47 protein-coding genes (2 of these 47 cut by a window edge) are annotated in these 57,671 nt (G+C 37.9%); 24 read left to right on the top strand and 23 right to left on the bottom strand.

All coding sequences use genetic code 11. The features are described from left to right. Both BUE24_RS20125 and BUE24_RS20120 read right to left on the bottom strand, forming a co-directional pair. The coding region annotated (locus tag BUE24_RS20125; RefSeq protein ID WP_244548185.1) for a DUF6443 domain-containing protein crosses the window boundary (this coding region is incomplete at its 3' end): on the bottom strand, positions 1–643 show 643 of its 2,858 nt. 2,215 nt of the annotated region lie to the left of the window's left edge. A gap of 19 nt (positions 644–662) precedes the next feature. Further along, entirely contained in the window at positions 663–4,085 is a 3,423-nt protein-coding gene (locus BUE24_RS20120; RefSeq protein WP_073320270.1) for an RHS repeat protein, read from the bottom strand. Positions 4,086–4,417: 332 nt separating this feature from the next. On the opposite strand from BUE24_RS20120, the gene BUE24_RS20115 reads away from it, so the two are divergent. From BUE24_RS20115 to BUE24_RS20095, 5 genes are all read left to right on the top strand, one after another. After that, the gene (locus tag BUE24_RS20115; RefSeq protein WP_073320267.1) at positions 4,418–5,581 is read left to right on the top strand and encodes an aminotransferase class V-fold PLP-dependent enzyme; all 1,164 of its coding nucleotides are present in this window, start codon (positions 4,418–4,420) and stop codon (positions 5,579–5,581) included. 103 nt (positions 5,582–5,684) lie between these two features. After that, the gene (gene mfd, locus BUE24_RS20110) at positions 5,685–9,050 is read left to right on the top strand and encodes a transcription-repair coupling factor (RefSeq protein WP_073320264.1); all 3,366 of its coding nucleotides are present in this window, start codon (positions 5,685–5,687) and stop codon (positions 9,048–9,050) included. 203 nt (positions 9,051–9,253) lie between these two features. Further along, a complete protein-coding gene (locus BUE24_RS20105; protein WP_139242066.1) occupies positions 9,254–9,595 on the top strand; it encodes a hypothetical protein in 342 nt (113 codons plus the stop codon). A gap of 310 nt (positions 9,596–9,905) precedes the next feature. After that, on the top strand, positions 9,906–10,748 hold the full coding sequence (locus tag BUE24_RS20100) for a helix-turn-helix domain-containing protein (protein WP_073320258.1): 843 nt from the start codon (positions 9,906–9,908) through the stop codon (positions 10,746–10,748). A gap of 88 nt (positions 10,749–10,836) precedes the next feature. Further along, the gene (locus BUE24_RS20095) at positions 10,837–12,030 is read left to right on the top strand and encodes a serine hydrolase domain-containing protein (protein ID WP_073320255.1); all 1,194 of its coding nucleotides are present in this window, start codon (positions 10,837–10,839) and stop codon (positions 12,028–12,030) included. Positions 12,031–12,116: 86 nt separating this feature from the next. Here BUE24_RS20095 and BUE24_RS20090 read toward each other — a convergent pair whose 3' ends face one another. The 7 genes from BUE24_RS20090 to BUE24_RS20060 form a co-directional block, all read right to left on the bottom strand. Next, the gene (locus tag BUE24_RS20090; RefSeq protein WP_084549630.1) at positions 12,117–13,553 is read right to left on the bottom strand and encodes an alpha/beta fold hydrolase; all 1,437 of its coding nucleotides are present in this window, start codon (positions 13,551–13,553) and stop codon (positions 12,117–12,119) included. A 101-nt stretch (positions 13,554–13,654) separates the two neighbouring features. After that, the gene (locus BUE24_RS20085) at positions 13,655–14,572 is read right to left on the bottom strand and encodes an NHL repeat-containing protein (protein WP_073320249.1); all 918 of its coding nucleotides are present in this window, start codon (positions 14,570–14,572) and stop codon (positions 13,655–13,657) included. A 136-nt stretch (positions 14,573–14,708) separates the two neighbouring features. Next, positions 14,709–15,554 (bottom strand): CPBP family intramembrane glutamic endopeptidase, encoded by an 846-nt coding sequence (locus tag BUE24_RS20080; RefSeq protein ID WP_073320247.1) that lies wholly within the window; start codon positions 15,552–15,554, stop codon positions 14,709–14,711. 15 nt (positions 15,555–15,569) lie between these two features. Then, positions 15,570–16,712 (bottom strand): helix-turn-helix domain-containing protein, encoded by a 1,143-nt coding sequence (locus tag BUE24_RS20075; RefSeq protein ID WP_073320244.1) that lies wholly within the window; start codon positions 16,710–16,712, stop codon positions 15,570–15,572. 59 nt (positions 16,713–16,771) lie between these two features. After that, positions 16,772–17,668 carry an aldo/keto reductase gene (locus BUE24_RS20070; RefSeq protein WP_073320308.1) on the bottom strand — a complete coding sequence of 299 codons (897 nt, stop codon included), beginning with the start codon at positions 17,666–17,668 and terminating at the stop codon, positions 16,772–16,774. A 26-nt stretch (positions 17,669–17,694) separates the two neighbouring features. Continuing rightward, entirely contained in the window at positions 17,695–18,054 is a 360-nt protein-coding gene (locus BUE24_RS20065; RefSeq protein WP_073320241.1) for a YraN family protein, read from the bottom strand. 2 nt (positions 18,055–18,056) lie between these two features. Continuing rightward, a complete protein-coding gene (locus BUE24_RS20060; protein WP_073320238.1) occupies positions 18,057–18,953 on the bottom strand; it encodes a S66 peptidase family protein in 897 nt (298 codons plus the stop codon). Positions 18,954–19,058: 105 nt separating this feature from the next. Here BUE24_RS20060 and BUE24_RS20055 point away from each other — a divergent pair, with 105 nt between their 5' ends. From BUE24_RS20055 to BUE24_RS20040, 4 genes are all read left to right on the top strand, one after another. Beyond that, positions 19,059–20,585, top strand: a complete 1,527-nt coding sequence (locus BUE24_RS20055) for a DUF1800 domain-containing protein (RefSeq protein WP_073320235.1) — start codon at positions 19,059–19,061, stop codon at positions 20,583–20,585. Positions 20,586–20,591: 6 nt separating this feature from the next. Beyond that, entirely contained in the window at positions 20,592–22,229 is a 1,638-nt protein-coding gene (locus BUE24_RS20050; RefSeq protein WP_073320232.1) for a DUF1501 domain-containing protein, read from the top strand. 97 nt (positions 22,230–22,326) lie between these two features. Continuing rightward, on the top strand, positions 22,327–24,393 hold the full coding sequence (gene metG / locus BUE24_RS20045) for a methionine--tRNA ligase (RefSeq protein WP_073320229.1): 2,067 nt from the start codon (positions 22,327–22,329) through the stop codon (positions 24,391–24,393). A 57-nt stretch (positions 24,394–24,450) separates the two neighbouring features. Continuing rightward, positions 24,451–25,929, top strand: a complete 1,479-nt coding sequence (locus BUE24_RS20040; RefSeq protein ID WP_073320227.1) for a hypothetical protein — start codon at positions 24,451–24,453, stop codon at positions 25,927–25,929. Between the two features lie 58 nt (positions 25,930–25,987). Here BUE24_RS20040 and BUE24_RS20035 read toward each other — a convergent pair whose 3' ends face one another. Beyond that, on the bottom strand, positions 25,988–27,244 hold the full coding sequence (locus BUE24_RS20035; protein WP_073320224.1) for an MFS transporter: 1,257 nt from the start codon (positions 27,242–27,244) through the stop codon (positions 25,988–25,990). Between the two features lie 140 nt (positions 27,245–27,384). Here BUE24_RS20035 and BUE24_RS20030 point away from each other — a divergent pair, with 140 nt between their 5' ends. From BUE24_RS20030 to BUE24_RS20020, 3 genes are all read left to right on the top strand, one after another. Beyond that, the gene (locus BUE24_RS20030) at positions 27,385–28,287 is read left to right on the top strand and encodes a histone deacetylase family protein (protein ID WP_073320306.1); all 903 of its coding nucleotides are present in this window, start codon (positions 27,385–27,387) and stop codon (positions 28,285–28,287) included. A gap of 63 nt (positions 28,288–28,350) precedes the next feature. Then, the gene (locus BUE24_RS20025; protein WP_244548184.1) at positions 28,351–28,860 is read left to right on the top strand and encodes a DUF6265 family protein; all 510 of its coding nucleotides are present in this window, start codon (positions 28,351–28,353) and stop codon (positions 28,858–28,860) included. 3 nt (positions 28,861–28,863) lie between these two features. Beyond that, complete coding sequence (locus BUE24_RS20020) at positions 28,864–29,214, top strand: DUF2116 family Zn-ribbon domain-containing protein (RefSeq protein WP_073320221.1); 351 nt, start codon at positions 28,864–28,866, stop codon at positions 29,212–29,214. Between the two features lie 108 nt (positions 29,215–29,322). On the opposite strand, the gene BUE24_RS20015 is transcribed toward BUE24_RS20020, so the two are convergent. Further along, entirely contained in the window at positions 29,323–29,793 is a 471-nt protein-coding gene (locus BUE24_RS20015) for a CBS domain-containing protein (protein WP_073320219.1), read from the bottom strand. A 222-nt stretch (positions 29,794–30,015) separates the two neighbouring features. Here BUE24_RS20015 and BUE24_RS20010 point away from each other — a divergent pair, with 222 nt between their 5' ends. The 3 genes from BUE24_RS20010 (at position 30,016) to BUE24_RS20000 (ending at position 34,666) form a co-directional block, all read left to right on the top strand. Further along, positions 30,016–32,409, top strand: coding sequence for a M28 family peptidase (locus BUE24_RS20010; RefSeq protein ID WP_073320216.1), 2,394 nt, complete (start codon positions 30,016–30,018; stop codon positions 32,407–32,409). Next, the gene (locus BUE24_RS20005) at positions 32,393–33,211 is read left to right on the top strand and encodes a Rossmann-fold NAD(P)-binding domain-containing protein (protein ID WP_073320213.1); all 819 of its coding nucleotides are present in this window, start codon (positions 32,393–32,395) and stop codon (positions 33,209–33,211) included. The genes BUE24_RS20010 and BUE24_RS20005 overlap by 17 nt, the downstream gene beginning before the upstream one ends. Before the next feature lie 177 nt (positions 33,212–33,388). Beyond that, complete coding sequence (locus BUE24_RS20000) at positions 33,389–34,666, top strand: polysaccharide lyase family 7 protein (RefSeq protein ID WP_073320210.1); 1,278 nt, start codon at positions 33,389–33,391, stop codon at positions 34,664–34,666. A 97-nt stretch (positions 34,667–34,763) separates the two neighbouring features. Here BUE24_RS20000 and BUE24_RS19995 read toward each other — a convergent pair whose 3' ends face one another. Genes BUE24_RS19995 through BUE24_RS19985 form a run of 3 tightly spaced genes read right to left on the bottom strand, consistent with a single transcriptional unit; the run spans position 34,764 to position 38,210 of the window. Beyond that, the gene (locus tag BUE24_RS19995; RefSeq protein WP_073320207.1) at positions 34,764–35,510 is read right to left on the bottom strand and encodes a succinate dehydrogenase/fumarate reductase iron-sulfur subunit; all 747 of its coding nucleotides are present in this window, start codon (positions 35,508–35,510) and stop codon (positions 34,764–34,766) included. A 5-nt stretch (positions 35,511–35,515) separates the two neighbouring features. Further along, positions 35,516–37,531, bottom strand: coding sequence for a fumarate reductase/succinate dehydrogenase flavoprotein subunit (locus tag BUE24_RS19990; protein WP_073320204.1), 2,016 nt, complete (start codon positions 37,529–37,531; stop codon positions 35,516–35,518). 13 nt (positions 37,532–37,544) lie between these two features. Further along, a complete protein-coding gene (locus BUE24_RS19985; protein ID WP_073320201.1) occupies positions 37,545–38,210 on the bottom strand; it encodes a succinate dehydrogenase cytochrome b subunit in 666 nt (221 codons plus the stop codon). 205 nt (positions 38,211–38,415) lie between these two features. On the opposite strand from BUE24_RS19985, the gene BUE24_RS19980 reads away from it, so the two are divergent. After that, positions 38,416–39,561 carry a methionine aminotransferase gene (locus tag BUE24_RS19980; RefSeq protein ID WP_073320198.1) on the top strand — a complete coding sequence of 382 codons (1,146 nt, stop codon included), beginning with the start codon at positions 38,416–38,418 and terminating at the stop codon, positions 39,559–39,561. 1 nt (position 39,562) lies between these two features. On the opposite strand, the gene dinB is transcribed toward BUE24_RS19980, so the two are convergent. Beyond that, positions 39,563–40,669, bottom strand: coding sequence for a DNA polymerase IV (dinB, locus tag BUE24_RS19975; protein ID WP_073320195.1), 1,107 nt, complete (start codon positions 40,667–40,669; stop codon positions 39,563–39,565). Positions 40,670–40,754: 85 nt separating this feature from the next. Between dinB and BUE24_RS19970 the strand changes: the two genes are divergently transcribed. The 8 genes from BUE24_RS19970 (at position 40,755) to BUE24_RS19935 (ending at position 47,556) form a co-directional block, all read left to right on the top strand. After that, on the top strand, positions 40,755–41,420 hold the full coding sequence (locus tag BUE24_RS19970) for an NAD-dependent epimerase/dehydratase family protein (protein ID WP_073320192.1): 666 nt from the start codon (positions 40,755–40,757) through the stop codon (positions 41,418–41,420). A gap of 108 nt (positions 41,421–41,528) precedes the next feature. Further along, complete coding sequence (locus tag BUE24_RS19965) at positions 41,529–42,224, top strand: hypothetical protein (protein ID WP_073320189.1); 696 nt, start codon at positions 41,529–41,531, stop codon at positions 42,222–42,224. A gap of 31 nt (positions 42,225–42,255) precedes the next feature. Further along, complete coding sequence (locus BUE24_RS19960) at positions 42,256–43,356, top strand: AraC family transcriptional regulator (protein ID WP_073320186.1); 1,101 nt, start codon at positions 42,256–42,258, stop codon at positions 43,354–43,356. Between the two features lie 20 nt (positions 43,357–43,376). Then, positions 43,377–44,210, top strand: a complete 834-nt coding sequence (locus BUE24_RS19955) for a DUF2911 domain-containing protein (RefSeq protein ID WP_073320183.1) — start codon at positions 43,377–43,379, stop codon at positions 44,208–44,210. 87 nt (positions 44,211–44,297) lie between these two features. After that, a complete protein-coding gene (locus BUE24_RS19950) occupies positions 44,298–44,765 on the top strand; it encodes a CYTH domain-containing protein (protein WP_073320180.1) in 468 nt (155 codons plus the stop codon). Between the two features lie 126 nt (positions 44,766–44,891). Next, a complete protein-coding gene (locus BUE24_RS19945) occupies positions 44,892–45,797 on the top strand; it encodes a hypothetical protein (RefSeq protein WP_073320177.1) in 906 nt (301 codons plus the stop codon). 244 nt (positions 45,798–46,041) lie between these two features. After that, positions 46,042–46,947: a transporter gene (locus BUE24_RS19940; protein WP_073320174.1), complete on the top strand. Its 906-nt coding sequence runs from the start codon at positions 46,042–46,044 to the stop codon at positions 46,945–46,947. Between the two features lie 84 nt (positions 46,948–47,031). Next, positions 47,032–47,556: a YciI family protein gene (locus BUE24_RS19935; protein ID WP_073320300.1), complete on the top strand. Its 525-nt coding sequence runs from the start codon at positions 47,032–47,034 to the stop codon at positions 47,554–47,556. 12 nt (positions 47,557–47,568) lie between these two features. Here BUE24_RS19935 and BUE24_RS19930 read toward each other — a convergent pair whose 3' ends face one another. The 8 genes in view from BUE24_RS19930 to BUE24_RS19895 are tightly spaced (at most 22 nt apart) and all read right to left on the bottom strand, a layout consistent with a single transcriptional unit that may run on beyond the window. Then, the gene (locus BUE24_RS19930; protein ID WP_073320171.1) at positions 47,569–48,990 is read right to left on the bottom strand and encodes an aldehyde dehydrogenase family protein; all 1,422 of its coding nucleotides are present in this window, start codon (positions 48,988–48,990) and stop codon (positions 47,569–47,571) included. Between the two features lie 19 nt (positions 48,991–49,009). Further along, a complete protein-coding gene (locus BUE24_RS19925) occupies positions 49,010–50,509 on the bottom strand; it encodes an acyl-CoA dehydrogenase family protein (protein ID WP_073320168.1) in 1,500 nt (499 codons plus the stop codon). Between the two features lie 11 nt (positions 50,510–50,520). Next, on the bottom strand, positions 50,521–52,299 hold the full coding sequence (locus BUE24_RS19920) for an acyl-CoA dehydrogenase family protein (RefSeq protein ID WP_073320165.1): 1,779 nt from the start codon (positions 52,297–52,299) through the stop codon (positions 50,521–50,523). Positions 52,300–52,302: 3 nt separating this feature from the next. Next, positions 52,303–53,109 (bottom strand): SDR family oxidoreductase, encoded by an 807-nt coding sequence (locus tag BUE24_RS19915; protein WP_073320162.1) that lies wholly within the window; start codon positions 53,107–53,109, stop codon positions 52,303–52,305. Between the two features lie 2 nt (positions 53,110–53,111). Beyond that, positions 53,112–53,981, bottom strand: coding sequence for a beta-keto acid cleavage family enzyme (locus tag BUE24_RS19910; RefSeq protein ID WP_073320159.1), 870 nt, complete (start codon positions 53,979–53,981; stop codon positions 53,112–53,114). A 22-nt stretch (positions 53,982–54,003) separates the two neighbouring features. Continuing rightward, a complete protein-coding gene (locus BUE24_RS19905; RefSeq protein ID WP_073320156.1) occupies positions 54,004–54,822 on the bottom strand; it encodes an enoyl-CoA hydratase/isomerase family protein in 819 nt (272 codons plus the stop codon). Positions 54,823–54,824: 2 nt separating this feature from the next. After that, positions 54,825–56,804, bottom strand: a complete 1,980-nt coding sequence (locus BUE24_RS19900) for an acetyl-CoA carboxylase biotin carboxylase subunit (protein WP_073320153.1) — start codon at positions 56,802–56,804, stop codon at positions 54,825–54,827. 21 nt (positions 56,805–56,825) lie between these two features. Next, on the bottom strand, positions 56,826–57,671 hold the 3' portion of the coding sequence (locus BUE24_RS19895; protein ID WP_084549628.1) for an acyl-CoA carboxylase subunit beta. Its footprint extends 756 nt past the window's final position; only the last 846 of its 1,602 coding nucleotides appear in the window; its start codon lies off the right edge, out of view; it ends in the stop codon at positions 56,826–56,828.

Here is a 57,671-nt window from a genome sequence, read left to right as displayed (position 1 = left end):
TGATAAACTCATTACCATCATTGATATCATCATTGTTAGCTACATAACCCGACGGTTGTGTACAACTCTGTGTGGTAACAGTCGCATTACCCCGACCATCTCTATCCCAATCGCGATACCAAACCTTGTTGGGATTAATCGATGCATTACCATCATTACAATCATTCCCATTGGTCACATAAGTATACCCATCACTAGGAGGAGCACTGCGATAATACTTGATACTAGGATTTCCAAAACCATCTCGATCTCCATCTCTATAATAGTTTCTGGGAGCAATATGAGTGATATACTGATTGTTATCATCCCTGTCATCTTTATGTAGTACATAATTGGCAGGTTTAGTACACTGGATCTTCATAGGACTAGTACGTCCTCTACCATCGCCATCACCATCATAATACCATCGGGTAGTAGGATTGATCACTGCACTACCATCATTACAATCCGTGTTATTAGGCACATAATTGGTTGTAGGAGTGGTGACATATGCAGAGTTAGGATTACCATATCCATCTCTATCCCCATCATAATAATACTTAGTGGTACCGCCACCACCATCAATAGGCTCATCAGTTAATTGTGCCGTTGCACTGTATCCCATAAGTAATAGGAATACAAGCATCATTATCTTGTTTTGCATGTTTTCTTACTTTTTAGGATTAGTTTTTATAGTGGTATTTGTTCTCTGAAATCAAATTGCCGTCAGCATCTCGTACATATTCCAGGCGATTAAACTCGTCATATTCATAATACACCGTATATCCTCTTGGATCGGTCATACTGGTTACCCCAACCATAGGATCATAGGTATAGGTTGTGACCATGGCATCTGTGGGTAACTCCGTACGTAACTTATTCAGTTCTGTACGTAGAGCACCTTCGGTGCCTTGACCACCCATTTTGTGATCGGTGTCTAAATCAGACTTGGATTGAATTGTATTCACGTAAGCCGATACCCCACTATAGGTCATATTCTCGATCTTGGCCACAGGATATTGATGATTGTATCCCCAGATATAAGCCATAGGCGTACCATCAGACTTCGCTACCTCTGTGGGATTACCAAAACCATCATACTCGGTATATTTTACTCTAGGTTCTAGTACTTGACTTCCCTTTGCGGCTAATACCTCTTCTGGTAATATGGTATTGCTCCCCCAATCTTTAAACAAAGTACGTTGGGTAGATAATAAAACTTCCGTTCCATTTTCTTTTTCATATTGTTCTACCTGAACAGGGGTAGCTGATCGGTTCTGATTCACTCGTTTCAAACTGTTTATCCCATCATACTGCGCTTGGCTCAGATCGCCCCCTGGCAAACTAGACAAACTTGTAACATCATCTGGGTAGTATGTTTTTGTGATCATTTGCTTCCCTTTAGAATCTGTAACCTCTGTACGGGTAGGTAAACGATGAAAAAGATTATCGTAGTAGTATTTGGTAGTCGTTACCAATGGATTATTACCATCACTATCATATACCTTATTCTCTACCTTATCCATATAATAACGCTCTGAGTTATATTGATCTCGAATCACCGTTAGATACGTAGGCTCTCCAAAATCATAATACACATGATGTTGTACTTTTGCCCCTACAGATAATCCATAACAAGGGTGCTGTCTTTGTACGGTAATATTGTTATGTCCAGCCGCAATACAACTATGTCCGTTATTGATCTGCCATTGATGCGTATGAACAGCATCACAATAAGAATAAGTATAGGTTCTGTTCACATCTTGTGCATCACATACATAATCTATTTGCCCCGCAAACACAGGATTGAAATCCTTTCTGATGATATAGCTATTTACGGTATTGGTATAGCTCAGATCTTTTTCATAAGTATTGATAGTTTCCTGGGCTTTAATAAAGTCATTCCCTTTTTTGGTGTACATTGTTACCTTTTTTGTAAACCCATTATTTACAGCATCAGCATTGTTGAATTGAATTGGAGTAAACTCTCCTCCACCCCAGATTAACTGATTGGTAGTGCTCCTGTTTACGATAAACTCATGCTCTTCCATACCGTATTTACCTGTAGCATCTCCAGTACTTACACATACAAAAGGATAATAAATTGCAGAACCTCGTTGATCAAATAAGGTATTGGCCGTACTTGAAGACAAGGTAGCGTAGACACAATGTGTATTACCTCCAGCTGGTGCCGTAGATCCTTCTGTAGGATCACAAGCAGTCCTGGTTTCATATCCTCCTTCAAATGATATCGGAAGTCCTTTAATCCCTGACGAAACTCCTGGAGTATCTAATCTTTCGTAATGATAGTATTTACTGTTGGTCTCATTACCATTTGCATCTTTGGTGTGTACTTCCTTTATACGAACTCCTCCTTTGGTCACATCCGTCATTTGCGAATCTGATGTAGCGTAATTCAGGTTTGCAATAAAATTTAAATTCCCCGTAGTGGTGATACTCATCGTATAGTTATGATTCTGCATAAGTATAGCCGTATCATTAATAGATTGATCTCTACTTATTGTACCACTGTATGCCATACGATTATCGGTATTGTCATAAATACTAATCGATCCTGTACCTGTGCAACTAGAACATGCAAATCCATCTAAGTCCATCGAGGCAATGATCCTTGTAGGATATACTGTATTTTGAAAATAGTTATCTGGTAATGTAAAAGTGATGCTATTAGGAAATGAACTCCCCGTATGTACATCCAATTGTGTATTAGATACTGCTGACTGATTTTCTCGAATCACATTAGCCTCATATACGAATTCATTATATCCTTTGGTAGGATAAGTTACTCTTTGTAACAACCCTTTCTGTGTATGGATAGGTGAAGGAGTTCTATCCGCCCCAAAATTATTGAAGACCGGATTATCTGTTCTTGGCACTCGATGCGTATTGGTTGTCTTCCCATTGTAATACCCCCAATAATCTTGAGCTTTGGATAAACGACTAGGAAAAGCGTCCTTATCACTATACGCAAACTCATACGACTGTTGCGTATCTTTCATAATCACACGGTCTAAAAAAGCACGTGTATTACCCGTAATGGTATATTGCAAATCAAAATTCTCTACAAGCACATCGTTCTTATCCTTTATTTGTACCTGATCTAATAGAGCTATAGGAATATCTTGATGCTTGCTGCTAGCTGTAAAGCTTACCGTACCTGCAGCAGGACGGTTACTGCTAATTCCCGTTAATCGTAATCCATAAATAGATACTTTAGTCTCTGAGGTACTAAGCCCACCTTGCGGACATGGCATATTTGGGCATTCTTCTTTAGCTACTAGTTTAGAGTAGGATTCCCCTTCTCCTTGTACAAACTGGTAATTGTTACTTGTATAGGTAAAAGTAATCTCATCCCCAAGCGGATGAACAATCTTAGTCATATACCATGAGGTAACCGTTCTTGGTGGATCAAAAGAAGCAGTAACAGGAACTAATACATCGCTACTCTCTATAGCTGTAAACTCATATTGTATCCCATCCTGAGTGGTAATCGTAAAAATTCTATTAAACTGATAGCCCGAAGTTGTGATTTTAAGTAAAGGATTATCGGACAGGATATGAACACGATTCTCTCTATCCAGAATAAAACGTCCAGAAGCACCCATCACATTAAAATTATAAATATCATACTCAGTATCTACTCCCTGCCCTGCACCGTTAACATAAAAATCTAGTACCGTAGGATTGATCATACTACCTCCGGCCAAAACCATTTCCTGGATTTCTTGATCAGGAGCATTACGTAAAAGGCCTGCACCAGCACCATCATCATCTTCATCTTTTACAGTTCTGGTAATCACCCCTCCGGCATTTAAACTCCAACCTAATCCAACCCAACTGGTCATTTGGTCAACTCGTAACCCATTAGAATTATAACTTAATGCAATCGGAACCGATAAGTTCTTAGTCTTATAGGTATAAAAAGGTACGCTTACATTTGCTGTACCTGTAAACATTCCCACAGGCACCTCTCCATATTTCCCTAACTCAAAGGCAGTAGGTGAAGGAGGTGTTACAGATGGTAATTCTTGACCCCAAATAACGGCACTGGCCATCATTAGCAGTAAAACAACATGCTTTTTCATAGATTAACTACTTGGTTTTTAATTATTTTTTATTTTTCCCTGTGCCAAAAGCATCATTATTTGATTTATACATCAACAGGGATGAGAGGGGAAAAATCCCAGATCCCGCATCTCATCGTATCTGTTGATTTGTGGTCTAAACACAAATAATTGTAACTCAACTTGGCATATTTTGATGCAATAATACGTGCTGCCAGTTTCATTATTTGAAACTGTGAAAAAAATATTTCTTCCTCGCATCATTGCCTTTCATCCCTCTTGCCAACAGTTTATGATACTTTTAACCTCTAGTATATGTCATTATCATTTACTTTGTTACCCAAAACTTTTTTATGCAGCATCAAAAACAGCTTTTTGACCTCTCAGACGAAGCAGTATACTTGAATTGTGCTTATATGTCTCCGCAGTTAAAATCGGTATCCGAAGTAGGGGTACAAAGCGTACTTAGAAAAGGAAAGCCTCATGCTATTTTGCCTGAGCATTTTTTTGATCAGCGGCAATTGCTCAAACAACGTTTTGCCGAACTCATCGATGCTGCAGATTATGAATACACCGCCATCATCCCTTCGGTATCCTATGGGATTGCCAATGCTGCCAAGAACACACCCTTACAAAAAGGAGATGAAATCTTATTGGTCGAAGAACAATTCCCCAGTAATTATTATGTATGGCAAGAAGTAGCACAACAAAATGGAGCTACCATCAAATTGATATCACCACCATCAGGTTTCGAAAAACGCGGGCAGCGATGGAATGAAGCGATCCTTGATGCCATTACCAAAAAAACAGCAGTTATTGCCATGGCACATGTGCATTGGGCAGACGGTACCAAATTTGACCTGAAAGCTATTCGAGAAAAGACCAAAATCGTAAATGCACTTTTGGTCATCGATGGCACCCAAAGTATTGGTGCACTACCATTTTCGGTAAAAGAAATACAACCCGATGCTTTGGTTTGTGGAGGGTATAAATGGCTACTAGGGCCGTATTCAATTGGGATGGCTTACTACGGTGAAGCTTATCACCAGGGTGAACCCATCGAACATAACTGGATGAATCGATACAATAGTGAAGATTTTAATAATCTTACCCAATACGAAGATCGATACCAGCCCAAAGCAGCACGATTTTCGGTAGGAGAATCCAGTAATTTTGTGTTGACCCCAATGCTAATTCGAGCAATAGAACAGTTGATCGAATGGCAACCCACTACGATACAACAGTATTGCCAACAGATCACCAAAGATGCAGTGCAAAACCTTAAAGAATTAGGTTGTTTTATTGAAGAAGAAGCCTATCGAGGTCATCACCTTTTGGGCGTATACCTCCCTGATCATATTGCTATAGATCCTTTGAAAGCTACACTTAAAGAACACCATATTGTAGTGTCTTATCGTGGTAATGCCATCCGCATATCACCACATATGTACAATACCATTGAAGATCTAAATCTTTTAACAACACAGTTTACCAAACATTCAAAAATTCACTCTTAGAACGCCTTCTCTTTCTGCTTAAAAAACACTCCTAGTAAATAATGGTTATCATGTTTTTAGAATTTTATCTGTATCCATTATATTTGCCCAAAATTTATATTTCGTGAGTATCACCCAAATCTCGCAAATTGTCGAAAAGTCTCCGCAACAGCAGAAACTAGGAACTGCTATTGCCCAATCTCAAAATAATATACATCTACAAGGACTAATCGGTTCGGCCCTCTCCTTTAGTATTGCAGATGCATTTCAAAAAGTAGAGCTGCCATTTTTGTGCATTTTTAATGACAAGGAAGAAGCTGCATATTACCTCAATGATCTGGAGCAATTGTTGGGTGACAAAAATGTGTTGTTTTATCCGGGAAGCTACCGCAGACCTTATCAAATTGAAGAGACCGACAATGCCAATGTACTCTTGCGAGCCGAAGTACTGAACCGAATCAATTCCAGAAAAAAACCGGCCCTGATCATTACCTATCCAGATGCATTATTTGAAAAGGTAGTGACCCGAAAGGAGCTGGAGAAAAATACCCTAAAAATTGCAACCAACGATACTCTGTCCTTGGATTTTGTAAACGAGGTTTTGTTTGAGTATCAGTTTCAGCGGGTAGATTTTGTAACCGAACCTGGAGAGTTTTCGGTACGAGGAGGGATTGTAGATGTCTTCTCTTTTAGCAATGATGAGCCCTATCGTATTGAGTTTTTTGGAGATGAAGTCGATAGCATCAGAACCTTTGATGTAGAGACACAATTGTCTACCGACCAGATCAAGAAAATTACAATCATTCCTAATGTTGAAAACAAAGCGCTTCAGGAAACCAGAGAAAGTTTCTTAAAATACATTGCTTCAAAAACCGTTGTGTTTGCCAAAGATATCGACCTGCTTTCCGCAAGGATTGATAAAAACTTTGAAAAAGCAGAACAAGCATTTGAAACGCTTTCCAACGAAATTAAACGCAGTACTCCCGAAGAGCTTTTTGCCACTTCGACACTCATTAAAAAACAACTACTGGATTTTACGCTGGTAGAGATCGGTAATCGCCCTTTGACCAAGGCGGATTATACCATTAAGTTTGACACCAAACCTCAACCTTCTTTCAATAAACAGTTTGATTTATTGATTCAAAATCTAAATGAAAACCATGAAGAAGGGTACAAAAACTATATCTTTTGCGTAAGTGAACAACAAGCTAAACGTTTTCATGATATTTTTGACGATGCTGATCTGGATGTAAAACAATACGAGACCATTGTTTTTTCGGCGTTTCAAGGATTTATAGATCACCAGCAAAAGGTGGCTTGCTATACCGATCATCAGGTTTTTGAGCGGTACCATAAATTCAATCTCAAGAATGGATATGCCAAAAAACAAGCCATTACTTTAAAAGAACTGACCAATCTTGAAGTAGGTGATTACGTTACTCATATCGATCACGGTATTGGTAAGTTTGGAGGATTGCAAAAAATCGATGTCGACGGCAAAAAACAAGAAGCAATCAAGCTTATTTATGGAGAGCGGGATGTGCTGTATTTGAGCATCCACTCTTTGCATAAAATCTCAAAATTTAATGGTAAAGATGGCAAAGCACCACAGATCTATAAACTAGGGTCCAAAGCCTGGAAAAACCTAAAACAAAAAACTAAGGCTCGGGTTAAGCATATTGCGTTTAACCTCATCCAGTTGTACGCCAAACGAAAGTTGCAAAAAGGGTTTCAGTATGCCCCGGATAGTTATTTGCAGCACGAGCTAGAAGCTTCCTTTATTTATGAAGATACTCCCGATCAAAGTTCGGCTACCCAGGCGGTAAAAACCGATATGGAAAGTGAGCGCCCGATGGATCGACTGATCTGTGGGGATGTGGGATTTGGTAAGACCGAAGTGGCCATTCGTGCCGCATTCAAAGCAGTAGACAATGGTAAACAGGTCGCTGTATTGGTACCCACCACCATACTTGCATTTCAGCATGCCAAAACCTTTAGAGATCGTTTAAAAGATTTCCCGGTTACAGTGGATTATATCAATCGTTTCAGAACCGCAAAACAAAAAAGAGAAACACTAGAGGACCTAGCCGCAGGAAAGGTAGATATCATCATTGGCACTCATCAGTTGGTGAATAAAAATGTACAATTCAAAGACCTTGGACTTCTGGTTATCGATGAAGAACAAAAGTTTGGAGTTTCTGTAAAAGACAAGCTCAAAACCATCAAGGAAAATGTAGATACACTTACACTTACGGCCACACCGATCCCGAGAACATTGCAGTTTAGTTTAATGGCAGCCAGAGATTTATCTACCATCACCACGCCACCGCCTAATCGATATCCGATAGAAACGCATGTGATTCGATTTACAGAAGAAACGATAAGAGATGCGGTGAGCTACGAGATACAACGTGGTGGACAGGTATTTTTTATTCATAACCGTATCGAAAACATCAAAGAGGTTGCGGGTATGATCCAGCGTCTGGTACCTGATGCAAAAGTTGCGGTAGGACACGGGCAAATGGAAGGTAAAAAACTAGAAAACCTGATGCTGTCGTTTATGAATGGTGAATTTGATGTATTGGTATCAACCACCATTGTAGAAAGTGGTCTGGACGTACCCAATGCCAATACCATATTTATAAACAACGCCAATAACTTTGGGCTTTCGGATCTGCATCAAATGCGTGGTCGAGTAGGTCGAAGTAACAAAAAAGCCTTCTGTTATTTTATCACACCACCCTATTCTGCAATGACCGAAGATGCCAGAAAACGAATCACCGCATTAGAACAATTCTCAGAATTAGGTAGTGGTTTTAATATTGCGATGAAAGACCTTGAGATTCGAGGTGCAGGAGATTTGCTGGGTGGAGAACAGAGTGGATTTATCAATGAAATTGGTTTTGATACGTATCAAAAAATCCTGAATGAAGCCATTGAAGAACTTAAGGAAAATGAGTTTAAGGAATTATATGCCGAAGAAGGTGAAGTAAAAACGTATCTGAAAGATACACAAATCGATACCGACTTTGAACTGTTGTTCCCTGATGACTATATCAATAATATCACAGAACGATTAAATCTCTATACCGAACTCAATACCATCAAAGATGAAGAAGGGTTACAGGGCTATGAGAAACGATTGATTGATCGCTTTGGTGAACTCCCGGATCAGGCCCTGGATTTGATGAATTCTGTAAGAATAAAATGGATTGCCACATCCATTGGGATTGAGAAGATCATTCTGAAGCAAAATAAATTGATTGGCTATTTTATTAGTGATCAGCAATCTGAGTTTTATCAAAGTCCTGCTTTTACCAAAGTCCTACAATTTGTACAGCAAAATCCTAGAGTGTGTAAAATGAAAGAAAAACAAACTCGAAATGGATTACGATTACTGCTCACTTTTGAGCAAATCGATACCGTAGACAAAGCACTGAATGCCCTGCAGCCATTGCAGCCAGTACAAACGGAGGTAAAGACTGCATAAAAAACCAGAAGAGGAATAGTAAAATTCACACAAAAACACGTAAGAAACATCTGTATTTTTGCTATTTGAAATGGAAAAAATTATCCATAATTTGCATCAAAACCCGTTTAACCACAGAAAAACGCATTTCGTCGAAAAACTTTAACCGCTCACCGTTAGTTAATCTTTGATGTGATTGTTTGTTTTTAATTTTAACCAAAATTATGACAATAACACCAACTAAGATCATGAAGAAAAGAGAAGAGTTTAGCTTTTTAAAAGGAACCTTAAAACAATTAGCAAAGTTGAATCAAAGCGTAAACCAGTTGATTCAAAACCTAAATAACGACAAGTTATATGCAATCAACTACGCCAATGTAAAAGGACGGTTTCTTGAAGAATTGAAGAATTATAAAAACAATCCAGAATTAATTGATATCGATGAGTTCTCTATGAACTATTCTTTTGGATACCACACCTGTAATAACATCGATGACCTTTTAAGCAAGCAAGCGATGTTTGTAGAAGTAAAAAGCTACCTGAATACTTTGAATCTAAGAGCATAAATTAAAAACTATACGTATCGAATATACTTTTACGCTACCCAAACACATCTGAATACTCCTTTTTGTAGCAACCTACATGCAAATACTTGCCTAAAAAAGTAGTCTACTCCGCATAATTATTCCTATATTTCCGATTCATAAAAATTACCGCATTTGTCTTGAATCCCCTATTATATCTGCTTTGTCGGGTAAATGACGGGTTAAAGACAAGCAAAAAAATTTGAGAACCTATTTCTGGAAACTAATATTGCTGAAGAAAATGAATACAAGTTCTAGTGATCACAAGAATGCAACTAAAAACTTAAAAGTCATGAAACAGCCAGAATTAGGAATAAAAATTTCCGAACTACGAAAACTAAAAGGTCTTACTCAAGAAGAGCTTGTTGAGCAATGTAATATTAGTGTTAGAACTATTCAACGCATAGAATCAGGAGAAGTTACTCCTAGGAGTTATACCATCAAGACCATCTTATCTGCATTGGATTATGATTTGAGTCAAATTCAAACCGAAGAATCCAGAGTTACCAAAGAGTTTAAAAAACTATTCTTGTTAGAAATAGACGACAGTAAAGAAGCTGGTTTTTTGAATAGACAACTCACCATATCCTGGATCAGTGGTGTTATCTACTTTATTTTAGGGTTTGGAGAATTTACTTTGGATTACTATCGATATTTTCAAGATGAAATCTTAGGAGGAAATGTGGTGTATTGCCTTACCAAATTAGTGACATTATTGTCGTTAATCTTTTTCTTTAGAGGTTTCGTTCTGTCAGGTAAGATCTTAAAAAACTATTTGCTTAGAATTGTCGCTTTCATCCTCATCTTTGTTGGTGGTGTATTCTATACCTATGATATTTTATCCCTTTATGTTGGCGAAATCGATTATCAAGTCGTTATAGGTGCCTACAGTATTACTTTTGGTATTCTGGGGATTTTATTAGGTGTAGCCGTAATCCGTTTACAAAACGCACTAGGGACACTTGCCAAGGTGACTGGTATTTTTGAGATTATTGCTTATGGGTGTATGGCAACAGTAATACTTGGCATTGTGGGTTATATCGTCCTTACCCCTACGATCATTCTAGAAATTATCCTACTCTACAAGATTTCTGAAATGCTCAAAGCAAAGCAGAAGGAAATCGATATCGAATAGATCCATTTCAATATTTATTAGTACCTAAAACCATTGATTGCTGATTCAATGCGTGCTTTCTATTGCCTAATTTTAACTCCTTTACAAAATGAAAAAAATACTCATTTCAGTCTTTGTACTCATCATACTTATATTCTCCTATTTCCTTTTTGAACCTATTTTTGTGTATACAACAGGATGGAAACCTCTATCAAAAATCAAGGCAATCCCTCCGGTGGTTCATCATACTGATACGCAATCCAAAAAAGCAGATAGTGTTCTTAAAGCTATCCACCAGCGACTGCAGTCTCCAGCGGTATCCATAGCCGTTGGGCAACACGGAAAAATACAATGGGCAAATGCTATCGGATATCAAAATCTAGACGATCAAATCCCTGTTGCACTGGATACTAAATTCAGAATAGGAAGTACTTCGAAAGCAGTTACTTCTTTAGGAATCGGGGTATTACTGCAAAACCAAAAACTCCAACTAGACAGCGAGGTCAAAGACTTTGTTTCGTATGCGAGTGGTCAATTATCCAATATCAATTTGCGACAGCTAGCTTCTCATACTTCGGGAATCAGAAATTATGGGTCATGTCTTTGCTTTCCTATATGGGAGTACTACAATAACGATGAGTATACAGGAGTAGAAGAAAGCGTAGGTATTTTTAATAATGATGATTTACTGTTCGAACCAGGATCAGATTTCAGTTACAGCAGTTATAACTATACCTTACTCAGCGGAATGCTAGAGGGAGCTTCCCATCAAAAATTCCCAGATTTTATGAAGCAAAATGTTTTTAAACCCATCAACATATCCAACATTGAAGCTGAAACTGCTACTCCCATTAAAAACACCGCCAGGTTTTACGACATTGCAAAGGGCACTTACAAAGAAGTCTACAAAGTAAACAACAGCAATAAATGGGCTGGTGGTGGTTTTTTGGCAACACCAACTGCTTTGGTAAAGATTGGAAATGCTTTTTTGAATCATCAATTATTTGGTCAAGACATACAACACCAACTCACCCAACCTGTTTTGTTAGACAATGGAAAAGTAAACCCACAAGAGTATGCCATTGGTTGGAGAAATCATCGCAAAGATCTCTTTAGGAATGGTCAAAAAATCACCGTATGGCATCATGGTGGGATTGCTAATGGATCAATTTCATTATTGGCTTTGTTTCCAGAATACAATTTATCGGTATCGATGCTTGCCAACAAAAACGGCAACTCTGGAGAGTTGTTCGAAAACGTATATGCTATCGCAAAGTTATTTATACAACAAACATCAAAATAGGTCATTCTTCATATCAAAAAACGAACATCAAAAAAACCGGGATAGAAATATCTCGGTTTTTTTTGATTTTCTAAGAGAATCAAGAATCATTCAAACAAAACCGGATCTAAAGAGAGTTTTTCAACCTCAATTTCTTTGCCTTTAAAAAAATCTAACACCAATGCAACAACCAAAGGGGATTGCATATATAAATCATGACCCCCATTTTCAACAATCACATGATAACCTTTGGTAAAATCTTTGGCAATTTCTTTTCCTGACGAAACATAAGTGCGTCCATCCATAGTACCACTAAGCAACAATGTATTTACATTATTTTTCTTCATTGTTCTGAACTCTTTAGGAAGTTTTGGAACATCCAGTCCCATCATCCATTCATAGAGAAAGAAATTTATGGTACTTCCTAAAATAGTTCGATCTATTTGTTCCTCCACTATCTTCATACGGGCTTCAGATATTCCTGATTGCATATCCATGGCAAACGGCATTGGCCTGGGCGGCATCATCATAAACCTTTTCATCATCATCACTTGCGGAGCGATTTGCGAGAAGTCTCCTTCATAAAGTTCATTGTACACTTTGGGCAGTCTTTTTGAATCCCAGGGATTCTTGAGGTAAAATGCGGCGATCGTAGCCTGTAACTCAAAATTTGAAACCCCTACAGTAACTGTTTTTCCTCGACGATTTTCATAGGTAACCACTTGTGGGCTCTCTTTTAACTTTTGATGAACTGCCAAAATCTTGTTTTTCAAATTTGGATATTTTGTACTCGACCCGTAATTATCCTTTGCTTTCTCCGTAATATGAAAGATAAATTGTTCTGTACTGGTAGGCAATTTTATGGTATGATCAGGGCCTTCCAGACTGGCCAATACTGCTTTATCAATATGCTCTTCAAATAATCGTATGTACTCAAAAGCTAGATGAGATCCATAACTAATTCCCCACAAAGATATTTTATCACTGTTAAGTGCTTTACGTAATTCATCAATATCTCTTGCGTTCTCGGTGGTGTTGTAGGCAGCAAGACCCACCTTATTCCTCTTCCAAAACTCCAGGCATTTAATACAATTATCTTTCGTTTTTTGAAGATACTCGGCTTTATCAATAGGCTTAGCAAAATCAAATTCTACCCGAGAATCACAATTGGGTAAACGATGTGACATTCCTGTACCTCTTTGATCAAATGCGATCACATCTGCTATCTCTCTAAGTTTTATAAACAACTCAAAACGTTTTCCTTTTGCTGTGCTTATTCCTGATCCTCCCGGCCCTCCTGCCAAATAGACAATAGGACTACCCGGATTTGAGTTTGTGCTCTTGAAACGTATAAAAGAAAGAGGAATCGAATCTTTGCCGTTTTCTCTGTTTTCTAAGACCTTAAAAGTTCCCAACTCAGCTTGCAGGGTGTCTTTTGCTTTAGACACAAATGTATAGGGTTCGATCTTTAGTCGTTGTCCATGGCAGTATATGGATACTAATCCAAAAAATAGTAATCCTAAACAATATTTTGATTTCATCATTAACGGGCTTTAAATCATTACTAAAGTAATACGAGTTCGATTGATTGTACAACCGAACTCATATTAATCAACAAAACTAACTACTTCACTCAATCATATTTTTATCTCAAGGAAATTTTGCGTACTGCTCCCGTACCTCCAAACTCAGAGACGTATAATGCTTTATTGTATTTATCTGCTGTAATTCCGTTAGGTCCATTAAAAGACGCTTCTTCTACAGGCCCATCTACCACGGCAGCATTTCCGGTTCCGGCAAACTCTTCAACTTCGCCATCTAGAGTTACCCTAAATATCTTGTTAACGGCTATACCCGTTGCAAAAACCGAATTACCCAACACAGTAATGTATCCGATACCAAAACCATTAATTACAATATTCGGAATATTGGCGATCAAAGACACCTCACCATCTGGAGTGATTGACAAGATATCGGCTGTTGCAAAATTGCCGACTACCAAATTTCCTCTGCGATCAAAATCAATCCCTACACCTCCTGCTAATCTAGGATCGCTGGCAAATACAGTTACTTCTCCTTCTGGTGTAATTTTATGTACGGTAGGCGTTAAAAAATTAGATGCATACACATTATTTTGATGATCCAATGTAAGTCCAGTAGGCCATCCATCTATCGTAGCCAATACAGTTTTAGTACCATCAGGACTTACTTTAAGAATATCCCCTCTTTGCGTATTGTTGTCGTTACTCACGTAGAAATTACCCTGGAAGTCAATGGCGTTTCCAAGAGGGCCCGAGAGATCGGTAATAAAGTCTGAAACCTCTCCTTGTCTGGATATTTTTAGTACTCGGGTTCCATTACCACCGGTATTTTCAAACTGTCCATATTCTGAAACATAAACATTTCCTCTTTTGTCTACAGTAACGGCATCGTTACCTGCAAAATCAGACACAATAGTTTCTACTTCAGGTTCACGATCTACACCGTCTCCATAGCAAGAAACAAATAATACAGACGCACTAAGCAATGCGAATAGCTTACAACTTTTGATGATTTTTTTCATGATTTGATTTTTAATGTTTTCCTCGAATTTATCTCGATATCCATTAAAAATCGACGCTTTGGATCAAGTCGTACCCTTTTTTATGCAGCAGAATGATCCTATATATGCTGAAATGTAACTCGACAACAGCAATATGCTATTTTTTTGGGCTAATGCGCAGATACGCCAATATACCCACCACCATCCAAATAGCTAGTATCGCAAAATTTCCGTAGAGTTTATGTGCTCCAAAATCCATTTCAAACAAAAAGATCATGATCGAATTTATGGCTCCATGAGTAAGTACTGCGGGCCAAACACTTTTGGAGTTGATGGTGATCATCCCCATAAAGAATGAAATAAAAACCGTCGTTACCGGAAATATTAAAAATGCTCCCAAGACTGGATACTCTGGATAATTAAATCCATTAATGATCAACGGAAAGTGCCAAAACCCCCACAACACACCTAAAAAGGTAAGTGATTTGAAAGTGCTGTTGGTCTCCAGAAGCTTCTTTTGCAAAAAACCTCTCCACCCTATCTCTTCGCCCATAGTTAATAGCCCTGTAATCAACGAAAAAATAATTCCCGTAACCAAGAAATTAAGAACAAAAAATGGAAGACTTTGAGCATCTGCACCCAAGAGCAGAGGAATCTCTATATCATCTACTACATCCCCTTTTATAGTATAGGCATAGTTGGTAGCAATTCCCAACTTTTCGATTAACAGAATACCCAGCAAGGTAATCGCAATAGGTATGAGTAGGCTTAAGATTAAGTATAGTGGCTTTCTTATTTTCCAATCGATATAACCTAAACCCGTTTTTGTCTTTACCAAATACCAAATGGCTCCAATAGCTGGAAAAAACATGCTAATCCCGATAACCAAGTCAAAAAACTGATACTCCTCTCCTCCATTATAAATGGCAAAAATTTGGAAAGCATAGGTTACTATTAATAAGATTACAATATAAATCCAGACATTCTTTTCTAATTTGATCATTTGGTGAAGATTAGTTTAAACGGACACGAGTTGTTTTATGTAATTACTAGGAGTATCATTCATCTCCAACTTAAAAGCTTTATTAAAAGTGGATTTTGAATTAAACCCAACATCCATAGAAAGCGCCAAAATGGTATGCTGATGATGTTCGTTATTGTCTATTTTCTTGATAAACTCCTTTATACGATAATGATTGATGTAATCATAAAAGTTGGTTTGTAATACCTGATTAAGGTACCAGGATAGATTATGTGTTGATGTATTGAGATGTTGCGCAAGATCCCTTAATGTAAGGTTGCTTTGTAAGTATAATTTATCTTCCTCAATAGCATGCTGCAAACGTTCCTTTAATAGAGAAATAGCTCTTTCGGGCATTCGTTGCGGTTTGGGTTTGGTTTTTTCGACGGGTAAAGGGATTCTAAAAAGCTCGGGTTCTTTCAAACTATAGTATCCAATTACAAAAATGAAAACCGATAGCCCTACCCACAAGGAATCGTACCCTATAGGATATAGCGAATAACTAAAAAACTTCAGTGCGATAAAACTGATTAACCATACCAACAAAAAAACACCCACCGATATCTGAAAGAGGATCAAAAAAGAGATCAGATTTTGACTGTAGGACACCCTATTTTTTTCCTCTCGTTTATATTTTGTGATCAAATTTACGTTTAACCCCCAATAGAACAGATTCGATAATATCCCACCTCCTTCAATGATAAAAAAAGGAAGGTTAAAAGCTCCCGAGTTCACCTTTTGGATATAGTCCTCTAAACTAAAGGTCATTCCATATACAAAAAACAAAAAATGAAGTCCAGCCGGAATAAAATGGATCCAAGAGAGTCTATACTGTTCATTTTCTAGAAAAGCCAAACGACGTATGTAGCAATAACAAAGTGGCCCAAAAATGAGAATCACCATATCGATCAAAACCGTCCATCGAAATAACATTGGCGTTAAAAATCGAAAGTAAATCATTCTGCCTATTAGCATCACCACGGCGATAAGTAGAATAGAGGACAATATGGTATTTGCTCCTTTGTTCTTCCCTTTTAAAAGCTGTATAGTAATCGCTAAAAAGATACCCTGGCTTATACCTAGAAAAAGTATGAGATCAATAAATTCGAATGTAATCACTAACAAAGAATTAAACTGCATACAAAACTATATTTCTTTCTTATGTTTTTCGACCGAATGGATATACTCACACCTAAAAATTATCGATGTTGTGCATATATTTTTGGGGTATTGCTCTTGCCTAACACTGCAAATATTTCATTACTCAAACTAATTGAGTGAGATAATGAAAAACCTTCTTCTAATTGTTTTTGACTTCTTATTCCTAATACCGCCGAACTAATCGCTGGATGTTGAAGCACATACTGCATTGCTGTTCTGCCTATAGGTTGATCTGATGCTGTTGCCTCTTTCAATACATCTATAGTATTTTGTACCTCCGTCTCTGTATATCCCAGATACTCTTTTGCTGGTTTTCCTGCCAAAAGCCCTTTGGCTAATGTCCCTCTAGCCAAAACACCAATATTATTTTCATCAAGCAACTGCAAACAAGTTTCTTCTGCTCTTCTATCCAAAAGATTGTATTGCATCATCACGCTTGTTATGTTTGATCGATCCACATACTCTCGAATCACATTGGGACGTATAGATGAAATACCATAATACCGTATTTTACCTTCTTTTTGCAAGATTTCAAAAGCGTCAATAATTTCATCAATTGGATCCTCTATAGTTCCCCCATGCAATTGGTACAAATCGATATAATCGGTTTGCAATCGTTTCAGGCTTTGCTCTACTGCGTTTACAATATAATCTCTGCTCGGATTCCAATCCCAATCGCTTCCGTCTGGCCGAAGCTGATTACCCACTTTTGTAGCAAGAATTATGCCTTTTCTATGCTCTTTTAAAGCGTTTCCTAACAAGGTTTCATTCTTACCACCATCATATAAATCTGCAGTATCAAAGAAATTAACTCCGTAGTCGATGGCTGAATGTAACAGACGTTCGGATTCTGTGTTGCTCCAATCCAACGACATACAGCCAAAAGAAACTTCACTGATGTTGATGTCTGAATGTCCTAGTTTTCGATAGTTCACCTGTTTAATTTTATCTAAAGATACTTTCAAAAATGATAAAATGCATCTTCAAGATGCTCAATTCGTGTTCCTAATTTATTTTGAATAATCGCGATAATATCAAAACGCACCTGTTGATCCAGATCATTTTCGGTCATAAAATGATCCATTGCTTTTACCAGAGATTGTATTTGTTTCGGTTTTACAAAATCCTGGGGATTTCCAAACTCTGGAGTACTTCTGGTTTTTACTTCTACAGCAATGACTACCTCATCTTTTTGCGCGATGATATCCACTTCTGATTTCTGATACCTAAAGTTTCTTTGTAAAATAGCATACCCTTTTTGCTGTAAATGATCTACAGCCAGTTGTTCCCCTTTTTTACCTAGCTTATTGTGTTCTGCCATCGCTATTTATAATTTAGCTCCACCTGATTTGTACCTACTTCTAAAGAAGCTTCGGCTCCAAAAACAAGAGCTCGATTATCTTCTATATGCCCTATGGGAAATTTAAACGCCACAGGGAAATCGTATGTTTTTACAATATCCAAAATGATCTGTTTGGACTTTTTACCAAAAGGAATGTTGTTGTCGTGCATTTTTTTCATTCCACCCACAATCAAGCCCGCCAGGTTATCAAAATATCCGTTTCGCTTTAGATTTTGCAGCATCCGATCAATATGGTACAAATACTCATCCAGATCTTCGATACATAAAATCTTACCAGAAGTATCTATGGCAGATTCAGAACCACAAAGTGAATACAGAATAGATAAGTTTCCTCCCACCAACTGGCCAGAAGCTTTACCCAAAATATTTTTCTTTGAAGTTTTGACCAAATACCCTTCACTATGCCCGAAAATTGTTGCTTTAAAAGCATCGATTGCAGTCTTTGTGCCTCGATGAAAATCAACCGGCATTGGTGCATGTATCGTTGCTACTCCCAGGTTATGAATATGAGAGTGTAAAACGGTGATATCAGAATAACCGATAATCCACTTTGGATGTTTCATAAACTTAGAGAAATCGATTTGATCTATGATTCTAACCGTACCATACCCTCCTCGAGCACACCAAATGGCCTTTATTTCTGGGTCATCCAACATATTTTGAAAGTCTACAGTCCTGTCCTGATCAGACCCTGCAAATTGATGTGCCGCCTTCTCGATTGTTGAACCTATTACCGGTATTAAACCCCAGCTTTTTATAATACTCAAAGAATCCTTGATCTCTCTATTTTCGATCTTTCGAGCGGTAGATACGACGGCTATTTTGTCTCCTTCCCTTAAAAATTCAGGCTTAAACATGTATTAAATTTTCAAAATATGATACTAATTAACAAATACTTTCGTTATAATCTATTATATTGTGTTGAATTTGTCCCTCAACTTTACGATTAAAATCTTATGCCTATGATCTCTGATACTACATGTAATCTGGATTCCTTGGATGTATATGTTCCCACACCGGAGAACCCTTGGAATGTTACGAAAATAAATCATTTGTATCGTCGGATTGGTTTTGGTGCTTCAAAAGCTGAAGTACTGGCCGCACTATCCCAAAATGACCCCTCTGCACTTGTTGATGCTTTAATTGACGAAGCTCTTGCACTAAATGCTACTCCACCTCCACTATGGGGATTCTGGAATAGAGACCAATTTGAAGCTGCCGAGGATGCTAACCCCGATAACGATACTGGTTTTTACCGTAGAGAGGGAAAAAATCAAATGATCAACGACCTTATTCAAAATAAGGTTCGTGAGCGACTTACTTTATTTTGGAGCAATCACTTTGTAACCGAAGACGATACTTATCGAAGCCCTGCATACCAATCGCAATACTATAACCTATTGCAGATTCATGCCCTTGGGAATTTTAGAGATTTTGTATATGATATTGGTATTTCGAATGCAATGTTGGTCTACCTTAATGGAGATGAAAACGTACGAGATAGACCTAATGAAAATTATGCTCGAGAGCTGTATGAATTATTTACCCTTGGTGTAGATAATGATTACACCGAAGATGATATTCAAGAAACTTCAAAAGCCTTAACCGGGTATGTAGATACTAATGATATTCCTTGGGGGGACATTTTGTTTAACCCAGGGCAATTTAGTAATGATACCAAAACCATATTTGGACAGACCGGAAACTGGAATTACGATGATGTAATCAATATTTTGTTCCAGCAACGAACAACTCAAGTAGCTACTTTTATCTGTACAAAACTGTATGCATATTTTGTAAGTCCTACCTGTAGTGAAGCTGTTGTTGCGCAAATGGCACAGACCTTTATCGACAACAATTTCCAAATTGCTCCTGTTCTTCGTCAATTATTTAAGAGTCAGCACTTCTTCAATCAAGAAGCTATTGGAGCGATTATTAAAAGTCCTTGCGACTTGTTAATCTGCTTCTATAATGAACTAGGATTTCAACTTCCGGTTGATATAAATGATTATGTGCGAGGAGCAGTGCGAGTTTTAGGTCAAGATGTGCTTAATCCTATAGATGTAGAAGGATGGCAAGGAGATGGAGACTGGATTAGTCCGGACCTTTTGATCGGTAGATGGGAAGGTGTTCGATTTATTATCAATCAAAGCTGGAATCAAAATCAACAACAATTTAGAGATTTTGTGGTAGGTCTTCCTATCGGAAACACTACAGATGGTAATCTAGACCCGAGTCTTAGTGGCCCAGAAGTAGATATTGTTGTACGCGCTCTTGTCAATTATTTCTTCCCGAGAGGGATCGCAGACGATGTTATTTTTAATGAAATTTCAGGTGTTTTTAGGGATATTGATGCATTCCCGCCTAGTTACTACGAACCAGACGCAGTAGATCCTGCTATCTGGAGATTAGATCGCCCCGAAGTGGCAGAGCAGTTTGTTGCCCTTCTGAATTATATTGTAGACATCCCTGAATTTCAACTTAAATAAACCGCTATGTGCCAGAATCATAATAATGCCCCCGATAAAATAAAATTAGATAAGTACGGTAATTGTAATACCGACGAACATAAAAAGTGGAACCGAAGATCATTCTTACAAGCTCTTGGTCTTGTAGGTGGAGGAAGCATGATGTTAGCCAACACTCCTCTATCGGTATCGGGACCATCAGCCTTAAGTAGAGCTCTTGCTCAAGGAACAGATCCCGAAAACGATAAGATATTGGTTATTGTACGTCTGCAAGGAGGTAATGACGGTTTTAATACCATTATCCCCGTATACGACTATGATGTATATGCTAATGCACGACCGTTGATTAGGATACCTCCTAGTGAGTTTATCTCACTTACCGATGATTTTGCAATGCCAAAACCCATGAACAAACTAGAAGGGGTTTGGGGAGAAGGACAAATGCGAGTTGTACATGGAGTAGGATATGACGGTTCTTCATTATCACATTTTAAGGGATCGGATATTTATGCGAATACCAATTTGCAGGAAGATGATCGAACTGGGTTTATGGGACGATATTTTGGAGAAATCTATCCTGATTATTTCTTTAATCCGCCACCAAGTCCACCATCGATCCAAATCGGAAGTATTGGTAACTTAATTTTCAAAGGTCCTGAGAGTGATTATTCTTTTGCGGTTTCAGACCCTAGAAGATTATTACAAATTATTGAAAATGAAACGTTCTATAATCTCGATGATATTGATGAAACCTGTACTTATGGAGATCGATTAAGGTTCTTAAGAGAAGCAACGAATACTACATTTAACTATGCAGATGTCATCAGTGCCGCTTATGAGCGCTCTACAGATTTTGGTGGGTATTTGGATGATAGCATGGGTAGACAATTTAGTATCATTGCCCGTTTAATTAAAGGAGGACTAGGAACCAAAGTATTTCTGGTTACTCTGGGAGGTTTTGACACACACAATAATCAAATCCAAAGACACCAGCAACTGCTAACCTCTTTCTCTGAAGGAGTAAGTAACTTCTATGCCGATCTTGCTGCCGCAGGATGGGATGACAAAGTATTGTCGATGACCATTTCAGAATTTGGAAGACGATTTAGAGAAAATGGTTCACTAGGTACCGATCACGGTACTGCTGCACCAATTATGTTCTTCGGAACCGGCCTTAATGGTAATGGTTTTGTTGGAGAACATCCAGATATCAATAGCTTAACCCGTGGTGGAAACGTTACAGAAACTATGGATTTCAGACAGGTATATTCTACCGTAATGAAAGACTGGTTATGTATTGACCCACAAATGGTAGATAGAGCATTACTTGGTGCTCAGTTTGAATCGTTGGATATTGGATTTAACTGTTCTGGAACAAATCCGAATATTCCCAACGACGGTGAAAGCTTAACACACATTCCAACCTACAGTGACAGCCAAACCTTTATTAATATTGTGAGTCCAGCGACCACACATATTGAGGTTTCGCTTTACAATATTGTAGGGCAAAAAGTAGCGGTGTTGGCTAACGAAATGCTTATGGAAGGTAGAGATCTTATCATCAATGTGAAAGAAGCTGCCAATACCCGATTAAGCACGGGACCATATGTATATCAGATTGAAACCAACAGCGGTAACTTTAGCAAGTCGATTGTAATTTCGTAAACATACCATAACCCGTCATACGTATTCTTAAAATTGAATCTTTGACGGGTTCTTTTTGACCTCGTTTTTATTACCTTTGTGCCTTTATTTTTAAGTTATGAGCACCAAGGGAAGATACACCATTACAGCAGCATTACCGTATACCAACGGACCAATTCACATTGGACATTTAGCAGGAGTTTATGTACCTGCTGATATCTATTCGCGTTACCTAAGAATTACTGGCCAGGACGTTGCCTTTATTTGTGGTAGTGATGAACACGGAGCTGCCATCCCGATGCGTGCCAAAAAAGAAGGTGTATCTCCGCAAGTGATTATTGACAAATACCACGCCATCATCAAAAAGTCTTTTGCTGATTTTGGAATTTCGTTTGACAATTACTCGAGAACCTCCGCTCCTATTCATCATAAAACAGCTTCAGAGTTTTTTGAAAAAATGTATGCCAACGGGCAGTTTATCGAGGAAACTTCTGAGCAACTATACGATCCTGAAGCCGATCAATTTTTGGCCGACAGATTTGTAACAGGTACTTGTCCCAAATGTGGTCACGAAGAAGCTTATGGAGATCAGTGTGAAAACTGTGGGAGCTCTCTAAATGCTACCGATCTTATTAATCCAAAATCAACGATTTCAGGTGCAGAACCCGTTTTGAAAAAAACCAAACACTGGTTTTTACCGCTGGATCAATATGAAGATTTTCTGAAAGAGTGGATACTAAAAGGGCATAAAAAAGATTGGAAAGCCAATGTATACGGACAAATAAAATCCTGGATCGATGATGGTTTGCGCCCAAGAGCGGTAACCCGTGACCTGGATTGGGGAATCCCCGTACCAGTAGAAGGAGCCGAAGGGAAAGTGTTGTATGTATGGTTTGATGCTCCTATTGGTTATATCTCTTCTACCAAAGAATGGGCAGAAAGAGAAGGAAAAGACTGGGAACCTTACTGGAAAGACAAAGACACCAAATTGGTGCATTTTATTGGGAAAGACAATATCGTTTTTCACTGTATCATTTTCCCTAGTATGCTAAAAGCAGAAGGAAGCTATGTATTACCAGAAAATGTACCTGCCAACGAGTTTTTGAACTTGGAAGGAAATAAACTTTCTACCTCCAAAAACTGGGCGGTTTGGTTACACGAATATTTGGAAGAGTTTCCTGACAAACAAGATGTATTGCGTTATGTATTAACTGCCAATGCACCAGAAACCAAAGACAATGATTTTACCTGGAAAGACTATCAGGCGCGTAACAATAATGAGCTTGTAGCCATTTTTGGTAACTTCATTAATCGTGTAGTGGTATTGACGCATAAATACTACAATGGCGTAGTTCCAACACCGAGTCAATTCTCTGAAGTTGATGAACAAACCCTTAAAGAATTAAAAGCCTATCCTGCAGTTATTGCTAGCTCGATAGAACGTTACCGTTTTAGAGAAGCCAGTCAGGAATTAATGAATGTAGCTCGATTAGGAAATAAATATTTGGCAGATGAAGAGCCTTGGAAGTTAATCAAGATCGATGAACAACGCACACAAACCGTAATGTATGTGGCTCTGCAGATTGCTTCTGCCCTAGCAACACTATGCGAACCGTTTTTGCCATTTACTTCCGAGAAATTAAAACAAACCTTGGCGATTTCATCCAACGATGAAGCTACAGAATGGAATGATATTGCTCAAAAAGAAGTACTGCTTCCTGCTGGACATCAAATCGAAAAAGGCGGATTACTATTCTCTAAAGTGGAAGATGCTGAAATTCAGAAACAATTGGACAAACTAGAAGCTACCAAAAAAGCCAACGAAGCTGAAAATAAAACAATAGAACCTCAAAAAGACACGACTACTTTTGAGGACTTTACCAAGTTAGATATGCGCGTAGGTACCATCATTGAAGCCGAAAAAATGCCAAAAGCCAAAAAGTTATTGGTGCTTAAGGTAGATACTGGCATCAATACAAGAACTATCGTTTCGGGTATCGCCGAGCACTTTACTCCTGAAGAAATTGTGGGTAAGAAAGTAACCGTTTTGGTTAACCTAGCACCAAGAAAACTACGTGGTGTAGAAAGCGAAGGTATGATTTTGATGACCGAAACTCCCGAAGGTAAATTGGTCTTCTTAAATCCAGATGAAGATGGCGTTCTTCCTGGAGCTACGATTAACTAAATCATTTTCTAGGTAACATAATACACATCTAAAACATAAATAAGAAATTCTTATTTTATGAAACATACTATTGTAGTAGTTCTATCCATTTTATCTATACATTCTAGCATTCTTTGTCAAGAAACCCTATCTATAGAGGAAATGCAATTGAAAGGAGGGTTAAGTGACAGACGAGAATCAATTCCTGTTATTAATGATAAAACTGATGAATTATCTCTTTTTATTGTAGATAGAAAAAAATTCTATCTCAACAAGTACAATACGGCATTCGAATTAGTAGATCAAAAACAATTTGATCGCCCCAAAAAAAGTGCAAAAAACATCATCAAGGCCATTGTCACTGACTATCAATATGTCTTCCTTTTAGCCAATGATAAAAAAACACGTTTCGAATTATTAAAGTTTGATGCTGAGCACTCAACAACAATAGTAAACAAAGACCCTCTATTTTCTGATGACGAAAGCTATGTAGAAGCATTTACCTATCGAAATCAGATTTGTGTAATGACTTTACAAAAAAAGACCTCAAAACTAAATATCTACAAAATTGATGTTACTGGAGCAAAAAAGACTATGCATTATGACTTCGGCGATGTAGTTTTTTTGGATAAACTGGGTAAAGAAATACCCTTATATAAATCCCTACAAAAATCAACTACAGGACTTATGAAATCTTCTTTTGATTTAGGAATGATTGAAACCGATATCCCTAACGCTCTTGAAATTGCCGCTAAATCCAAAAAAATATACATCGAGGAAGATTCAATTATCATATCCATAGATAACGATCATAAAACAACACAACTCCTAACACTCAATCTAGAAGATAACACCTACGATGCTCGTAGTTTTAAAAAACCGGATCTACTCTATGTGAAAAACAACGAGAATATTTTTATCAAATCAAACTCATTTTTAGCGAATAATAGGTTATATCAAATCGTTGGTAAAAAGGGACAAATGCGACTCTTTGTAACTGATATACATTCAAAAGAATTAGTAAAACAATTGGCTTTGCAAAAAGAAGATAGTATTACTTTTAAGAACTCTCCTATTATTCAAGAAGGAGGGTATTATAGTAACTACAGAGAAATGGAGAAAACACAGAAGTTTTTAAGAAAGATTGCTTCTGGTGATATCGCTGTAGCCGTACAACAGCTAGGAGATACCACAAAAGTAACTCTAGGCGGAGTAAAAGAAATAAATACTGGTGGTGGTTATGGTATGCCCATGATGGGATTTGGTGCTATCGGAGGTGCTATGACCGGTTTAGCCAATGCATTTATGACTCCTACCTTCTATGCATATTCGTCCTATACTACAACAAAATCGACTAGAATTCACTGCTTATTTAACGAACAACTTGATCATTTGTCTGGTGAAGTGTCAAAAAATGCATTTGACAAAATTAAAGAGTTTTCAAAAGAGCTCTTAAATGAAAAAGCGGAAACCATTTTCAAATACAATGGATACTATGTTTATGGGTATTATGAATCTTTGCACAAAAGATACTATTTAAGAAAGTTTATGGACTGAGGTTTTTGGATTACATACTTAACCAAAGTATCTATTTTCGTCCTATATACCATTACGTTTATCCTTCAGACTCCAAGTCTTTTCTAAGATCCAATTTTCTGAAGGCTGGAGAAATGACGGAGGTAAGAATCACGATAAACAAGGTCATACTACCTCCAAATACTACTGCGGTAACAGTACCCATGTATTTGGCGGTAATACCACTTTCGAAGGCTCCTAATTCGTTTGAGGATCCTACGAATATAGAATTTACAGAAGATACTCTTCCTCGCATATGATCTGGAGTCTTAAGCTGCAGTATCGTTTGCCGAACTACCATTGAAATGCCATCAGTGACTCCACTAAAAAATAGCGCTACTACCGAAATCCAAAACACAGAAGAAAGCCCAAAAACGATGATACAGATCCCAAACCCAAAAACAGCCAATAGTAATTTCTTTCCCGCATTTTTACTAATAGGAAAATAAGCCGTAGTGAACATGATTATGAATGCTCCTACCGCAGGAGCTGCCCTTAAGGTCCCAAACCCTTGAGGTCCTACTTTAAGAATATCCTGAGCAAAAACTGGTAATAAAGCAACCGCTCCTCCAAAAAGAACCGCCACCATATCCAAGGTAAGTGCTCCCAAGATCGCCTTAGTCTTAAAAACGAATCGAATTCCTTCCTTTAAGCTTTTCAATACGGGTTCTCCTATATTGGGATTCATTATTGGTTTTTTAGGAATCCTAAATAGACAAACAAAAGCCAATGATGCCCAACCAACAATAACCAACATGGACCAGTGTACACCAATCAAGTTAATAGCAAAACCAGCCAAAGCAGGTCCTAATACAGCACCTATTTGCCAGGTTGAACTGCTCCAAGTAGCAGCATTGGGATATACTTTCTTTGGTACCAGTAATGCCAGAAGTGAAAAAATAGTGGGCCCCAAAAACGCCCGTACTACGCCTCCTAGAAAGACCAAAACATATATCCCTAACAAAATAGAGGATTGCTTGAAGGAAACAGCCACTTCAGGTAATGTAAGCAGAAATAACCCTGTGCTAATCCCCAGAAAACCCAAAATACAAATTCGTAATAAATTCTTCTTTTCTTTCTGATCTACTATATGCCCTGCAAACAAAGCCAAAGATACCGCTGGAATCACTTCCATCAAACCTATTATCCCTAAAGAAAGTGGGTCTTTGGTGATACTGTATACCTGCCATTCTATAACTATAAATTGCATGGTCCATGCCATGACCAAAGAAAAACGGATGAATAAAAAAATGCTAAATTCTGGATATCGTAATGCCTGATACGGATCGTTTTTCATTAAAAAGAGAAGTTTGTCTGGGCAAAGGTATATATTACAGGAACATTCATTTCAAAATAAAATCTTAAATCATTTCAATACCAAAAAAGATAGTATATCTTCGTTTGTGTTTTTATGAATTTATTGCTGCTATCCACTACATGCTCAAAATAGCTTATCATCCTATTTATACACACCCATTACCCAACGGTCATCGATTTCCGATGATAAAATATGAGCTATTACCAAAGCAATTGATTCATGAAGGAACTTGTGAAGAAGAGAATTTTTTCACACCAGAAATCCCTGATCCAAAACCGATACTTGCAGTTCATACAGAGGATTACTACCAGAGTCTACAAGAACTCTCTATTCCGCGAAGGGAAGCTAGAAAAATTGGTTTTCCGTTATCCCAAGAACTAGTGGATCGCGAAGTAATCATAGCAGATGGTACGATCAAAGCCACACATTATGCCCTACAACATGGTATTGCAATGAATATAGCTGGAGGCACACATCATGCTTATACCGATCATGGAGAAGCATTTTGTTTACTCAATGATCAAGCTATTGGTGCCCGTTACTTGTTGCAGCAAAACTTGGCCAAAAAAATCCTGATTGTAGACCTGGATGTACATCAGGGAAACGGCACTGCTGAAATTTTTGCAAAAGATGATCTGGTGTTTACCTTCTCGATGCACGGAGCAAGCAATTACCCTTTTAAAAAAGAAATCTCTGATCTGGATATCGCCTTACCTAATGACACCAATGATGAGGAGTATCTGGATATCCTGAAAAATACACTCCCAAAACTAATCGACGAACAACAACCCGATTTTATATTTTATCTCAGTGGTGTGGATATTCTTGCTACCGACAAATTAGGAAAACTAGGATGCAGCGTTAAAGGCTGTGCAGAACGGGACCGATTTGTTTTGCAAAGCTGTAAAGATCTACAAATCCCAGTAATGTGCTCTATGGGTGGTGGATATTCACCAGATATCAAAGTTATTGTGGATGCTCATGCCAATACCTTTAGGTTAGCACAAGATATTTTCTTCTGAAAAAAGCCTAGTCGTTTGTAAACGGATATTTATTGTATCTTTCTAGTCCATAAAAACTTAGTTATGAGATTACAGCTCACATTTTTACTTTTTGTAATGATCATTTCGACAGCCTTTGCGCAAGAGCAAGCATCCAACGTTTTAAAGTTTACCGAAGGCATGAACTCTCCCAAAGCATCATTGCAAGATGTTTCGTGGATTAGTGGATATTGGCGAGGAGAAGCATTTGGAGGAATTACAGAAGAAATCTGGAGTGATCCCTTGGGTAACTCTATGATGTTTTCTTTTAAACTGGTTATAAATGGTAAAATCCAATTCTATGAGGTTGGAGGCATTACCGAAGAGAATAATACGCTGTTGTTACAACTCAAACACTTTCATGGAGATTTTAAAGGTTGGGAAAAGAAAGATGAAACTGTTGATTTCAAATTAGTAAAAGTGGAGAAAGACCGGGTATATTTTGATGAGTTCACTTTCGAAAAAATAAGTGATTCCGAAATTAATCTTTATGTAGTCGTTCATAACAAAGATGGTTCTAGCGAAGAAGTAAAATTTAACTATAAGAGGAGGTAATTAATGGCTAAAGAATGTCCAGTTTGTGGAACAAAAATTATAGGTCGAGCAGATAAAAAGTTCTGCAGCGATTATTGTCGTAACGCATTTAATAATCAATTAAATAAGGATAGTAAAAATCTTATCAGAAATATCAACAATCGATTGCGAAAAAACTATCGTATTCTTGAGGAGTTAAATCCTAATGAGAAAACCAAAACTACCAAAACGAAACTCATCGCCAAGGGCTTCGATTTTCAGCATTTTACGAGTATCTACACTACAAAAACAGGAAACATCTATTACTTTGTGTATGACCAAGGATATCTACCTCTGGAAAATGAGTTCTATGCTTTGGTAAAACGAAATAGTTGATTGGAAATTAGAAAAGAGAGGTCAATTGGGGTTTGAAGAGATTGATCTGGTCGATCAATACTCTTCAGGTTTTAAAAGATTTTGATACTGTGTTGGCGAAGAAGATGGTTATAAATCTCTCCAATGTTGACTGTTTAGTTTTAAAGCAGCTTTCATCACATCTTTTTGACTGATCTGCCCTACTAATTTACCATCTTCAATAATTGGAAAGCGTCTTCTTTTGGTTTGCAAAAACTTGTTGGCAGCATCAAAAATATTAATATTACCATCGATGGTTTCTACGTCTCTCGCCATAAAATTCTCTACTTTGGCATCATCAATAGGCATGTTGTAATAACGGCTTTCATTAAGCTGTTTAATACAATCTCCCTCAGAGATAATCCCTAACAACTCATTGTTGTCATTAACTACTGGTCCTCCGGATATTTTATTCTTAACTAAGGTTTCAATAACTTCCATAACCGATTGATTTGGACGAAACGTAATCAAATCCCTTGTCATATAATCCGACACCTTAATGGGGGTATCATTTTGCTTTTTTACCTTTGATCTAGCCCCTTGAAAACTGATAATTCCCATAATGTTTAGTGATTTTGTGAATCTTAAATATAGTGATTTTCAAAAACTTAATCAAACCAAACGCGGTGTTTCACCATCTGCAAACCCTATTTTTATGATCTCTTCAACGAATTCTTTGGTATCCTTTAATCGATAACATGTTTTTAAGCTAACCTTCAATTTAATTTGTAAATCTTTAATAATTGTGGCTAATTTCTTACCTTTAGCTAAACTGATACACATATGCGAAAATTCTCTTCACTTTTCACCTTTGTTCTCCTGATTCTTAGCATATTTTTCACTTTTTACACCTCAAAATCCCACAGCATTTCAGACCTGGATACTCCTGATCAAGAATTCTCTACGCTTAGAGCTCTTGAACATGTAAAAAATATTGGGAAAGCTCCTCATTACCTAGGAAGTCCTGCACACGAAGAGGCTATTGCTTATATCGTACAAGAACTAAAAAATATGGGGCTACAACCACAAGTACAAAAGGGATTTTCGGTCGGGAAGTCTGGAAATTGTAGTGAACCTCAAAACATTTTAGCAAAGATCAAAGGAAGTGGAGGTGGTAAAGCAGTAATGTTGATGTCGCATTATGACAGTTCACAACATTCTTCTTTGGGAGCTAGTGATGCCGCTAGTGGAGTCGCCACTATTCTGGAGGGAATACGAGCCTACTTGGCTACCAACAAAACACCAAAGAATGATATCATCCTTTGTATTACTGACGGAGAGGAATTAGGGTTAAACGGAGCAGATCTTTTTGTAAAAAAACACCCCTGGGCAAAAAATGTAGGTATCACTCTTAATTTTGAAGCCCGAGGAAGTGGTGGCGATTCGTACATGCTTATCGAAACCAACGGAAAGAATGGGAAATTGATGCAAGAATTTGCAGAAGCTGGGGTGCCGTATCCAGCTACAAATTCTTTGGCCTATAGCATCTACAAAATGCTTCCAAATGACACCGACCTTACGGTATTAAGAGAGCAAGGAGATATCGAAGGCTTTAATTTTGCTTTTATTGGTGATCATTTTGATTATCATACCGCAAATGATACCTGGCAAAATCTTGACCTCAGCACTTTGCAACATCAGGGAAGCTACTTGATGCCTCTTCTATCCTATTTCTCCGAATCCGATATTAGTAATCTGAAATCCGACAAAGATTATATTTATTTCAGCACTCCTGTTTTTAAATTGATCAAATATCCTTTTAGCTGGATATATGGGCTATTAATTGCCACTATTATAATATTTGTCGTTCTGCTGTTTTATGGTAAAGCTGCCTATCGTATTAACTTGAAAGACGTACTACTAGGTTTTGGTTCTCTTTTTTCATCCATACTGCTAGCCGGATTATTTACTTTTGGATTTTGGGAACTACTGAAAATAATTTATCCACAGTACAACGAGATCCAACATGGGTTTACCTATAATGGATATTACTACATCGCTTTTTTTGTCTTTCTATCCGTTGCTATTTGTTTTAAAATCTATGCTCGATTCAAGAAGTCACAAAATTTGCCAAGTATGATGATTGCTCCAATATGTATGTGGTTGGTTATATCCACTTTGGCTGCTATGTATTTGAAAGGCGCCAGTTATTTTATCTTTATTGCAATATTTGGCTTGGTTTCTTTATTTGTACTTATCCGACAAAAAAGACCCAATCCTTATTTGATGGTCCTTTTATCCTTACCTTCAATTTTTATCCTGGCGCAATTTATTGCTATGTTTCCGGTAGCACTTGGACTCAAAATTCTATTCGTATCCTCTGTACTATCGGTGCTGTTATTTGGTATTCTTTTACCAGTTATTGGCTTCTATAAAAGAAAAAATCTGGTAGGTAATATGACTCTGGTGCTTTCTTTAATCTTATTGATCACAGCTCACTTAAAATCCGATTTCACAGAAGAACGACAAAAACCAAATAGTTTGGTGTATTTGTTGGATACAGATCAAAACAAAGCAGTTTGGGCCACCTATGACAATTTACTGGATCCCTGGACCCAAAATTACATCGACAAAACCTCAAATATTGCAGATACTTATAATAAAAATGCCCTACAGAGTAAATACGGAAGAGCGTTTACTTTTGCCAACCAAGCACCAATCAAAACCATTCCTAATCCGAGAATTGACATTAGTAAAGACACTATAGTTAATGGTCTTAGACATTTGGATCTGTGTATTGCTCCTCAAAGAGATATCCAAAGAATAGATCTGTATACGCAAACTATATTCAATTTTGATACATTGACAGTAAACGGGGAGACTGCTATCGATTTTGAACATTCTGACGGTGAAATATATAATGCCCTTACCAAACGCTGGAGAAATCGTTTACTTACCTACTTTGTAAGTAACAACAAACCTTTGGAGTTAAAAATGAGTTTTCATAGAGATTCTTTGCCTAAATTTGTGATCTATGAGTCTTCCTATGATTTATTGCAAAATAAACATTTTACAATTCCACCAAGAACCAAAGATATGATGCCTAAACCTTTCATATTGAATGACGCAGTAATTGTAAAAAAGAACTATGCTATTACGCAATATCAAGAAAAACCAAAAGACTCTATTTCAACAATACCTGAAGAAACGTCGACTCTAAATGAAGCAACAGATTAGTATCCTTGGACTGGGCTGGTTAGGACTGCCTACCGCATGCAAATTACTTGAACATAATTATCTAATAAAAGGTTCTACCACCTCGGCTCATAAGATTGAAAAACTACAAGACAAAGGGATTGACACCTACCAAATTGAATTAACCGAAGAAGGACCAGTGGGTAACATGACTGGTTTTTTGGAAGGTAGCGAAATACTACTAATTAATGTTCCTCCCGGGTTGCGAAGAAATCCAGAAGTCAATTTTGTAGCTAAGATTGAAAGTATCCTTCCTTTTATTGAAAAATCAACAGTGAAAAACGTGCTTTTTATAAGCTCTACGTCGGTTTTTGCCGATATTGAAGGATTCCCTTTAATTTCTCAAGAAACTCTTCCAAATGCTACTTCAAATGCTGGAAAACAGCTGATAAAGTCTGAGCAATTGCTACAAAATAACAAACGCTTCCACACTACAATACTAAGATTTGCCGGTTTATTTGGTCCTGAACGACATCCGGCTAATATGTTATCGCGTAGATCGAACATCAAAAATCCAAAAGCACCAGTAAATTTGATTCACCTAGAGGATTGTATAGGTGTTATTTCTACTATAATAAAAACGGATCAGTGGAATACTGTTTTTAATGCTTCTTACCCCAATCATCCCGAAAAAGCAATATACTATGGTAAAGTCTGTGAGCAAATGGGACTACCTGCTCCAGATTATGATTTTGAAACTCCTTCTAAAGGGAAAATCATAGTTTCGGATGAAATCCAACAAGATTTAGGATATTCTTTTCAGAAAGATCTGGAAACTACGTAACCCCTTCTCTTTATCTTGGTATTTTAATTTTCCTCTTTGTCAAAATATCAATACACTAAACAAAAGGTTTAAAAATTTAAAAAATCATCGTTTTTTAACAATTTACTTATATATTTGTAAATATTAAATTGGTCGACCAATTTAATATTATGAGATATTAACACAAACCTATTACTAATGAATCACACAAATTATAAGCGGTTGCACGATCAACCTCTGTACTTACTTTTGGTGATCTGTATTTCATTTACATTCTTCTTTTTAGCCGGGTGCTCTCATGAAGAATTCTCAAATGAAAGTATTGAAACCAACATTGATCTCTCCAAAGCCATAGGTGATTGTACATCTATTACTTTAAAAGGTAACAACGGAAAATATGTAAGTTCTGAAAATGGCCTGCAACCTATGAACTGTAATCGAACTGCACAAGGTGCATGGGAAAAATACACATTAGTCGATGCAGGCAACGGGCAATTTGCTTTACAAGGCAATAATGGAAAATATGTAAGTTCTGAAAACGGAACCAAACCTATTACTTGTAATCGCACTCAAATTGGATCCTGGGAAAAATTTACTTTCGAAAATCTCGGTAATGGTAACTATGCTATTAAAGGGAATAACGGAAAATACATTAGCTCAGAAAATGGAAGCAAACCTATGACTTGTAATCGAATCAGTGCTCTTTCCTGGGAACGATTTACAGTAGAAGAACTCTGTGGTGGTAATCCTAATCCGGGAAGTAATACTCCATTTGATCTACTTGGCTTGGTTAACTGGAAGCTTAACGGTCTTTCTGGAACCAAATCCAACAATCAATATGTAGATGAAATTCCTAATCTACTTTCTTACACAAATCCTGACTGGTTTTTTGTACAAAACGGTTGGGCAAAATTTCAGGTATGGGCAGGTAGCGACACCTCCTCCGGATCTGGTAATCCAAGGATGGAATTAAGAGAACTTACTGCAAATGGAAATGGTCTTATCTATTGGGATGGTACAACGAGTAAAGAACATCGCATGCGCTGGAAAGTACGGGTGGATCGCTTACCTAGTTCTGGTAAGGTATGTTTTGGTCAAATACATGATAAAACCGACTTTTTTGATGATGTGATCCGTGTACAATGCCAGGGTAGTGCAAATCAAACTAGCGGTTCGGTAAAACTACGAATCAACGGTTATGTTACAGAAGTATTAGAAGGCGGCGGAAAAACCGTGGGTAATTTCAATCTTGGTGAAGAATTATACTTTGAATTGACTTACCAAAACAGCGTGGTAAAATTATACGAATTAAATACTAGTGGAAATCGTGTAAGAACCATATACACCTCTCAAAGTGCACCAGCCAAAGAAAACTATTTTAAAGCAGGATGCTATCTACAATCTATGAAAGGCAAAAGCTACAAAAGTTCAGATTATGGCAGTGTGGCTATTAATAAATTAGAGGTATTTCATTAAATAATAGCAACACCATTAATTTCATATTATATTTTTTTAGTTACGAAAAAAGCCGAAGTAATACTTCGGCTTTTTGTTTTATATATTGAGTAAATAACTACCCTTTCAAACTAGCTTTCAAATACTCACGATTCATACGTGCAATATTCTCAAGAGAGATTCCTTTAGGACACTCAATCTCGCAGGCACCAGTGTTGGTACAATTACCAAAACCTTCTTCGTCCATTTGATTTACCATAGCCAATACACGTTCTGTAGCTTCGACCTGTCCTTGTGGTAACAATGCAAATTGCGAAACTTTTGCAGAAGTAAACAACATTGCAGAAGCGTTTTTACATGCTGCCACACAAGCTCCACATCCAATACAAGTAGCTGCAGCAAAAGCATCATCTGCATTTTCTTTTTCGATTGGAATTGCATTGGCATCAATCGTATTACCAGAAGTATTTACGGATACATATCCTCCTGCCTGTTGGATTCTATCAAATGCACTACGATCTACCATAAGATCCTTTACCACTGGGAAAGCCTTTGCTCTAAAAGGCTCGATGTAAATGGTATCTCCATCGTTAAACTTACGCATGTGTAACTGGCAAGTAGTGATCAGACGATCCGGTCCATGTGGTTCTCCATTAATTTGTAGCGAACATGCACCACAAATTCCTTCTCTACAATCGTGATCAAATACCACAGGTTCCTCACCTTTGTTGATCAAATCTTCATTCAACACGTCTAGCATTTCTAAAAAAGACATGTCTCCTTCGATACCAGATATTTGATAATCTACTATCTTTCCTTGTGATTTAGCATCCTTTTGACGCCATATTTTTAGTGTAAGATTCATAGCTTTTATTTATAAGAACGTGTTTTTAATTCAATGTTTTCGAAGGTTAATTCTTCTTTATGTAATTCGGCGTCTTTTGGTTCACCTTTGTACTCCCAGGCAGCAACGTACTTAAAGTTTTTGTCATCTCTAAGTGCTTCTCCTTTTTGTTCTCCTTCTTGTTCTACCGACTCTTCTCTAAAGTGTCCTCCACAAGATTCATTTCTATTCAACGCATCTTTTGCAAACAATTCTCCTAATTCTAAGAAATCTGCTACTCGACCTGCTTTTTCTAACTCTGGGTTCATACTATCCGCAGTACCTGGAACTTTTACATTCTTCCAGAAATCCTCACGCAAGGCGGCAATTTCTTCTATTGCTTCCTTAAGGCCTTGCTCATTACGAGACATTCCACATTTGTTCCACATGATCTTACCAAGTTTCTTATGGTAATAATCTACAGAGTGTGTTCCAGATCCTCCCATTAGTTTTTGGATACGATCCTTAACATCTTTTTCTGCCTGGTCAAACTCTGGAGTATCTGTTGGTATTTCACCAGTTCTAATATCATGAGACAGATAGTCCCCGATAGTGTATGGTAATACAAAATATCCATCCGCCAAACCTTGCATTAATGCAGAAGCTCCCAATCGGTTAGCCCCGTGATCAGAGAAGTTTGCCTCTCCTGCTGCATAACAACCAGGAACCGTAGTTTGTAAGTTATAATCAACCCAAAGACCTCCCATGGTATAGTGTACCGCTGGGTATATCATCATTGGGGTTTTATATGGATTTTCGTCTACAATCTTTTCATACATCTGGAAAAGGTTACCGTATTTATTCTCGATAACTTCTTCTCCTAGTTTTGTGATCTCCTCTTTTGAAGGATTTTCCATACCTGAAGTCAAAGCCTTCTCACTACCGTACCGTTGTATCGCCGAAGCAAAATCAAGATATACAGCTTCTCCCGTTTTATTTACTCCAAAACCAGCATCACAACGTTCTTTGGCAGCTCTAGAAGCTACATCACGAGGAACCAGGTTACCAAATGCCGGGTAACGACGCTCCAGGTAATAATCTCTCTCGTCTTCTGCCAATTGTGTCGGTTTTAATTTACCAGCACGGATCGCTTCTGCGTCTTCTTTTCTCTTTGGTACCCAAATACGTCCATCATTACGCAATGACTCAGACATCAAGGTAAGCTTCGATTGATGATCTCCAGAAACAGGAATACAGGTTGGGTGAATCTGTGTATAACATGGATTTGCAAAGAAAGCTCCTCTTCGGTGCGCTCTCCAGGCTGCCATCACATTACTACCCATGGCATTCGTACTCAAGAAAAATACGTTTCCGTATCCTCCTGTCGCTAATACAACAGCGTGAGCAGAATGACGCTCTATTTCTCCGGTAACTAGATTACGAGCAATAATTCCTCTTGCTTTTCCATCTACCTTAACCAAATCCAACATCTCATGACGATTGAATGGCTGTATTTTTCCTCTGTTGATTTGGCGATTCATTGCAGAATACGCCCCAAGCAATAATTGTTGCCCAGTTTGTCCTTTGGCGTAAAAAGTACGTGATACCAATACCCCTCCAAACGAACGGTTATCTAGTAATCCACCATATTCGCGGGCAAAAGGTACTCCTTGTGCCACACACTGGTCGATAATATTTCCTGAAACTTCTGCTAATCGATATACGTTAGCCTCTCGAGATCTGTAATCTCCTCCTTTCACCGTATCATAGAATAAACGGTAATCAGAATCTCCATCTCCCTGATAATTCTTGGATGCATTTATTCCTCCTTGTGCAGCAATAGAGTGTGCTCTACGAGGTGAATCCTGATAGCAAAATGTTTTTACATTGTATCCTAGTTCTGCTAAGGTTGCAGCAGCACTACCTCCTGCTAATCCTGTACCTACTACAATAACATCGATATTACGTTTATTGGCAGGGTTAACCAGGTTGATCGTATTTTTATGTTTTGTCCACTTATCTGCCAGTGGCCCTTCAGGTATTTTAGAATCTAAAATTGACATACTCGTGGTGTTTTTAGTGATTGTGATTAAAATGAAGTACTAATGAAATAATGATAAATCCTAATGGAATCACTATCGCAAAAGCTTTGGCAAATTTGGTCAACCCAACAGAATATTTGTTGTTAAACCCAACAGATTGGAAAGATGAAGCAAATCCGTGCCATAAGTGTAATGCTAAAAACACAAACGAAACTACATATAATCCCGTTCTAACCGGGCTTACAAATTTTTCTAATAACTCATGATAGTATCTTGTTGGATCTTCAGGAGCAAATTCTACATATTTATGAACCATTTCAGGAATCCAAAAATCATAGAAGTGCAATCCTAAAAATGCCAAGATTACTAATCCAGAATAAATCATATTTCTAGACATCCAGGAAGCATTAGCGCCTCCGTTATATTTTGCATACTTTACCGCTCTCGCGTTTTTATTTTTGATTTCTAGCACAAATCCCATCACAAAGTGAAAAACCACTCCAAAAATCAAAACAGGTTGCAATGCGAATTGTACCACGGGGTTTGTTCCCATGAAATGTGATAATTCGTTGAATGTATCTGCGCTAAAAATTGAAGTAAAATTGATAGTAAAGTGCTGTAATAAAAAGAAAACTAAGAAAAGTCCCGAAAGTGCCATGGCAACTTTTCTAGCTATTGAAGATTTTATCAATCCACCCATTATGTATAACGTTTAAATAGTTGAGCAACAAAAATAGGGCTCAGGCTTATTTTAGCCAAGCTTTGCCAAGGGTATTTGCTTATTTATAATGAATATAAAGTAGCTTTTTTTCTTTGTTTACGGTTTCCAACGAAATCGTTTGAAATTTATACTAAACTTTAAACAAAAAAGAAGCTGTTTTTTGTAAATATTATAATTTTAAGGCATGCAAAATATCAATTCCAAACTTCCAAACGTTTCTACAACAATTTTTACGGTGATGAGTCAGATGGCAAATTCATATAACGCCATTAATCTTTCTCAGGGTTTTCCCAATTTTGAGGCCCATCCCAAATTAATCGAACTCGTATCACAGGCCATGCAAAAAGGATATAACCAATATGCTCCCATGCCGGGTTTACCATCTTTGAGATCGATCATTGCTGAAAAAACAAGCGCCTTATACGGTTACGATTATCATCCAGAAAGTGAAGTTACCATCACCTCTGGTGCTACCCAGGCGATTTTCACGATCATCTCTGCTTTTGTAGCTCCTGGAGATGAAGTAATTATCTTTAAACCTGCCTATGATTCTTACGAACCTTCTATCGAATTATTTGGAGGAACGGTCATTCCAGTTCAGCTGTCAGCTCCTGATTTTACAATAAACTGGGAGGAAGTGGCTTCAAAAATAACGAAGAAGACAAAGATGGTAATAATCAACACTCCTCATAATCCAAGTGGTACTGTACTCTCCAAAAATGATATGTTACAACTGGAGAAGTTATTGAAAGGAACTGATATTATTTTGCTGAGCGACGAAGTTTACGAACATATCATATTCGACCAACAGAAACATGAAAGCGCAAGCAAATATCCCGGATTAGCAGAGCGAGCTTTTATAACTGCATCCTTTGGAAAAACCTTTCATACTACCGGTTGGAAAATGGGATATTGTCTGGCTCCTACTGTTTTGATGCAAGAGTTTCGAAAAGTGCATCAATTCAATGTGTTTTGTAGCAATCATCCCATACAATTTGCGCTTGCAGAGTATTTAAAGACACCAGAGAATTACTTGTCATTGTCCGATTTTTATCAGCAAAAACGGGATTTGTTTTTATCACTCATCAAGGATTCACGATTTTCGTATACTCCTGCTTCAGGCACTTATTTTCAGCTATTGGATTATTCTGACATCACCAACGAAGCCGATGTGGATTTTGCAGAACGACTTACGAAAGAACATGGTATCGCTTCCATACCCGTTTCTGTATTTAATCTAGACCAAAAAGATGATCACGTGCTCCGTTTTTGTTTTGCGAAGACTGAGGATACTTTGAAAAGGGCTGCGGAGATTTTATGTGAGGTTTAAACTAAAAATCAAACTTCAACTGAATCACTTCAAACTCTTTTTCTTCTTTCTTTTTGGGTTTGTCTTTTCCGGTATTCAAATTAGATAAAGAAATCCCGAGCAGACGGACAGAGTTTTTCATTTTTTCCTGATACAGTAGTTCTTTTGCTGTTTCCAGTAAAATGGCAGCGTCACTTACATAATAAGGCAAGGTTTTGCTTCGGGTTTGCAAGGTAAAGTCGCTATACTTGATTTTTAAAGTCACCGTCCTACCTGCCACCTTACTTCGTTGCAATCGCCGTTGCAACTCTTCGGCGATGCTCTCTAAGCGCTCTAACATATAAATTTCCGAAGATATATTTTCGCTAAAAGTCCTTTCGGCTGCCAAGGATTTGCGTTCCCTATTAGGTTTTACTTCGCTAAGATGAATTCCTCTTACGATACGGTAATAGTGACCTCCAGACTTGCCAAAATGTTGAGTAAGAAACTCTTCTGATTTTGATTTCAAGTCTTTCCCCGTATAAATTCCCATTTGGTACATCTTCGCCTGGGTAACCTTCCCTACTCCGTAAAACTTTTTCACATCCAGGTTTTCCAAAAATTCTATAACTTCTTCTGGATTTACTGTCTTTTGACCATTGGGTTTATTGTAGTCGCTAGCTACTTTGGCTATAAACTTATTAATAGAGATACCCGCAGATGCCGTGAGACCTACTTCATCAAAGATTCGCTGTCGTATTTCTTGTGCAAGAAGAGAAGCACTGGGATTTCCTTTTTTGTTTTGAGTCACATCCAGATAGGCTTCATCCAGAGATAATGGCTCTACCAGATCCGTATACTCGAAAAATATCTTTCGGATTTTGACCGATATTTCTTTGTATCGATCAAACCGCGGTTTCACAAAAATAAGATCCGGGCATAATTTCCTGGCTTTAAATCCAGCCATAGCAGAACGCACACCAAAGACTCGAGCTTCATAACTGGCCGCACTAACTACCCCTCGTTTTGAGCCACCTCCCACAGCCAAAGGCTTCCCCTTTAACTCTGGGTTATCCATTTGCTCTACCGAAGCATAAAACGCATCCATATCTACATGAATAATCTTTCTATGTGCAACCAATTCTTCCACAATACAAAAATAGTGGTTATCGTTGATCCGAATTGTAATATCTTTAGAGTATTCAAAAAATACATTTTTTCAAAATCACAAAGTAATGCCAAAAACAGCAATAATACTGGGTGCTACAGGTCTTACGGGAGGAATTTTACTGCAACTCCTCATCGAAGATCCGAGGTATTCCAAGATTATTCTTTTCTCCAGAAAAGCGACCGGAATTTCGCACCCAAAAGTGGAAGAACATATTGTAGATCTACTTATTCTGTCTGATCATCAGGATAAATTTATAGCCGACGAAGTGTTTTGTTGTATCGGGACCACCAAGGCCAAAACTCCAGACAAAAATCTCTATCATAAAATTGACTATGGCATCCCGGTAAGTGTCGCCCAGCTTTGCAAAGCGAACAACATCCCTACCTATATTGTGGTATCTGCATTGGGTGCGAATCCAAACAGTAGTGTATTTTATAATCGTACAAAAGGAGAAATGGAAAGAGACGTGTTGCAATGTCAAATTCCTAAAACACATCTCTTACAACCCTCACTTATTGGAGGTCAAAGAACTGAAAAACGTCCTGGGGAATATTTTTTCAAACAATTGATGAAGGTGATCAATCCCCTACTGATTGGAGGGCTTAAGAAGTACCAAACTATCGTTCCTGAAACGATCGTTCTAGCGATGATTTGGTTAGCTAATCATGAATTTGCCGATCGCATCATTATTTCTGATCATATCAAAGAAATCGCACAAAAACAAGAGTAAAAGTAGTGCGTTTACCGTATCCGTATCTTTTGGAGCGCCCTTATTTACTGGAATCTGAAAGCAGTTTCTACATTTGTTTGAAATTAATAATCTCAAAAATCAAAAATCATGAAACTGTTAAAAATTATCACATTACTAGTTATCTTTATAGGTAACTCTTCTCTTTTTGCTCAGGCCAATATTAAGTCTGTCAACCTTAAGAAAGGACAAATATTGGATATCCTTATGTTAACTACAAAACCGGAAACCGAAAAGGCTTTTGAAAAATATAGAAAAACAGCTTTCCCAGTGGCCTTCAAACGATCCTACAAACCTCTACCCGGTTTTAGAATTGTAGAAACCACACAAGGAAACATCCAACCTACCAGTTTTATATTCGGTCAGTGGAGCGATCTAAACAACCGAGAACAGTTTATCTCAGAAATTGAAACGGTTGTTCCCGATTTTCATGAGCAACGAAGAACAATTTGGTCCATTTTTAATTTAGTGTATTATGAAATGCCCGAAGATCTTTCGTTTAGCATGGATAAAAACAAGTATAATGTAGTAACTGCCTATTGGAAAAAAGACAATTCTTCTTTTGATGCCTTTACCAAACAATGGTTTAAAAAATCTACTGCCACGGGAGGAAAAACAGTTTTGAAGCTAACCAATGGGAAATCACCTGCAGGGTATTATTATAATCCTGATTTGTTAGTGGTAACAGAATGGGAAAGCAAAAAAGAATTCGAAACCTTTATGAAGGATAAGGGTATATATAAGAATGAAAGTGTATTGCATGTAAATCAATTTGTGATAAACTAGTATATTCAATCAAAAATTTGATAGTAGACCCATGCAAGCACTACTTAATCAGCTGGTATATTTCGCGTATTTTCAGAGTTTGTTTCTGATCTTTATTTATTTCTTTTCCAAAAAAAACAGGAATGTAAATAAGTACATCGTGATATTAGTCTTCGTTTTAGCCATCGGGTTAACAGGTAGGGTATTCTATATTTCAGGCTTCTTTACTGATAACTATCGCTGGGTGATTTTTTCAGAATTTGCCACCTTATTATTTGGAGCCACGATCTATCTGTTTACCCGGTCCAGCTTGATTAAAAAACCATTTTCAAAGAAAGAGCTTATCCATTACTTGCCTGCACTGGTATATAATACCTTGGCAACCATCTATTTTATTTTGCCTTCAGACGAGGTACTACAAGAAAGAGCAGCCAGCGGACTTACCTCAAAGGTTACCTTAGCATTTATAGCAATTGGGTTATGCTTTAATATTACCTATTGGGTACTCAGCCTTCGGATCTTTTTACAGTTTAAAAAAGATATTCAACAAGAATTAAGTTATAGTGTTCAATCCAGATTCTTTTTCAGCTTTTTGGTAGCTATAGGGATATGTTTACTCTGTTGGTTTACTATGTTCTTGAACTGGGCAGTAGGATATTCTTTTTTCACCAAAGTAAACTGGCAAATAATATGGATAAGCATTGCTATCATGACTCTTTTTATTGCTTTTTACAGTATAAAAGAACCACAGCTGTTTAAAATCGATGCTTTTGTCTCTTCTAAGAAATATGCACAATCTAAGTTTTCTAACCAACAGTTGGATACGCTAAAAAAGCAATTAGAACAACTCATGGAAGACAAAAAACCCTACTTGAGCAGAAAACTGCTAAAATCAGAATTAGCAGAAATGCTTGGGGTGAGTAATCCCGAAATGGCACGTCTGCTCAATGAGCGTATTGGCATGAATTTCTTTGAATACATTAACTACTATCGAATCAAAGAATTTATCGCTTTATCCCAAACCGAAAAAGCCAAGCATATGACCTTTTTTGGGCTTGCGCAAGAGGCCGGTTTTAATTCCAAAACCACATTCAACAAATCCTTTAAGGATTTGATGGGAGCTACTCCCAAAGAGTATTTCTCAAACTTATAATCTTTCAAAATCAAAACATCATGTTCAAAACATTTGTAATTTGCGTGCTATCGGTGTGCGCCGTTCAAGCACAGCTTACCATTCCCGCATTAAGTCCGTCTTCAAAAACCATACAGACCATTGGGATCACCGATATAGAATTAGAATACTCCAGACCCAGTCAACGAGGAAGAACTCTTTTTGGTGCAGAAGGCTTACTTCCTTACGGTACTTTTTGGAGAACGGGCGCCAATGCTGCTACAAAGATCACCGTGAGTGATGATATTACCATACAAGGGAGCCCATTAAAAAAAGGAACATACGCCATACTCTCCAAACCAAACAATACCTATTGGGATATCTACTTGTACACTTATGATACTGGAAACTGGAATACCTATACCTCTAGAACCCCCGTATTACAGTTAAAGGCAAACGTAACCAACCAACAAAATACCGTAGAATCATTCTTGATGTATCTGGACCAGATTGAGCTGGATAGTGCAGATTTGGTATTTGCCTGGGGGAATGTAAGAGCTTCCTTATCAATCAAAGTAGAAGTGCATGAAAAAACTATGGCTAATATCAAAAAAGTACTATCAGGGCCATCAGATTTCGATTACTTTCTGGCCGCATTATATTTGCATGAAGCAAATACAGATTTGGAACAAGCTCTGCAGTATATCCAAAAAGTCACGAAAAGTGAGAAAGCACTATTCTTTCAGGTATATCGAGAAGCTTTAATATTGGGAGATTTGGGAAGGAAAAAAGAAGCTCTGGTCGCTGCCAAAAGATCCTTAGTTCTTTCGGAAAAGGCAAAAAACGAAGATCTTATCCGACTGAACCGAAAATTGATTCAGGAATGGTCGAAGTAATTCCGGCAATAATATCTCAAAATGTAATACCTTAGAGTAAATTTCCCTGTATCGATTATCGATTCAGGGATTATTTATTACAACAACATGACAGAAATAGAACGAAAATTCCTGGTAACCTCTGAAGAATTCAAAAAAGAATCAACCAAGCAATACCGAATCGTACAAGCGTTTCTGAATACGCATCCCGAACGAACAGTACGAATCCGTATCAAAGGCCAACAGGCATTCATTACTGTAAAAGGTATTGGGAACGCTACAGGTACGTCTCGATTTGAATGGGAAAAACCGATTTCTATCGAAGATGCGGAAGCACTTCTCCACCTTTGTGAACAGGGAATGATCGAAAAAACTCGCTACGAAATAAAATCAGGCAAACACACTATCGAGGTAGACGAGTTTTTTGGACAAAATCAAGGATTGATTCTTGCAGAAATCGAATTAGAAGAAGAAAATGAACCTTTTTTAAAACCCAATTGGCTCGGAAAAGAAGTAACAGGAGAAAACAGGTACTACAACTCTCAATTAAGCAAAAATCCATTCATTTTATGGTAAAATCGTAACTCAAAAACGGCTTAATTCTCCTTTTAATTTGGTTAATCAAAAGATAACATATGATCATGTAAGGTAAGTAATTACCCTCCGTCTAAGCAGGCCAATTATTAACCAAAATTGAAAATTATGTTACACAATTTCACAAGATCCCTAATAGGGGTCACGATCCTCTTATGCTTTTTTTGTAATGTTTCTGCGCAGATCCCTGTCAACGGTTTTTATCCCGAAAAAAACACCATTACCGTTGCCCCAAGTTATTCTTACAAAAGCTATGATCAGTTTTACAGAGGTTCGTCATTATCTGATGGAAATCCGGCCGGACTGGGTGAGATTTCATCATCAATCGTTTCCTTTTATGGGCAGTACGCCATTTCAAACTGGTTGTCATCTACCGTTACTTTACCCTACATACAGGTTGAAAGTGAAGATGGAGCTATAGACCCTGTTCAGCAGGTTGCAAAAGTAGATGGTATTCAAGATCTTGGAGTTTTTATGAAAGCAAGGATTTTGGAAAAACAATTTCAGAACAATTCTAGAATAACTTTGGGTGGTGCTACTGGAGTGACTCTTCCTGTAGGAGATTACGAAGGAGCTGGGGTACTTTCTTTGGGAAATCAAGCCACTACCATCAATGGTTCGGCAATTGTTCAATACTCATTACCCTTCAACATATTCAGTGAAGTACAATTGGGGTACAGCCAAAGAAGCAGTGATGATTTCGACATCCCAAACGCCATGATGTATAGTGCAAAAATTGGTTTTCATAATGAGCTATTGTATGTGCATGCCAAATTGGATATACAAGACTCTATGTCTGGCCTGGATATAGGAACTGCAGAGTTTGGTGAAGCGGGTGGTGCGGCAATTCTACCTGAAACCGAAGTAGATTTCACCAATCTATCTTTCGATTTTTATGTGCCTGTATACCAACAGACTCTTGGCGTATCTGCAAGTTATGGAGCTACTATAAGTGGTAGAAATCACAGTAAAGAATCAGGACTGGCCTTTGGACTAGTATATACGGCCAGGTAAGATATCTCAATCGTATATTTGATCGCCTTCAGGGTATTTCTGAAGGCGATTTTTTATGCTCGTATTACAAAAACAGTTCAAAAATCAACCTGTCTTACAAATGAATGTTTCTCAATGCAAAAATGCATTTTATCGATGATATTTGCTTTTTATAGGATTATTTTCTAATTTACCTATCCCAATCTTAAAATTTTTAACAATATTTCCTCAATCTTACCAACGTAAATAAACAACTGCCTATGATATGACAATTACTATGAACAACCCCAAAATGATGATTATATTAGTATATCTATCTATATCATCACTATCGGCACAAACCCTTATCAACGGGTTTTTTCCGAAACAAAATGACCTAACCATTGCTTCTTCCTATTCCTATAAAGCATTTGATAATTTCTATAGAGGAGAAACCTTGACCGAATCCAATCCTATGAACATGGGAGAAATCACTTCATCGATCATAAGTATCTATGGAGAATATGGTTTTTCAAATTGGCTTTCAACTACAGTAACTGTACCTTATGTATCTACCAGTAATGAAATGGGTATAGATGATCCTATCATTGGTGAGAGCCAGGTAGAAGGTGTACAGGACCTCAGTGTATTTTTGAAAGCTAAAATCTTGGAAACCAAATTTAATAATGCCTCAAAACTAGCTGTTGGTGGAGCAACAGGAGTAACATTGCCAGTAGGTGGATACGAAGCTGCAGGGATATTAGCGCTGGGTAATGGTGCAACTGCCTATGAAGGATGTGGCTTTGTGCAATTTACCGCATCCGCCAATGTATTTGTAGAATTACAAGCAGCGTATAGTTTAAGAAACAGCTCGGACTTTGAAGTCCCTAACGCTATGATATATAGTGCAAAATTAGGATACTATAACAAATGGTTTTATGCGCATGCCAAAGTGGGAGTGCAAAATTCCTTAAGTGGATTTGATATCGGATCACCAGAATTTATCGCAGCAGGTGGTGCAGCAGCTTTACCAGAAACTGAGGTAGATTTTGCAAACTTATATTTGGATCTCTATGTACCCGTATACAAGAACAATTTTGGAATCTCTACCGGTTATGCAGTAACTATGGAAGGCCAGAATTACAATAAAGCTTCGTCCTTTTCATTAGGACTTGTTTACAAAACCAATTGATCTGACGTTAATTGGTTAAGGTAGATTTAAGCAATGCACTTTCAAATGTTTATCTTTGGAAGTGCATTTTATATTATCCACCTTATGAAATCCAATAAACAACTATCCAACATTGCCCTAATTATCGGTCTTTTGATTTTGCTTGTTACCACAGGGTGTCAAAAACAAAAGGAAGCTATTTCTGATCCGGTCAAAACCACTGAAGAAATTGTAGAAAAACCTTCTGTAAAATCCATCAAAGAAAAGCTAGAAAAACAAGGATATCAACTCTTTGATTATGTGGATCAGGAAACAGGCGACACTACTATTATGCAACAATATTTCATTGCTTTCTTAAAAAGAGGCCCAAACCGTTCTCAAACCAAAGAAGTTGCAGATAGTTTACAAAAATTACATTTACAGCATTTGGGTAGAATGTATAAAGAAGGATACGCAGATATTTCAGGACCTTTTGGAGATGACGGAGATATTAGAGGAATCACCATCTATAATACGCCTACTCAAAAAATGGCGGATAGTCTTGCCAATATGGATCCAATGGTTAAAGCAGGTCGATTGGTGATTGAAATACATCCTTGGTGGGCTGCCAAAGGATTTCCATTGCGATAACCTAAATTACTTCTAGAAATACTTAATCGTCAAATCAATCAATTTTTGTTTAAACGCTGTATAAGGAGGTGTCATCAATTCGATTGCGCTAGGTAACCGTTGCTTGAACATTGCGCGTTCGTTGGTAAATTCGATAAATCCATAATGTCCTCTGGATTTACCAATACCACTATTATTTACTCCTCCAAATGGTAAATTAGGATTACCTACATGTACAGAAGACATATTGACACAGGTCGCTCCTGCAGTAGTATTTTCGACAAAATAGTTGATATTCTTTTTGTTGCTGCTGTAAATATAAAGAGCCAAAGGCTTTTCTTTACGATTTACAAAATCAATTACTTCTTCTTTATCACGATAAGAAAGTATAGGAAGAATCGGGCCAAAAATTTCGTGCTTCAACACATCAGAATCCACAGACATATCAGTGATAATAGTCGGTTCTATATAATTTTGGGTTTCATCCATTGTTCCTCCGTAAATTACCTTTGCACCACCAAGTACTGCTTTTTCGAGATACCCTTTCAATCGCAAAAAATGCTTTTGATTAATGATACGTAAATAATCTGGAGAATCTATGGCGTCTTTCCCGTATTGCTTTTGAATTTGGGCGCAAAGATGCTGTATAAATTCTGCTTTCTTGCTTTCATGTATCAACACATAATCCGGAGCGATGCATACCTGCCCTGCATTTACATATTTTGCCCAAGCAACTCTTGAAACGATCGTTTTAATATTAACCGTTTCATCAATAATAGTAGGAGATTTGCCCCCTAACTCTAATGTAACGCTACAAAGATGTTTGGAAGCAGTAGCCATTATAATTTTACCAATTTCGGGTGCTCCGGTAAAGAAAATATGATGGAACTTTTTGGCTAACAACGCTTTTGACACCTCAACACCTCCTTCTACAATGGCGATTTCATGTTCTTCAAAACAATTTGCAATGATTTGCTTCATCACTTCTACCGTATGCGAAGTAAACTCTGAAGGTTTAAGCATCACCACATTCCCTGCTGCGATAGCAGAGACCAAAGGAGCAAAGAGCAATTGCATCGGGTAGTTCCAGGGTGCTATAATCAGGCTCATTCCCTTAGGTTCATACCGCACCCAGGAGGATGAGCCTATCATAGGTGTTGGATGCGGAACTTTTTTGGGACGCATCCAATCTTTTAGATGTTTGATCGCAAATCGTATTTCAGAAAGTACTGGATAAATCTCAGTAAGATCCACCTCAGCAGCAGGCTTATGAAAATCTTTTTTCATAGCCTCTTGTAAGTCCACTCGAAAACGTAAAATTGCCTTTTCAAACGCTTTTAGCTTTCGAATTCGCTCTCGTGCTGTTGTCTTTCCTACTTGCCTGTAATTCGCTTTTTGTTGATCATAAATAGCATCAATTACAGCGATATCGGTTTCATTAAATGAAGTAACCATGATTCGCGATGCTAAAACATTATGAGAACAAGGATTGAAGCTTCATGGCCACTCCCATATCTCCTTTAATCTTTATTTTTCCACCCATAACAGCCGCCATCGGGTTAAGTTCTCCTTTGATCAACGACATAAAATCATCAAATCCTACATCTACCTGGCAATCTGCATCTTTATCTTCTGCAGTGACCACGTTTGTGTCTCCCGTACCATCGATATATAACTGTTCATCTCCAAAGTTGAACTTTAAGGTATTTTTTAGGCTATCTGCCTTTGCTGCTCTTTCCTGAATCGTTTGCAGGATACTGTCTATATTACTCATAATATTAGTATTGGTATTATTAATTGAATCATTCTTTTCTGCTTGTTTGTAAGATACGTCGTCGATCACCATTTTTGCAATAATCTCCCGCATAATCTCTGAGGTCCCTCCGCCAATTGTTCCGATTCTACTATCCCGAAACATTCTTGCAATCTTAAACTCTTCCATATATCCGTAACCCCCAAAAGATTGCAAACATTGGGTCATGGTTTTATCAGATAACTCAGTAGCCAAAAGCTTAGCCATGGAACATTCTTTTACAGCGTATTTCTTATCGTTATTTAACCGCGAACAGTACAACACAAACTGCTTACAGGATTCGATTTCTGAAGCCAATTGCGCCATTCGATGTCGTAGTACTTGAAACTTATTAATCGGCCTTCCAAAAGCAGATCTTTCTGACATATATTGAAGGGTATATTGCATTGCAGCTTCGCAAGCACCATATCCCATTATCGCACCTACCAGTCGCTCTACTTGTAAGCCTCCCATCAAATAATAAAACCCTTGTCCCTCTTCTCCAATCAGGTTTTCTTTAGGAATTTTCACATTATCAAAGGCCAATTCTGCGGTATCAGAGGCATGCCATCCCAGTTTTTTGAGCTTTGTTTTACTTACTCCTTCTCTATCCAAATCCACAATCAATAAACTTACCCCTTCGGGACCAGCTTTGGGGTCGGTTTTAACTACACAGACCACAAAATCTCCATATACAGCATTTGTAATAAAGGTTTTAGAACCATTTACTACATAGTGATCTCCTTGCAAAATTGCAGTGGTTTTAATATTAGCCACATCAGAGCCTGCAGTAGGTTCTGAGATCCCTATACAGCTGATTTTTTCTCCCGAAATGATTCCAGGAAGGTATTTTTCTTTTAATCGTTGTGACCCATATTTCAAAATATAAGGTCCCGACATGTATTGTACCACCGCCTGGGTAATCGCAAATCCTCCTGAAAATACCTTTGCAATCTCTTCACAAAAGATCACATCATAAAAGAAATCAAGATTTGCACCCCCAAACTCTTCGGGATAGGATAATCCTAAAAAACCCATGTCTCCCATTTTTTGCCATACTTCTCTGGGAATACGACGATCCTCTTCCCATTGATCGATATTTGGCACTACTTCTTTCTGTAGAAACGCTTTCAGACTCTCCCGAAACAAAGTATGTCCTTCATCAAAATAATAACTGTTCATGACGTAATGGTTTAGATTTTATATTGATTTTCCTGAATAAAATGAGATGCAATTTTTCTACGTAGGACAATAATATCAACAACCGGTAATTGCATTAATTGATCTGTAGCTGCTATGGTTTTTTGAACCATTTCTTTATCAGCAGCTTTATAGGCAACTTCTTTGAGCGCTATCTTAATCTTATCCGTAGCTTCGTTCATAAAAACAACAGATATTGCTTCCTTAATTTCCTGATGTTGTCCATTACCCTTAAGTGTTCTAAGTAACACCGACTCCATCATATAGATCTGAATAATCATATCGGCAAGTCGGGACAACACTTCTTGTTCTTCCTGAATTTCTTGTTGAAACTTTTGCATCGCCAATCCACTGATCAGTAAGATTGATTTTTTACAATGTTCGAGAAAACCGACGGCAAATTCTTTCAATGGTAAGTCTGGATCAATAGGAGTATTGTTTCCAGATTGCACCTCTTGAAATGCCTGCATGGCTGCTTGCATCAATGGCAACTTTCCTTTTAAAGCATATTTAAGTATCGTTCCAGGGATTACTAATCGATTGATCTCATTGGTCCCTTCATAAATCCGATTACCTCGTATATTTCTATAATGCATAGAGATTTCACTTTCTCCAGAAAAGCCCATTCCTCCATGAATTTGAAGGGCTTCGTCTACCACAAACTGTTCGATTTCGGATCCAAAGACTTTTATAATGGCACATTCTGCTGCAAACTCCTGCGCAACTTGTTGTTTAGCCTTTAGTGGTGGCGTTCCGGTATCTATAAACTGGCTATAAAGCACATCCATATCTCCTCCCAATCGATTCCAACCGGATTCTAAAGCATAGATATTGATTCCCATTTTGGCTATTTTTTCCTGGATAGCACCAAAAGAAGCGATAGTTTGCTTAAACTGAACACGTTGATTGGCGTACTGCACCCCAAGATGAAATGCTCTTTTGGATATAGCCGATCCTGCGACCCCAATCATTAACCGCCCCATATTAAGCGCATTCATGGCGATTTTGAAGCCTTTATTGCGTTCTCCTAATAAATTCTCTACAGGTACTTTTACATTTTCAAAGAAGACCTGCCTCGTAGAAGATCCATGAATCCCTAACTTGTTTTCCTCGACTCCCAATTGTACTCCCCAATCTTTTTCTACCAGTAAGCAAGATAGATTTTCGTCGTCTTCGATTTTGCAGAATACCGAAAATACATCTGCAAAACCAGCATTCGTGATCCACATTTTCTGTCCGTTAAGGATATAATGTTTTTGGTCATCACTAAGAGTAGCATGTGTTTTTCCCGAGTTCGCATCAGACCCGGCATTAGGCTCTGTTAAGCAATACGAGCATTTTAATTTTCCGGTTAGAATACCGTCTAGATATTTGGCTTTTTGCTGATCTGTACCATAAAACAAAATGGTATTGACCCCTAATCCTCTTTGTACACCAAGTGTTTGAGAAAAAGAATAGCTATCAGACATTACTTCTGAAGCCGCTAGATCGGTTTTGATATCACATCCCATACCTCCAGATTCTTCAGGTACCGAAATGGCCAAAAAACCCAGTTCACCTAATTTCTCCAGCTTTTCTGGAGCTAATTTTGTTCCTTCTTTGCTATCGAATGCTTCTTTTAAAGGCTCTATTTCCTTATTTATGAAGTCACGAATCGCTTCTCGTAGCATCTGACGCTCTTCGGAATACTCCTCTGGAGTAAAAACCGTTTCAGGTTCGGCTCCCTTGATTAAAAACTCTCCCCCTTTGATCATGGTTACTTTTGATTCCATCGGTTATGAGATAAATGATTTTAAAACATTTGCTAATCCCATCTTATCAAAATTGAGATGCTGCGCACCATCTACATATAATGAGATTCCGGTAATGTATTCAGCCATAGGGCTCGATAAAAAGGTCACAGCATTCGACACATCCTCCACCTTTCCGAAACGTTTTAAAGGGATGGCTTTTTGCGCCTCTTCAAACATATCTTGTATCTGTTTTGGATAAGTATCCAAACCACTGGATTCTATAATTCCTGGAGCCACACAATTGATTCTGATATTAAAATCGCTCCATTCCATAGCTAGCGTTTTGGTCAAATTCTCAACTCCGGCTCTAGCTGCTCCTGTATGCGCCATTCCTGGAAATCCACGAAATACATCTACGATAATATTAATGATCACTCCACTTTTTTGAGGAATAAAAAATGTATTTGCCATTTCTCGAATCATAGAGAACGTTCCATTCAGGTTATTGTTGATTACCGCATTCCACCCTTTGTCATTAATATATTCTGCCAGTGCGGGAAACTGCCCTCCTGCATTATTGATCAGGATATCCAATCGACCATATTTTTCTTTAATCATTTTGGCCAATTGTTGTATCTCTTCGGTTTTTCGAATATCACAAGCCTGATGAGTAACTTCTCCAAAGTTTGATAATTCTTCGGCTGCCTTTTGTAGCTGTTCTTCTTTACGAGAACAAATAATCACCTTAGCACCCAGTTGTAAAAAGTCCTTTGCAATCTGAAAACCAATGCCTGATCTTCCTCCGGTTACCAATACGATTTTAGCGTTGAATGTGTCTGATCTAAGCATAATTATGAGTTGATTTTTTTCGGAATGTTCAATAGTTCTCTGGCCTCTTCGATACTGGCGATCTCTCGACCGATCATTTGGGCCAACGTGGCTCCTGCTTCTACCAATTCTCCATTCGATTTGGCCATCTCTCCATTGGGTAAATAAAAATTATCTTCTAATCCCACTCTGAAATTCCCGCCCATAGCAGCTGCAATAGCAGAGAGTTGCCATTGCTTGCGGCTAATCACGATAGATTGCCAAAAAGCACCCTCAGGAATCTGCTTGATTTGATGTATTAAATTCTCTGGGGTTGCAGGAATTCCTCCCATAACTCCCATAACCAAACTATAGCATGCATTATCTGGCAACAAACCCATTTCGCGAAGCGGTTCTGCATTTCGAATATGCCCGGTATCAAAACATTCCATCTCCGGACAGATATTATGCTCGTTCATAGTAGTGACCACTTTGATCATATCATCGAATGAATTTTCGAACACACCATTCCAGATAAACTGCTTATTTCGTTTGGAGAATATAGCGTAGTTCATACTGCCCATATTAAAAGCAGCCATATCAGGCTGAGTAGCTGGCAAATGTTTTAATCGATCTTCGATAGACAATCCGATGGCCCCAGTAGAATAGTTGATAATTACATCCGGGCAATGTTTGCGTACTTCGGTAGTGATTTCTTCAAATACTTCAGTTCTCCAACTAGGTAGTCCATTATCTTCTCGTGCATGGATGTGTACTATCGCTGCTCCAGCATCAACTGCTCTTTTGGCCTCCAATCCCAACTCTTCGGGAGTATAAGGAATGTGAGGGCAATGAGACCTGTTGGTCGCTGCACCTGTTAGTGCCGCAGAAAGAATCAATTTTTGTAAAGCCATATCTTTTTCATTTCGTTATACCTTATTCTCCGGTCCATTCGGGTTTTCTTTTTTGTCTAAAGGCTAATAACCCCTCCTGACCATCTTTGGAACCTATAGTTTTCTGTAGCATTTCCATCAAATACTGATGCTTGGATTCGTGTTGTGTAATAGCATCCAAGGCTTCCAAACCATGCCGAATTGCAGTTGGAGAATTTTCTTTGATATCATTAATGATGCTATTCGCAATCTGAACTGCAGATTCTTGATTTGCTATATGAGTAATCAAGCCATAGTTTTTGGCTTCTTGTACGCCTAGATTATATCCTCTTATGCACCAATCTATGACGATGCGCTTTGGCATTACCTCTAGCAACGAAGCCATTACTTGGAAGGGAAATAATCCTCTCTTTACTTCTGGCAAATCCAATGTGACTTCTGGGTTACATACCACATAGTGTGCCCCGGTAAGAAAAAAGAAACCTCCGGCCATTACCCTGCCTTCTACCAAAGTAATTATGGGTTTATGAGTTTTACCAAAAAGCTCTCCTAAAAGCACTTCTCCCTTGGCTTCGGGGATTGAGGAATCAAACTCACCCACCATGCCCATAAAAGCCTTCAAATCCGCACCCGAGCAAAAGACATCACCAGCAGCGCGAATCATAACCACCCATATCTCTTTGGTTTGGTTGGCATATTGCAGCGCAAAGGCAATTTCGTGAATCATATGTGGATGTAATGCATTCTTCTTTTCCGGTCGATTTAGTGTTAACGTCATTACATGATCTTCAACCGTTACCAAGATAAATGCGAATTTTTGCGCTAATGCCTTTTCTAAGAGTTCCTTTTCAAAAAAATCCATGATTATTCTTCATTAATTTTCAGTAATAAAAATCCAGCTTCTACATTCTGTCCTTCGGCTACATATATCTCTTCTACTTTACCATCCTGATTAGCTACCAAAACGTTTTCCATTTTCATTGAAGACAAAACGATAAGTGGATCACCTTCTTTGATAGCATCTCCTGATTGGATATTAATTTTAACCACTTGAGACGGAATTGGGGATTCATACCCTCCGCTTACCTTTTCCTTTTCTTTGATCGGGAATCGATCTTCTTGAGTAATTTTCACATTACCTATGGTAGGCGAATGCACAAAATAATCCTCTCCAACCTTCGCAACAGCATACGTTTTTTGCAATCCATCTATATCTATGCACAAGGTGGTTTCATCAATACCTATCATCGCTACCTTTCTTTCCTTGTCTTCAAAAAGAAATACAAAACCATCTTCTACATACTGATACTGCAATTGAACAACCTGTTCACCAATATGAAAAACTTCCTTTTGATATTGGTAACAATTATTCCTCCATCCAGAAGGAAGACTTCGAAGTGTCTTCCTCGATTGTTCTCGCTTATTCCAATCATATAGCGTTGCGACTATAGCCACTTCCTGTATCTGTTGATCTGATATTTTATTGATTTGAGAAAGGTCAATCTTTTCCTGAACGAAATGCGTATTGTAATTTCCTTTCTGAAAATCTTCATGTTGCAACAGCGTTTTCAGGAAAGGTAAATTGGTTACAATACCCTGACATATAAATTGCTGAAGCACATACAGCAATTTAGTATGCGCATTGATCCTATTACTATCTTTTACAATGATCTTCGCGATCATTGGATCATAGAATATTGATATTTCTGAGCCTGACTCAATAGCAGACTCCACCCGTAATCCATCTACATCTGGGAATTGGTAATTGTGAATTTTCCCGGTTACAGGTGCGTAATTATTTGCTGCATCTTCTGCGTACAACCGCGCTTCAATAGCATAGCCATTTCCTACCACCTCTTCTTGAGTGATTTGCAAAGGAGTGCCTTGTGCAGATTGGATTTGCATTTGCACCATATCCAACCCGGTTATAGCCTCGGTAACAGGGTGTTCTACTTGTAATCTGGTATTGATCTCCAAAAAGTAGAATGCTCCAGAAGTATCGTCATAAATAAATTCTACAGTTCCCGCATTATCATAATCCATAGCTTGGGCTGCAAGTACCGCGGCATCACCCATAGACTTCCGCAGAGCTTCTGTCATTATCGGAGAAGGGCTTTCTTCAATCACTTTTTGATAACGTCTTTGGATTGAACATTCTCTTTCCAGTAAATGAATGACATGCTTATGCTGATCTCCAAAAATCTGAAATTCGATATGTCTTCCAGAGGCAATGTATTTTTCGATAAGCAATTCATCATCTCCAAAGGCATTTTTGGCTTCTCTTTTTGCCGAAGCAATGGCTGTCGTTATTTCTTTTTCTTCATGAACAATTCTCATCCCTTTACCTCCACCTCCTGCGGTGGCTTTCAGTAATACTGGAAATCCTATTTTTAAAGCTTCGGTCTTTAATGTAGCTTCGGATTGATCTTCACCATCATAACCGGGTACAACAGGCACCCCTGCCCGTTTCATCATTGCTTTGGCCTTGGATTTTGATCCCATTGCTGCTATAGCCTCTGGGTTGGGACCGATAAAAATGATTCCTTCAGCTTTACATAATCTGGCAAAATCTGCATTTTCAGACAAAAAACCATAACCCGGATGGATAGCATCGGCACCTGTACGTTTTGCAGCAGCAATTATTTTATCTTGATCGAGATAGGATTGTGACGGTTCTGAAGCTCCGATATGTACTGCTAAATCTGCTTGTCTAACGAATGGGGCATTTTTATCGGCATCAGCATAGACCGCTACACTAGTAATTCCCATTTTTTTGCAGGTACGTATCACTCTTGAAGCGATTTCTCCCCGATTAGCAATCAATATGGTGTTTATACTTTTCATATACAATATGTTCCTTTTTTCTTAATGCCTCCAGACACCATAACTATTTGACCCTTTTATTTCTTGGTTGTATAAAACCGCTAGTGAAAACCCTAAATAATTGCGTGTTTCTTTAGGATTAATAATCCCATCATCCCATAATTCTGAGGTAGAATGCCACGCAGAAGATTTTGCTTCGGCTTCGGCGATTAACATATTTTCGATCATTTTAGCTTGCTCTTCGTCATAGGGTATTCCTTTGGCTTTTGCCGATGCTTTTTGAATGATCCGCATTACCCCAGCTAATTGTTGGGAACCCATGACTCCTATTTTTGCATTGGGATAAGAAAAGAGAAAATTAGGCTCATAGGATCTACCGTTCATTCCATAATTACCTGCTCCAAATGAAGACCCGATCATTAAGGTAATAGATGGCACTTTGCTATTAGAAACTGCATTAATCAGCTTAGCTCCATTTTTTATGATTCCTCCTTCTTCATAAGCTTTACCCACCATATATCCAGTGGTGTTCTGCAAAAACAATAAGGGTATGTTTTTTTGATTGGATAGTTGTATAAATTGTGCTGCTTTGTTGGCGGATTCTGAAAAAATAACACCGTTGTTTCCTAAAATCCCCACGGGGTATCCATGAATTTTTGTCCACCCGCAGACCATTGTATTTCCATACTCAGATTTGAACTCTGCAAATTCGGATCCATCTGTAATTCGCATGATCAATTCTCTTACATCAAATGGTGTTTTACTATCTTCTGGGACTACACCTAAAATCTCGTCGGCATCAAAAAGCGGTGCTTTGATGGGCAATTCTGGGATCATATGAGGATTGGATGCTGGTATAAATTCCATAATCTCTCTGGCGATTCGGAT

Origin of the sequence: Aquimarina spongiae (assembly GCF_900141785.1) — a bacterium.
Taxonomy (GTDB): domain Bacteria; phylum Bacteroidota; class Bacteroidia; order Flavobacteriales; family Flavobacteriaceae; genus Aquimarina; species Aquimarina spongiae.
This window is presented reverse-complemented; position numbering and strand designations above follow the sequence as displayed.

What these genes read in the sequence shown, in the direction of transcription:
- BUE24_RS20120 (WP_073320270.1), bottom strand. Translation starts at nt 4,085, where the DNA reads ATGAAAAAGCATGTTGTTTTACTGCTAATGATGGCCAGTGCCGTTATT.
- BUE24_RS20115 (WP_073320267.1), top strand. Translation starts at nt 4,418, where the DNA reads ATGCAGCATCAAAAACAGCTTTTTGACCTCTCAGACGAAGCAGTATAC.
- BUE24_RS20105 (WP_139242066.1), top strand. Translation starts at nt 9,254, where the DNA reads ATGACAATAACACCAACTAAGATCATGAAGAAAAGAGAAGAGTTTAGC.
- BUE24_RS20100 (WP_073320258.1), top strand. Translation starts at nt 9,906, where the DNA reads ATGAAACAGCCAGAATTAGGAATAAAAATTTCCGAACTACGAAAACTA.
- BUE24_RS20095 (WP_073320255.1), top strand. Translation starts at nt 10,837, where the DNA reads ATGAAAAAAATACTCATTTCAGTCTTTGTACTCATCATACTTATATTC.
- BUE24_RS20090 (WP_084549630.1), bottom strand. Translation starts at nt 13,553, where the DNA reads ATGATGAAATCAAAATATTGTTTAGGATTACTATTTTTTGGATTAGTA.
- BUE24_RS20085 (WP_073320249.1), bottom strand. Translation starts at nt 14,572, where the DNA reads ATGAAAAAAATCATCAAAAGTTGTAAGCTATTCGCATTGCTTAGTGCG.
- BUE24_RS20080 (WP_073320247.1), bottom strand. Translation starts at nt 15,554, where the DNA reads ATGATCAAATTAGAAAAGAATGTCTGGATTTATATTGTAATCTTATTA.
- BUE24_RS20075 (WP_073320244.1), bottom strand. Translation starts at nt 16,712, where the DNA reads ATGCAGTTTAATTCTTTGTTAGTGATTACATTCGAATTTATTGATCTC.
- BUE24_RS20065 (WP_073320241.1), bottom strand. Translation starts at nt 18,054, where the DNA reads ATGGCAGAACACAATAAGCTAGGTAAAAAAGGGGAACAACTGGCTGTA.
- BUE24_RS20060 (WP_073320238.1), bottom strand. Translation starts at nt 18,953, where the DNA reads ATGTTTAAGCCTGAATTTTTAAGGGAAGGAGACAAAATAGCCGTCGTA.
- BUE24_RS20055 (WP_073320235.1), top strand. Translation starts at nt 19,059, where the DNA reads ATGATCTCTGATACTACATGTAATCTGGATTCCTTGGATGTATATGTT.
- BUE24_RS20050 (WP_073320232.1), top strand. Translation starts at nt 20,592, where the DNA reads ATGTGCCAGAATCATAATAATGCCCCCGATAAAATAAAATTAGATAAG.
- metG (WP_073320229.1), top strand. Translation starts at nt 22,327, where the DNA reads ATGAGCACCAAGGGAAGATACACCATTACAGCAGCATTACCGTATACC.
- BUE24_RS20040 (WP_073320227.1), top strand. Translation starts at nt 24,451, where the DNA reads ATGAAACATACTATTGTAGTAGTTCTATCCATTTTATCTATACATTCT.
- BUE24_RS20035 (WP_073320224.1), bottom strand. Translation starts at nt 27,244, where the DNA reads ATGAAAAACGATCCGTATCAGGCATTACGATATCCAGAATTTAGCATT.
- BUE24_RS20030 (WP_073320306.1), top strand. Translation starts at nt 27,385, where the DNA reads ATGCTCAAAATAGCTTATCATCCTATTTATACACACCCATTACCCAAC.
- BUE24_RS20025 (WP_244548184.1), top strand. Translation starts at nt 28,351, where the DNA reads ATGAGATTACAGCTCACATTTTTACTTTTTGTAATGATCATTTCGACA.
- BUE24_RS20020 (WP_073320221.1), top strand. Translation starts at nt 28,864, where the DNA reads ATGGCTAAAGAATGTCCAGTTTGTGGAACAAAAATTATAGGTCGAGCA.
- BUE24_RS20015 (WP_073320219.1), bottom strand. Translation starts at nt 29,793, where the DNA reads ATGGGAATTATCAGTTTTCAAGGGGCTAGATCAAAGGTAAAAAAGCAA.
- BUE24_RS20010 (WP_073320216.1), top strand. Translation starts at nt 30,016, where the DNA reads ATGCGAAAATTCTCTTCACTTTTCACCTTTGTTCTCCTGATTCTTAGC.
- BUE24_RS20005 (WP_073320213.1), top strand. Translation starts at nt 32,393, where the DNA reads ATGAAGCAACAGATTAGTATCCTTGGACTGGGCTGGTTAGGACTGCCT.
- BUE24_RS20000 (WP_073320210.1), top strand. Translation starts at nt 33,389, where the DNA reads ATGAATCACACAAATTATAAGCGGTTGCACGATCAACCTCTGTACTTA.
- BUE24_RS19995 (WP_073320207.1), bottom strand. Translation starts at nt 35,510, where the DNA reads ATGAATCTTACACTAAAAATATGGCGTCAAAAGGATGCTAAATCACAA.
- BUE24_RS19990 (WP_073320204.1), bottom strand. Translation starts at nt 37,531, where the DNA reads ATGTCAATTTTAGATTCTAAAATACCTGAAGGGCCACTGGCAGATAAG.
- BUE24_RS19985 (WP_073320201.1), bottom strand. Translation starts at nt 38,210, where the DNA reads ATGGGTGGATTGATAAAATCTTCAATAGCTAGAAAAGTTGCCATGGCA.
- BUE24_RS19980 (WP_073320198.1), top strand. Translation starts at nt 38,416, where the DNA reads ATGCAAAATATCAATTCCAAACTTCCAAACGTTTCTACAACAATTTTT.
- BUE24_RS19970 (WP_073320192.1), top strand. Translation starts at nt 40,755, where the DNA reads ATGCCAAAAACAGCAATAATACTGGGTGCTACAGGTCTTACGGGAGGA.
- BUE24_RS19965 (WP_073320189.1), top strand. Translation starts at nt 41,529, where the DNA reads ATGAAACTGTTAAAAATTATCACATTACTAGTTATCTTTATAGGTAAC.
- BUE24_RS19960 (WP_073320186.1), top strand. Translation starts at nt 42,256, where the DNA reads ATGCAAGCACTACTTAATCAGCTGGTATATTTCGCGTATTTTCAGAGT.
- BUE24_RS19955 (WP_073320183.1), top strand. Translation starts at nt 43,377, where the DNA reads ATGTTCAAAACATTTGTAATTTGCGTGCTATCGGTGTGCGCCGTTCAA.
- BUE24_RS19950 (WP_073320180.1), top strand. Translation starts at nt 44,298, where the DNA reads ATGACAGAAATAGAACGAAAATTCCTGGTAACCTCTGAAGAATTCAAA.
- BUE24_RS19945 (WP_073320177.1), top strand. Translation starts at nt 44,892, where the DNA reads ATGTTACACAATTTCACAAGATCCCTAATAGGGGTCACGATCCTCTTA.
- BUE24_RS19940 (WP_073320174.1), top strand. Translation starts at nt 46,042, where the DNA reads ATGACAATTACTATGAACAACCCCAAAATGATGATTATATTAGTATAT.
- BUE24_RS19935 (WP_073320300.1), top strand. Translation starts at nt 47,032, where the DNA reads ATGAAATCCAATAAACAACTATCCAACATTGCCCTAATTATCGGTCTT.
- BUE24_RS19930 (WP_073320171.1), bottom strand. Translation starts at nt 48,990, where the DNA reads ATGGTTACTTCATTTAATGAAACCGATATCGCTGTAATTGATGCTATT.
- BUE24_RS19925 (WP_073320168.1), bottom strand. Translation starts at nt 50,509, where the DNA reads ATGAACAGTTATTATTTTGATGAAGGACATACTTTGTTTCGGGAGAGT.
- BUE24_RS19920 (WP_073320165.1), bottom strand. Translation starts at nt 52,299, where the DNA reads ATGGAATCAAAAGTAACCATGATCAAAGGGGGAGAGTTTTTAATCAAG.
- BUE24_RS19915 (WP_073320162.1), bottom strand. Translation starts at nt 53,109, where the DNA reads ATGCTTAGATCAGACACATTCAACGCTAAAATCGTATTGGTAACCGGA.
- BUE24_RS19910 (WP_073320159.1), bottom strand. Translation starts at nt 53,981, where the DNA reads ATGGCTTTACAAAAATTGATTCTTTCTGCGGCACTAACAGGTGCAGCG.
- BUE24_RS19905 (WP_073320156.1), bottom strand. Translation starts at nt 54,822, where the DNA reads ATGGATTTTTTTGAAAAGGAACTCTTAGAAAAGGCATTAGCGCAAAAA.
- BUE24_RS19900 (WP_073320153.1), bottom strand. Translation starts at nt 56,804, where the DNA reads ATGAAAAGTATAAACACCATATTGATTGCTAATCGGGGAGAAATCGCT.